The 57,231-nt window shown below is 69.5% G+C and carries 54 protein-coding genes, 1 tRNA gene and 1 CRISPR repeat array (2 of these 56 cut by a window edge); of the genes, 38 read left to right on the top strand and 17 right to left on the bottom strand.

The features are described from left to right. The 7 genes from B118_RS0113000 to B118_RS0113030 all read left to right on the top strand — a co-directional run. Positions 1–1,437: the 3' portion of a CRISPR-associated helicase/endonuclease Cas3 gene (locus B118_RS0113000; protein ID WP_026272801.1), read on the top strand. It extends 963 nt beyond the left edge of the window; 1,437 of the gene's 2,400 nt are visible here — the last part of the coding sequence; its start codon lies off the left edge, out of view; its stop codon occupies positions 1,435–1,437. Further along, positions 1,437–3,611 (top strand): type I-G CRISPR-associated protein Cas8g1/Csx17, encoded by a 2,175-nt coding sequence (gene cas8g1 / locus B118_RS0113005; protein WP_028192876.1) that lies wholly within the window; start codon positions 1,437–1,439, stop codon positions 3,609–3,611. Before B118_RS0113000 ends, cas8g1 begins: the two co-directional genes overlap by 1 nt. Next, a complete protein-coding gene (gene cas7g / locus B118_RS0113010) occupies positions 3,608–4,531 on the top strand; it encodes a type I-G CRISPR-associated RAMP protein Csb1/Cas7g (RefSeq protein WP_018820059.1) in 924 nt (307 codons plus the stop codon). The genes cas8g1 and cas7g overlap by 4 nt, the downstream gene beginning before the upstream one ends. Then, positions 4,528–5,949, top strand: coding sequence for a type I-G CRISPR-associated protein Csb2 (csb2, locus tag B118_RS0113015; protein WP_028192877.1), 1,422 nt, complete (start codon positions 4,528–4,530; stop codon positions 5,947–5,949). The genes cas7g and csb2 overlap by 4 nt, the downstream gene beginning before the upstream one ends. Positions 5,950–6,415: 466 nt before the next feature. Continuing rightward, the gene (locus B118_RS0113020) at positions 6,416–6,667 is read left to right on the top strand and encodes a hypothetical protein (protein WP_238323910.1); all 252 of its coding nucleotides are present in this window, start codon (positions 6,416–6,418) and stop codon (positions 6,665–6,667) included. A 422-nt stretch (positions 6,668–7,089) separates the two neighbouring features. Beyond that, positions 7,090–7,951: direct repeats of the CRISPR family, unit length 37 nt; unit sequence CCTTCACCGGCCCGTAGTGGTCGGTCTCCATTGCGGC. A 272-nt stretch (positions 7,952–8,223) separates the two neighbouring features. Continuing rightward, complete coding sequence (locus tag B118_RS0113025) at positions 8,224–9,792, top strand: ISL3 family transposase (protein ID WP_028192878.1); 1,569 nt, start codon at positions 8,224–8,226, stop codon at positions 9,790–9,792. Between the two features lie 263 nt (positions 9,793–10,055). Continuing rightward, positions 10,056–10,250: a hypothetical protein gene (locus B118_RS0113030; protein WP_018812257.1), complete on the top strand. Its 195-nt coding sequence runs from the start codon at positions 10,056–10,058 to the stop codon at positions 10,248–10,250. Positions 10,251–10,375: 125 nt separating this feature from the next. On the opposite strand, the gene B118_RS0113035 is transcribed toward B118_RS0113030, so the two are convergent. Next, a complete protein-coding gene (locus B118_RS0113035; RefSeq protein ID WP_018812256.1) occupies positions 10,376–10,672 on the bottom strand; it encodes a hypothetical protein in 297 nt (98 codons plus the stop codon). An 87-nt stretch (positions 10,673–10,759) separates the two neighbouring features. Between B118_RS0113035 and B118_RS0113040 the strand changes: the two genes are divergently transcribed. From B118_RS0113040 to B118_RS0113060, 6 genes are all read left to right on the top strand, one after another. Further along, positions 10,760–11,071 (top strand): hypothetical protein, encoded by a 312-nt coding sequence (locus B118_RS0113040; RefSeq protein ID WP_018812255.1) that lies wholly within the window; start codon positions 10,760–10,762, stop codon positions 11,069–11,071. A 382-nt stretch (positions 11,072–11,453) separates the two neighbouring features. Continuing rightward, positions 11,454–11,858: a toxin-antitoxin system YwqK family antitoxin gene (locus B118_RS0113045; protein ID WP_026270866.1), complete on the top strand. Its 405-nt coding sequence runs from the start codon at positions 11,454–11,456 to the stop codon at positions 11,856–11,858. A 798-nt stretch (positions 11,859–12,656) separates the two neighbouring features. Next, positions 12,657–13,067 (top strand): hypothetical protein, encoded by a 411-nt coding sequence (locus B118_RS31705; RefSeq protein ID WP_155254602.1) that lies wholly within the window; start codon positions 12,657–12,659, stop codon positions 13,065–13,067. A gap of 82 nt (positions 13,068–13,149) precedes the next feature. Next, positions 13,150–13,896 (top strand): ATP-binding cassette domain-containing protein, encoded by a 747-nt coding sequence (locus B118_RS0113050; RefSeq protein WP_018812253.1) that lies wholly within the window; start codon positions 13,150–13,152, stop codon positions 13,894–13,896. Beyond that, positions 13,893–15,188, top strand: a complete 1,296-nt coding sequence (locus B118_RS0113055) for a hypothetical protein (RefSeq protein WP_018812252.1) — start codon at positions 13,893–13,895, stop codon at positions 15,186–15,188. The genes B118_RS0113050 and B118_RS0113055 overlap by 4 nt, the downstream gene beginning before the upstream one ends. Continuing rightward, positions 15,160–15,816: a hypothetical protein gene (locus tag B118_RS0113060; protein WP_018812251.1), complete on the top strand. Its 657-nt coding sequence runs from the start codon at positions 15,160–15,162 to the stop codon at positions 15,814–15,816. The genes B118_RS0113055 and B118_RS0113060 overlap by 29 nt, the downstream gene beginning before the upstream one ends. Here B118_RS0113060 and B118_RS33870 read toward each other — a convergent pair. After that, entirely contained in the window at positions 15,731–16,003 is a 273-nt protein-coding gene (locus B118_RS33870) for a phage portal protein (protein ID WP_420329455.1), read from the bottom strand. The two genes, B118_RS0113060 and B118_RS33870, sit on opposite strands and share 86 nt — an antisense overlap. A 201-nt stretch (positions 16,004–16,204) precedes the next feature. Then, positions 16,205–17,095: a phage major capsid protein gene (locus B118_RS0113065; protein ID WP_080678052.1), complete on the bottom strand. Its 891-nt coding sequence runs from the start codon at positions 17,093–17,095 to the stop codon at positions 16,205–16,207. Positions 17,096–17,108: 13 nt separating this feature from the next. Here B118_RS0113065 and B118_RS32835 point away from each other — a divergent pair, with 13 nt between their 5' ends. From B118_RS32835 to B118_RS28265, 3 genes are all read left to right on the top strand, one after another. After that, positions 17,109–17,549, top strand: a complete 441-nt coding sequence (locus B118_RS32835; RefSeq protein WP_238323911.1) for a helix-turn-helix domain-containing protein — start codon at positions 17,109–17,111, stop codon at positions 17,547–17,549. 5 nt (positions 17,550–17,554) lie between these two features. Then, complete coding sequence (locus B118_RS32840; RefSeq protein WP_238323912.1) at positions 17,555–18,040, top strand: transposase family protein; 486 nt, start codon at positions 17,555–17,557, stop codon at positions 18,038–18,040. Positions 18,041–18,442: 402 nt separating this feature from the next. After that, the gene (locus B118_RS28265) at positions 18,443–19,147 is read left to right on the top strand and encodes a site-specific integrase (protein WP_018812249.1); all 705 of its coding nucleotides are present in this window, start codon (positions 18,443–18,445) and stop codon (positions 19,145–19,147) included. A gap of 143 nt (positions 19,148–19,290) precedes the next feature. Here B118_RS28265 and B118_RS0113080 read toward each other — a convergent pair. From B118_RS0113080 to B118_RS0113090, 3 genes are all read right to left on the bottom strand, one after another. After that, positions 19,291–19,366, bottom strand: a tRNA-Arg gene (locus B118_RS0113080). 85 nt (positions 19,367–19,451) lie between these two features. Continuing rightward, positions 19,452–20,492, bottom strand: coding sequence for an alpha/beta hydrolase (locus B118_RS0113085; protein WP_018222935.1), 1,041 nt, complete (start codon positions 20,490–20,492; stop codon positions 19,452–19,454). Positions 20,493–20,592: 100 nt separating this feature from the next. Beyond that, complete coding sequence (locus B118_RS0113090; RefSeq protein WP_018222936.1) at positions 20,593–20,982, bottom strand: HPF/RaiA family ribosome-associated protein; 390 nt, start codon at positions 20,980–20,982, stop codon at positions 20,593–20,595. Positions 20,983–21,282: 300 nt separating this feature from the next. On the opposite strand from B118_RS0113090, the gene B118_RS0113100 reads away from it, so the two are divergent. The 3 genes from B118_RS0113100 to B118_RS0113110 all read left to right on the top strand — a co-directional run bounded on the left by B118_RS0113100 (position 21,283) and on the right by B118_RS0113110 (position 24,819). Further along, positions 21,283–22,053, top strand: a complete 771-nt coding sequence (locus tag B118_RS0113100) for a single-stranded DNA-binding protein (protein WP_018812247.1) — start codon at positions 21,283–21,285, stop codon at positions 22,051–22,053. Positions 22,054–22,267: 214 nt separating this feature from the next. Continuing rightward, positions 22,268–23,269 carry a cobalamin biosynthesis protein gene (locus tag B118_RS0113105; RefSeq protein WP_018222939.1) on the top strand — a complete coding sequence of 334 codons (1,002 nt, stop codon included), beginning with the start codon at positions 22,268–22,270 and terminating at the stop codon, positions 23,267–23,269. Beyond that, complete coding sequence (locus B118_RS0113110; RefSeq protein WP_018222940.1) at positions 23,266–24,819, top strand: cobyric acid synthase; 1,554 nt, start codon at positions 23,266–23,268, stop codon at positions 24,817–24,819. Before B118_RS0113105 ends, B118_RS0113110 begins: the two co-directional genes overlap by 4 nt. A gap of 86 nt (positions 24,820–24,905) precedes the next feature. Here B118_RS0113110 and B118_RS0113115 read toward each other — a convergent pair whose 3' ends face one another. Further along, positions 24,906–25,382 (bottom strand): rhodanese-like domain-containing protein, encoded by a 477-nt coding sequence (locus B118_RS0113115; RefSeq protein WP_018222941.1) that lies wholly within the window; start codon positions 25,380–25,382, stop codon positions 24,906–24,908. A 61-nt stretch (positions 25,383–25,443) separates the two neighbouring features. Here B118_RS0113115 and B118_RS0113120 point away from each other — a divergent pair, with 61 nt between their 5' ends. From B118_RS0113120 to B118_RS0113130, 3 genes are all read left to right on the top strand, one after another. Next, a complete protein-coding gene (locus B118_RS0113120; RefSeq protein ID WP_018222942.1) occupies positions 25,444–26,124 on the top strand; it encodes a uridine kinase family protein in 681 nt (226 codons plus the stop codon). Continuing rightward, entirely contained in the window at positions 26,111–27,457 is a 1,347-nt protein-coding gene (locus B118_RS0113125) for a dipeptidase (protein WP_018222943.1), read from the top strand. Before B118_RS0113120 ends, B118_RS0113125 begins: the two co-directional genes overlap by 14 nt. Before the next feature lie 253 nt (positions 27,458–27,710). After that, positions 27,711–27,917, top strand: a complete 207-nt coding sequence (locus B118_RS0113130; RefSeq protein ID WP_018216694.1) for a hypothetical protein — start codon at positions 27,711–27,713, stop codon at positions 27,915–27,917. An 82-nt stretch (positions 27,918–27,999) separates the two neighbouring features. On the opposite strand, the gene B118_RS0113135 is transcribed toward B118_RS0113130, so the two are convergent. Continuing rightward, on the bottom strand, positions 28,000–28,818 hold the full coding sequence (locus B118_RS0113135) for an SURF1 family cytochrome oxidase biogenesis protein (protein ID WP_018222945.1): 819 nt from the start codon (positions 28,816–28,818) through the stop codon (positions 28,000–28,002). 79 nt (positions 28,819–28,897) lie between these two features. After that, a complete protein-coding gene (locus B118_RS0113140; protein WP_018222946.1) occupies positions 28,898–31,030 on the bottom strand; it encodes a transglycosylase domain-containing protein in 2,133 nt (710 codons plus the stop codon). A 121-nt stretch (positions 31,031–31,151) separates the two neighbouring features. On the opposite strand from B118_RS0113140, the gene cobC reads away from it, so the two are divergent. From cobC to cobA, 3 genes are read left to right on the top strand one after another with little or no spacing between them, the layout of a single operon-like run. Next, on the top strand, positions 31,152–32,285 hold the full coding sequence (gene cobC, locus B118_RS0113145; RefSeq protein ID WP_238323913.1) for an Rv2231c family histidinol phosphate aminotransferase CobC: 1,134 nt from the start codon (positions 31,152–31,154) through the stop codon (positions 32,283–32,285). Then, complete coding sequence (cobT, locus tag B118_RS0113150; RefSeq protein WP_026270863.1) at positions 32,285–33,376, top strand: nicotinate-nucleotide--dimethylbenzimidazole phosphoribosyltransferase; 1,092 nt, start codon at positions 32,285–32,287, stop codon at positions 33,374–33,376. Before cobC ends, cobT begins: the two co-directional genes overlap by 1 nt. Before the next feature lie 34 nt (positions 33,377–33,410). Continuing rightward, positions 33,411–34,691 carry a uroporphyrinogen-III C-methyltransferase gene (cobA, locus tag B118_RS0113155; RefSeq protein ID WP_018812240.1) on the top strand — a complete coding sequence of 427 codons (1,281 nt, stop codon included), beginning with the start codon at positions 33,411–33,413 and terminating at the stop codon, positions 34,689–34,691. Positions 34,692–34,825: 134 nt separating this feature from the next. On the opposite strand, the gene otsB is transcribed toward cobA, so the two are convergent. After that, positions 34,826–37,429, bottom strand: a complete 2,604-nt coding sequence (gene otsB / locus B118_RS0113160; protein ID WP_018222950.1) for a trehalose-phosphatase — start codon at positions 37,427–37,429, stop codon at positions 34,826–34,828. Beyond that, positions 37,426–38,826, bottom strand: coding sequence for an alpha,alpha-trehalose-phosphate synthase (UDP-forming) (locus tag B118_RS0113165; protein ID WP_026185744.1), 1,401 nt, complete (start codon positions 38,824–38,826; stop codon positions 37,426–37,428). Before B118_RS0113165 ends, otsB begins: the two co-directional genes overlap by 4 nt. Before the next feature lie 329 nt (positions 38,827–39,155). On the opposite strand from B118_RS0113165, the gene ettA reads away from it, so the two are divergent. The 4 genes from ettA to B118_RS0113185 all read left to right on the top strand — a co-directional run bounded on the left by ettA (position 39,156) and on the right by B118_RS0113185 (position 42,723). Next, positions 39,156–40,832, top strand: coding sequence for an energy-dependent translational throttle protein EttA (gene ettA / locus B118_RS0113170; RefSeq protein ID WP_018222952.1), 1,677 nt, complete (start codon positions 39,156–39,158; stop codon positions 40,830–40,832). Between the two features lie 3 nt (positions 40,833–40,835). Further along, positions 40,836–41,282: an acyl-CoA thioesterase gene (locus B118_RS0113175; protein ID WP_018222953.1), complete on the top strand. Its 447-nt coding sequence runs from the start codon at positions 40,836–40,838 to the stop codon at positions 41,280–41,282. Continuing rightward, positions 41,279–42,007, top strand: coding sequence for a DUF8185 domain-containing protein (locus B118_RS0113180; protein WP_028192880.1), 729 nt, complete (start codon positions 41,279–41,281; stop codon positions 42,005–42,007). Before B118_RS0113175 ends, B118_RS0113180 begins: the two co-directional genes overlap by 4 nt. A 131-nt stretch (positions 42,008–42,138) precedes the next feature. Continuing rightward, positions 42,139–42,723, top strand: a complete 585-nt coding sequence (locus B118_RS0113185; protein ID WP_026185746.1) for a type III secretion system chaperone family protein — start codon at positions 42,139–42,141, stop codon at positions 42,721–42,723. Between the two features lie 37 nt (positions 42,724–42,760). Here B118_RS0113185 and B118_RS0113190 read toward each other — a convergent pair whose 3' ends face one another. The 3 genes from B118_RS0113190 to B118_RS0113200 form a co-directional block, all read right to left on the bottom strand. Beyond that, positions 42,761–43,249: a globin gene (locus B118_RS0113190; RefSeq protein WP_018222956.1), complete on the bottom strand. Its 489-nt coding sequence runs from the start codon at positions 43,247–43,249 to the stop codon at positions 42,761–42,763. After that, positions 43,246–44,616 (bottom strand): MFS transporter, encoded by a 1,371-nt coding sequence (locus B118_RS0113195; protein ID WP_050592806.1) that lies wholly within the window; start codon positions 44,614–44,616, stop codon positions 43,246–43,248. Before B118_RS0113195 ends, B118_RS0113190 begins: the two co-directional genes overlap by 4 nt. A gap of 271 nt (positions 44,617–44,887) precedes the next feature. Continuing rightward, positions 44,888–45,931 carry a mechanosensitive ion channel family protein gene (locus B118_RS0113200; RefSeq protein WP_028192882.1) on the bottom strand — a complete coding sequence of 348 codons (1,044 nt, stop codon included), beginning with the start codon at positions 45,929–45,931 and terminating at the stop codon, positions 44,888–44,890. A gap of 264 nt (positions 45,932–46,195) precedes the next feature. Here B118_RS0113200 and B118_RS0113205 point away from each other — a divergent pair, with 264 nt between their 5' ends. After that, entirely contained in the window at positions 46,196–46,729 is a 534-nt protein-coding gene (locus B118_RS0113205; RefSeq protein ID WP_026270860.1) for an HNH endonuclease, read from the top strand. An 89-nt stretch (positions 46,730–46,818) separates the two neighbouring features. Here B118_RS0113205 and B118_RS0113210 read toward each other — a convergent pair whose 3' ends face one another. The 3 genes from B118_RS0113210 to B118_RS0113220 form a co-directional block, all read right to left on the bottom strand. Next, the gene (locus B118_RS0113210; protein WP_026270859.1) at positions 46,819–47,691 is read right to left on the bottom strand and encodes a class F sortase; all 873 of its coding nucleotides are present in this window, start codon (positions 47,689–47,691) and stop codon (positions 46,819–46,821) included. Between the two features lie 13 nt (positions 47,692–47,704). Continuing rightward, positions 47,705–48,175: a hypothetical protein gene (locus B118_RS0113215; RefSeq protein ID WP_026185750.1), complete on the bottom strand. Its 471-nt coding sequence runs from the start codon at positions 48,173–48,175 to the stop codon at positions 47,705–47,707. A gap of 146 nt (positions 48,176–48,321) precedes the next feature. Further along, on the bottom strand, positions 48,322–48,798 hold the full coding sequence (locus tag B118_RS0113220; protein WP_018222962.1) for an Lrp/AsnC family transcriptional regulator: 477 nt from the start codon (positions 48,796–48,798) through the stop codon (positions 48,322–48,324). A 161-nt stretch (positions 48,799–48,959) separates the two neighbouring features. Between B118_RS0113220 and B118_RS0113225 the strand changes: the two genes are divergently transcribed. The 8 genes in view from B118_RS0113225 to B118_RS0113260 are tightly spaced (at most 20 nt apart) and all read left to right on the top strand, a layout consistent with a single transcriptional unit that may run on beyond the window. Beyond that, entirely contained in the window at positions 48,960–49,856 is an 897-nt protein-coding gene (locus B118_RS0113225) for a tryptophan 2,3-dioxygenase (protein ID WP_018812233.1), read from the top strand. Between the two features lie 19 nt (positions 49,857–49,875). Next, positions 49,876–51,165, top strand: a complete 1,290-nt coding sequence (gene kynU, locus B118_RS0113230) for a kynureninase (protein WP_018222964.1) — start codon at positions 49,876–49,878, stop codon at positions 51,163–51,165. Next, entirely contained in the window at positions 51,165–52,502 is a 1,338-nt protein-coding gene (locus B118_RS0113235) for an FAD-dependent oxidoreductase (RefSeq protein ID WP_018812231.1), read from the top strand. The genes kynU and B118_RS0113235 overlap by 1 nt, the downstream gene beginning before the upstream one ends. A gap of 20 nt (positions 52,503–52,522) precedes the next feature. Beyond that, complete coding sequence (locus B118_RS0113240) at positions 52,523–54,004, top strand: 2-hydroxymuconic semialdehyde dehydrogenase (protein WP_026185751.1); 1,482 nt, start codon at positions 52,523–52,525, stop codon at positions 54,002–54,004. Then, a complete protein-coding gene (locus tag B118_RS0113245; RefSeq protein WP_018222967.1) occupies positions 54,001–54,798 on the top strand; it encodes a 2-keto-4-pentenoate hydratase in 798 nt (265 codons plus the stop codon). The genes B118_RS0113240 and B118_RS0113245 overlap by 4 nt, the downstream gene beginning before the upstream one ends. After that, positions 54,795–55,721 (top strand): acetaldehyde dehydrogenase (acetylating), encoded by a 927-nt coding sequence (locus tag B118_RS0113250; protein ID WP_018812229.1) that lies wholly within the window; start codon positions 54,795–54,797, stop codon positions 55,719–55,721. The genes B118_RS0113245 and B118_RS0113250 overlap by 4 nt, the downstream gene beginning before the upstream one ends. Then, positions 55,718–56,773 (top strand): 4-hydroxy-2-oxovalerate aldolase, encoded by a 1,056-nt coding sequence (dmpG, locus tag B118_RS0113255; RefSeq protein ID WP_018222969.1) that lies wholly within the window; start codon positions 55,718–55,720, stop codon positions 56,771–56,773. Before B118_RS0113250 ends, dmpG begins: the two co-directional genes overlap by 4 nt. Then, on the top strand, positions 56,770–57,231 hold the 5' portion of the coding sequence (locus B118_RS0113260; protein ID WP_028192883.1) for a 2-keto-4-pentenoate hydratase. Its footprint extends 312 nt past the window's final position; the window shows 462 of its 774 coding nt (coding positions 1–462); the start codon lies at positions 56,770–56,772; its stop codon lies off the right edge, out of view. Before dmpG ends, B118_RS0113260 begins: the two co-directional genes overlap by 4 nt.

Raw genomic sequence — 57,231 nt, forward strand, 5'->3', positions numbered from 1 at the left:
GTCTCCACGCAGGTTGTCGAAGCGGGTGTGGACATCAGCGCGGCGGTGCTGGTCACTGAGGCGGCGCCGTGGCCGTCTGTGGTGCAGCGCGCTGGGCGGTGTAACCGGACGGGGCGGGTGGCTGACGCCGAGCTGTGGTGGCTGCCGCCGGCGAAGCATAGCCCGTATGAACGGGCTGACATTGAGGCGGCGGTTGACGAGTTGGCCGGGCTGGAGGGGGTCGGTGTCACGGGGGAGGAGCTGCTGGCCCGACAGGTGGCGGTCACTGAACCGGAGATCTCGGTTATCCGCCGAGGGGACCTGCTCAGTTTATTCGACACGGCCCCCGACCTCGCCGGTGCCGATCTGGACGTCGCACCGTACGTGCGTGACGCCGACGACCTGGATGTGCAGCTCGCCTGGGGGGACTGGACGCCGACCGACACCAGCGGCCGGCCGCCGGCTGAGGCGAAAGCGCCACCGGCCGAGTGGCGTTGCCGGGTGCCGCTCGGCGAGCTGAAGGCGCTGCGCAACCGGGGCGCGGTCGTGTGGCGCTTCGACCAGGCTGCCGGCCAGTGGGCGCAGGTCACCGAAGGCCAGCCGGCCAGGCCAGGCGAGGTGCTGGTCGTGTCGGCCAAGTACGGCGGGTACGACCCGCAGGTCGGCCTCGACTCGTCGGTCAAGAAGCCGGTGGTCGACTGCCCGTCGCTGGACGCCAGGCCGGATCCCGCCGCCGGCACCGATCCTGCCTCGGGCGGCGAGGACGCCTACCAGCAGGACGACGCGAGTGTCGCCCAGCGGGAGTGGCTGCCGCTGGATCAGCACAGCGACGACGTGCGTGGGCAGTGCGAGGCGCTGCTCGCCGTGCTCCAGCCGTCACTGCCAGCCGCGGTGAAGCGGGCGGTGGTGACCGCCGGGTACGCGCACGATGCCGGCAAGTGCCACGACGCCTGGCAGGAGGCGTTGTGCGCGCTCGCGCCGAGGGAGGAGCGGGAACGGGTCGAGTTGGGTCGGCCGTGGGCGAAATCGGCCGTCAACGGGCGGCTGAACTTTCCCCGTGACGGCAGTTTCCGACATGAACTGGTCTCCCTGCTCCTGCTGGACGGGCCGCTGCGCGCTCTGCTGGAGAGCACCGACGCCCCGGACCTGGTTCGCTACCTCGTGCTTGCGCACCACGGCAAGCTGCGACTTCAGGTACGTGGACCGGATGACACCGACGCCGAGACGCTGCTCGGTCTCAAGAACGGCGAAACCGTACAGTTCCCCGACCTGCTCGGCCAGCCGGCCGGGGAGTTGACCGTCGACCTCGACCAGTTCAGCTTCGGCGGCGACAGTTCCTGGACCCGCACGGCCCTCGGGCTGCGCGACCGGTACGGCCCGTTCATCCTCGCGTATTTGGAGACTCTGGTCAGGGTCGCTGACTGGCGGGCCAGCGCCGGTATGGGGGAGGCAGCTTGATGGCCCGCCACGTCCTACCCGGGTTGCGTCCGGCTCCGCTGGCCTCCTACCTCGCCGGGCTGGGCCTGATCCGCATGCTTGGTGAGCAGGCCGACCCGAATCTCACCGCCCGGTGGACCGACGGCGGGCTGGTCCTGACCACGACGGTGGAGGACACCGCGGCGTGGTTGGTTGACCAGTACGTGCCCACGCCGGTGCTCAGCCCTTGGAACGAGGGCAGCGGATTCGGTGCCAAAGACAGAACCCCGAAGCAGACCCTCGCCGCGCTCGCCGCGCATCCCTCGCCGCGGCTGGACGCGTTTCGCCGCGCGTTGCCGGCGGCCACCTCTGTCGGCGAGAAGTACCGATCGTCGGCGGGCTGGACGAAAGCACGGGCCGTCCGCGAGTTCCGCAACCGCTGCCCCGATGAGTTGCTGCCGTGGATCGATGCCGCCGTGGTACTCGCCGCTGACCAGGTGCACTTCCCGCCGCTGCTTGGCACGGGGGGCAACGACGGCCGGTTGGACTTCTCCACCACCTTCCACCAACGCCTGCTGGACGTGCTCGATCCGGCGATCAGGGATCGTGCGCGTTCCCTCGGCCAGGCCCGTGACCTGGTCGCCGGGACACAGACGCAACGGTTGCACCGCGCACCGGTGGGACAGTTCGACCCAGCGGCGGCGGGCGGCCGCAGCTCCTCGCCGTTCGGCGGAGCCGATTCGGTCGTGAACCCGTGGCAGTTCATCCTGCTGGTCGAGGGTGCCTTGCTCTTCGCCTCCAGCGCCACTCGTCGCCACCAGCACGCGGCCGGGCGGGCGGCGATGCCGTTCACGGTGTTCGCGGCGCCGGACGGCTCGGCCAGCGGCGCCGCAGGGGAGACATCTCGCGGCGAGGTGTGGGCGCCGGTGTGGGAGGAACCATTCACCCTTGCGGAGGTCCGCCAGCTCTTCGCCGAGGCGCGGGCGTCCTGGCGCGGACGGCCAGCCCGGCAGGCCGTCGAGTTCTACGCGGCCACCCGAACCCTGGGCGTCGCCCGAGGGGTGACCGGCTTCGTCCGATACGGCCTGCACCAGCGCAACGGCCTGGCCTACGTGGCCGTACCGGTAGAGCATCTCACCGTGCGTAGCAGTCCCGAGGTGCGGCTCGCCGCGCGGCTGGAGGACTGGGCGTCCTGGCTACGCCGGGATGTGGCATCCACGGTGGTCGGCCGGGCCGTGCGCGGCTTCGACGCTGCGCACCTGTCCTTCGCCCGTGACGGCGGTCCGCTGTCGCTGGCTCGCCTGCTGGCGGCAGTGACCAACCTGGAACTGGCCGTTGGGCGCAGCGGACGGGCACGGGACAACGCCAGGGTACGCAAGCCGCCGTGGGCGCACGATTTCCTTCCCGTGCTCGGCGAGGCCGAATGCCCGGAACTGCGGGTCGCCGTCGGTATCGCCTCCTGCACCACCCGTCCCGGCCCGGACGCGGATCGCCAGCCGGCCCGGAGCATGCGACAGATCCTGTTGCCCATCGACCCGGATCTGCGGTGGCGGGACACCCCGGTCATCGCCGGCTACGGCCTGCGGCCGCTGCGCACGGTGTTGGCCGACGTGCTGATCTGGCGCAGCCGTACCGCCACCCAGGAAAGGCACCACAGTGACGCGTTTCGGGGCACGCCGACCTTCCGCACCGGGATCGCGGTCCCCGACGCGGATCTGCACGCCTTCGCCACGCCGGGTCAACTCAACGATGACCTGCTCGACCTGTGGCTGCGCGCCTGCCTCGCCCTGCGCTGGGACGGTGTCCGCCACGAATGGGCAGACCCCGGTCGGCCCCCGGTGCCCATGCCCACCCTCGGCCTGTTTCATCCGTTCGCCGCCGGTCTTGCCCCCAAGCTGGACCGAGAACGGGACACACCTCGATTGGGGCTTGGCCCCGACTGGGCGGCGCGGCTGGCCGCCGGTCAGCTCACCACCGTGCACGACGACGCGGTCCGCCGGCTACGGCAGGCCGGCTGGCGGGCCGTACCCCGACCGGAGCAGATCCACGCCGACGGCGTCGCCATCGCCGCCGCGCTCGTACCCCGGTGCCGGCAGCCGCAACGGGTCCTGGCATGCCACCTCGCCACACCGATCCGCGCCGAAGAAGCCGCCGACACCCATATGCCCGACAACCCGGACGACAGCGTCCCGCAACTGGTAGAGGAGAGTTCGTGACCACCAACGCCCGTACCGTGCTCAAGGTCGAACTGCGCCCGCTGGTCGGCTCCCGATTCCAGCCGACCGGCTTTCCCGACCTCGGGGCCGCCGAGTTCGACTCGGGCGACGGTCGCGCGTTACTCGTCGAGTCGGCCCAGTCGATGGCCAACCGCCTGGAAGCCGCCACCTGGGACGACGCCCGCGTGGACCAAGCCGAGGCGCTGGCCGGCCTGCCATACGTCAAGGTCGTCGACGGATCCGGCGCGTTTCTGTCGTCGAGTCGTCTGGAAGCCCACCGACTCGCCTCCGCGTACGTCATGTCCGGCGCGATAGACGGTGTCAAGGGCGAGGACTGGATGCGTGACCGCCTGGGCCTGCAGGCCGGACGGCCACTGGACCACCGCGCGGTGGCGCGTGCCTGCTTCGCGCTCGACCCGGTATCGCTAGTGCACGGTGTCTTCTTCGCCCGCAAGGCGTGGCCCTGGCAGCCGAAAATCGCCCGTGCGGTGACCAGTTTCATCGAGGCGTACGACGTGCGCCCAGCCGTCAGCGGCGGCGTCAAACGCGACGTCGTCATCAACGAGGCCAAGGACGGTGCGACCGCCGAGGGCTACGGAACCGTGCCGCACCACCGGGTCGAGTACACCGCGGGCCGGATCACCGCCTACTTCGCCATCGACCACTCCCAGGTGCGCTCGTACGGGTTGTCGAAGGCGGGCACCGCCCTGCTGACGGCGTTGATCGACTACGAGATCGGCAGCCTGCTGGACGGCGGGTTGCGGCTGCGCACCGCCTGCGACCTTGACATCGTCGCGGTGTTGGGCGAGCGCCCGGACACCGCTGACGCCGCCGGTCGGGTCGCCAAGTTCCTCGGGGAGTGCGGTGACGAACTTGCCCCGGTCACCACGGTCACCTGGACCGGACGGGCCAAGGGATGAGCATCACCCTCGCGGTCCGCTTCCCGCTGGGCCGATACCACGCCACACCATGGGACCGGAGCGTCAACGAAGGTGCAGTGGAGTGGCCGCCGTCCCCATGGCGGCTCATGCGTGCCCTGGTCGCGACCTGGTACACACGCTGGCCGGACCTACCGGCTCCGGTACTGGACGGGCTACTCGAAGCCCTCGGTGACCCTCCGTCGTACTGGACGCCACCCACGCGCGCTGCACACACCCGCCACTACCTGCCTGACCTTGACCACAAGAAGGGTGAGACAGGCGGTACGGACCTGACACTCGATCCGTACTTGTCAGTGTCGCCAGACGAGGATCTGCTGGTGCACTGGGATACGGACCTGACCGGCGAGCAGCGCCAAGTGCTGGCCAAGCTGTCCGAACTGCTGCCATACCTCGGCCGGGCCGACTCGGTTTGCGAGGCCCGGCTGCTCGAAAGCGCCCCGACGCCAGACGACACGTGGTGGCGCCCGACAGCCAACGGCCTGCAACAGATACGCCTGCTCGCCCCCGCTCGTCCGATCCGCCGGCCGATCCTCGAACTGACCACCGTAGGCATCCGCAAACAGCGGCGTACCATGCCACCGGAGACGACGTGGCTGAGCTACGCCCGTACCTCCACCCGCACGGCAACGGCCCCACCACGACAGCCGATCGGCGGCGTGCACGCGCTTCGGTTCGCCGTACTGCCACGGGCCCCGTTCAAGGCCACCCGCGCAGTGTTGCTCGCCGACGAAGTACACCGTCAGGTCACACGCAGACTGGACGGTGGCCGTGAGGCCGTGCTCGGCCACGGCGGAGCCGCCACCGATCACCAGCACGCCCACTGGCTGCCGATCCCTGATGGCCATCACCGGGGTGCCACCGTCGGCGCCCTGCTCGTCTGGGTACCCGCGGGGCTGACACCGACCGAGGTGGCGACGATCCTCGGGGTGCGCAGTGTCTCCGGGCGGCGCAGCCGCCGCACCGAGAACGAGTACGAGGTCAAGGGCTTCCCCACCACAGATCTGCTGCTGCAAGCCGCCGGACCGGTAGCACAGGTCGCGCCAGAGCTGTGCGGGCCGGCGCGACGGTGGCGCAGCCTCACCCCATACCTGCCAGTGCGGTACCGCAAACGGGAGGCACTCGACGCGTACCTCACCACCGATGTGCATCGGGAGCTGGGCTACCGAGGACTCGGCGCGGCCGAGGTCACCCAGACCAACCCGGACGAGGGACTGTCCAACCGATGGGCGCTGGAGTTCCGGCGCTACCGCATGACCGAGAATCTCGGCAAAGCACGCAGGGGGCTCGGCCTGCGGCTGGAGTTCCCCGACGAGGTCACCGGGCCGCTGCTGCTCGGACAACTCAGCCACTTCGGATACGGAATCTTCGTCCCCGACGATCGCAACGACCAACCATGACAGTCCGCCCTGCCGCGTTCCGTGCCGGCGCACATACTCAATGGCTACGGCTACGGCGACTGCCCGCAGCTACTCGTCCGGACACCTGCCATTGGCTGTCCTACGAATTCCTGGGGAGCTGGCGGGGCCCAACCACATTCTGCGGTCAACCATCGGGACGAAGATCGGATGGGACAGGCCGCAGTGACAGTTGGCCTGGTCCGCCTTCGGACAGGGGGAGCCGGGCCGTGGAGCCAGCCGTGAACACTTCGAATGAGTCGCCTATGACTGTGGCCCCCAGCACTCGCCGGAGGTCCCAACTGGGCGTTGGGTCGAGAGGGCGGCCGGAAGCGGGTGCCAGCGCACGGTAGCGGGCCCGCTTGATCAATTAACGACGCTAGTCGGTCGTGATGTCGAGGACCGACTTCCGCCGTTGCTGGTCACCATCGGTAAGCGGATGGTGCGAAGACTGTGCCTTGCCGACCTCGTGAGCATCTTAAAGCAGGTCAAGGAGATGTGCGCATACCTGTCTCGCGTCGGACGTGACGACGCGCCGGATGAATGGGAGGCGAGTGTACGGGCGATGTACGAGGACCTGATCGCTCGGCTCCACAGCGGTGACATTCCGGATGATGTGCTCCGGCCTGTCATCGACTATTTCGTCATGAAGGCCCTCGCCGAGTGGGACGCCGAGCGCACCGACCAGCTACGTCAGGTCCACGAGCCAGGCGGGGCATAGCCTGTCGCCCACCCGGCCCACCATAGAATTTTTCGGACGGCAACCGGGAGAAGGGGCGAGGGTGGCGTCCAAGGGCGGGGCGAAGAAGGCGGTTGCGGCGGCCAGCCCAGAAGCTCTGTGTCGCGACCTCCCGTGCAGGCCTGACGCGGTGTCGGGGCTATGGACTCAGCGTCCGTTTCTTGCTGGGATCAGTTCAATGGCAGCTCGTGAATCACAATCGGCCTGGCCCGGGGCTCGAACCTTGACAACTTCACAAACGCGCGCTCGCTTTCTGTGAGCACCTTGCAGTTGATCTAGGAACCTGAAGTTGGTGCCCCATACGCCGTAGGTTCCGAGCTTCGGAATGGGGGCCAAAGTAGCAATTCAGGCAGGCGGTCAGTGTTTAGCCAATGATGGGTGGCTATCCTCGCTGCTCGCGAGCCCCTTCACCGGCCCGTAGTGGTCGGTCTCCATTGCGGCCGGGCGGATGAGCCCTGGTGCCGGGGGCACTGGTCGCCTTCACCGGCCCGTAGTGGTCGGTCTCCATTGCGGCTACGCACACACCAACAGCTCTAGCTTGTGCCCGCAGGCCTTCACCGGCCCGTAGTGGTCGGTCTCCATTGCGGCCCTGTAGGCCACCTCGCGCTGTGGGCGTCTGGGCCGCCTTCACCGGCCCGTAGTGGTCGGTCTCCATTGCGGCGTGACGCCCTGGTGGAGGAGATGCCCGACGGCACGGAGGCCTTCACCGGCCCGTAGTGGTCGGTCTCCATTGCGGCGCGCTTGCTGCGCAGTCACCTGATGCTGCGCTTGCTCCCTTCACCGGCCCGTAGTGGTCGGTCTCCATTGCGGCGTGACGCCCTGGTGGAGGAGATGCCCGACGGCACGGAGGCCTTCACCGGCCCGTAGTGGTCGGTCTCCATTGCGGCACGGCCCGCGCGGACAGGGCCACGGTCTGGGTGAGTCCGGCCTTCACCGGCCCGTAGTGGTCGGTCTCCATTGCGGCGCTTGGTCGGCTAGATCCCGTAGCACGTCGGCGTCGGCCCTTCACCGGCCCGTAGCGGTCGGTCTCCATAGCGGCCACCGGTAAGACAGCCCGCCTGCGGGTGATCCTGGTCCCTTTACCGGCCCGTAGCGGTCGGTCTCCATTGCGGCAACTGCGCACCCCGCCCGGCAGCGGGCTGCGCCAGCACCCCTTCACCGGCCCGCAGCGGTCGGTCTCCATTGCGGCCTCAGGCAGTCTTGTGGAGCGCTGGGCCGCGGTGGGGGTGCCTTCACCGGCCCGTAGCGGTCGGTCTCCATTGCGGCACGGGGCGAATGCCGGGCAGCTACCATCCATAGCTGACTACCACGTCATCGTTCATGCACTGTGACGGTGGGGCGGCGGTATCGATCGCCCCTCGGACACTCAAATATGATCTCCTGCACTGCAGGTCAGGCCCCCTCCAGCGAGGGGGCCTGATTCGTTGTAGGGGACCGGTAGGGGAACTCAGTTTTGGCCGTCGGTCCTGCGGCGCATGATGGCTCTGGCACACATTTTGTGAGTCGCGCTCGTCGGTAGTTCGGGTTGGGTTGCCGGGATGGAGATCATTCCGGCGTTGCTGCCGCACCTGATGGGCTTGCGGTTGGAGGCGGTGGTGGTCCGGGCCGTCGGGGTCAGGATCACTGCGGCGACGCAGACGGTGCGGGCACGGTGTGGCGCCTGTAGCGTGTGGTCGACCACTGTGCATGGCCGCTATGTGCGGAGGCTGGCCGATGTCAGGTTGGGTGGTCATGAGGTGCTGGTCGCGTTGACGGTCCGCCGATTCACCTGCGCCAACNCCGAATGCTGGCGGNGAACGTTCGTCGAGCAGGTGCCCGGGCTGACGCGGCGGCATGCCCGTCACACCGTCGTGGNCGCGGGNGACCTGGAAGCCGTCGCGGTGGCGCTGGGCGGTCGACCGGGCAGCCGGCTGGCGCATCGGTTAGCGGCATCGGTGTCGCGCTCGACATTGATCCGGATGATCCGCCGGATGCCCAACCCGCCGCCGGTGACACCGACNGTGCTCGGCGTGGACGACTTCGCCCGCCGTCGAGGCCACCGCTACGCGACCGTGCTGCTCGACATGCACACCCGCCGGCCGATCGACATTCTGCCCGACCGCACCGCAGACACCCTCGCCGCCTGGCTGCGCGACCATCCCGGTGTTCAGATCATCTGCCGCGATCGAGGCGGCAGCTATGCCGACGGCGCCCGCAAAGGGGCACCTGACGCGATCCAGGTCGCCGACCGGTGGCACCTACTGAAGAACCTCAGCGACACCGTCGAGAAAGTCATCCGCGGGCACCGCCGATGCCTACGCACCCACACCGAACCACCATCTGCCCTGGCCGCACCGCCCGACGAGCCCGTCGCAGCGGGACGACGGGCGGCGAACACCCGCCAACGCCACGCCGCCGTGCACGCCCTACGAGCCGAAGGACTGTCGATCAAAGCAACCGCCCGCCGCCTCGACATGAACGTCAGAACCGCCCGCAAGTACGCCCACGCCGCCACCGCTGAGGCGTTGATCGGCCCGAACGCCAGCAGCCGACCCAGCGTCCTCGCCCCATTCCACTCCTACCTACGGCAACGCCTCACCGACGGCATTCACCAGACCGCTGACCTGCACGCCGAGATCCTGGCCCGCGGCTACCACGGCAGCTTGCGGGTGCTGCGGGACTGGCTCACCATCAACCGCACCCGACCCGCCCCTGCCGCCGCAATCCAGGTGCCGTCGGCCCGGCGGATCACCGCCTGGATCATGCGACCCGGCCACAAACTCACCGACGACGACCGCGCTGATCTCGCCGACGCCCGCAGACTCTGCCCGGATCTCGACACCGTCGCCGACCTCGCCCGCGGGTTCGCCGCCCTGGTCCGCCACCAGGGCACCGGCCAGCACCTCGACGCCTGGATCAACCGAGCCCGCCACGCCGGCTACCCCGAAATCCGCGGCTTCGCCGCCGGCCTGGCCAGCGACCGCGACGCCGTCGTCGCCGGCCTCACCCAGCCATGGAGCTCAGGCCCGGTCGAAGGCCAGGTCAACCGCATCAAGACGATCAAGCGCCAGATGTATGGCCGAGCGAACCTCGACCTCCTCCGCAAATGCGTCCTGGCCTCCCCATGAGCCGTCGCTGAGAAGATCAATCACAGAATGTGTGCCAGAGCCAGTTTTCAGGCGGAGCCGACACCAAGATTGGTCGCAGCGAAAGGCTGGGCCGCATCCGCCGGCTCGATCAGCCTGAACCCGACTGAACCGGCCGTGTCTGAAGTCGATTCCGCGCGTTTGCTGAGCGTGGGGGCTGGTGGGCGGGCGGTGGGGAGAGCGCGCGTCTCTCACGTCCGCGAGGACGTGCTTCGAGCTGTGCTTGCTGGGCTGCGGAGGCTGTGATGACCGACGACCGAAGACCGTCCGAGCTGCACCCCAACCGCGACCCGTCCGGGACGCCCCCACTGCCCGATGGCCACTGGGTGCGAGCGAGTCGCCCCCCGGACCCGAACCCGCTCACCACCCGGCAGAAACTGACGGCAGTGCTGGTGGTGATGATCGTTGTCGTCGCTGTCATAATCGGCGTGCTCCGGTGACGAGGTGGGAAGAACTCCCGGCTAGCTCCGGAGGAGGGCTCAACTTCGCGCCCCCTTTGCCGCACTGTTGGCCGCATGTGGCCACCCGGCCGGCAAACGTCAGAATGGCCAAGCTGAATGCGCTCTCATCGGGCTCCCCGTCGAAGGAGTGCCCGCGCTACGCCTCGGCGCGTCCGTTTCGACGCGCCCGGTAGGCCAGGTAGGCGGCGGACCTCATGAATTTCCAACTCTTGTCGACCGGCCAGGGCGATCGCCGCGGCGTACGGTCGCACGTCGGGCTGACGGAGCAGGACCTCGGTCTCCTGTAGGGCCCTGAGCAGAACCCCTCGGTCCGCATGTGGGTGTTGCGCGACGAGCCGGAGGAAGTTGTTGCGTTCCCACTGGTCGAACTCGCCGGCCAGCAGCCTGTCGATGTCCGCCATCGGGGAAGTAGAGCAGGTCGCGGATGGGCTGGTCAGGTATCTGCCCCGGCCCGGTCGCTCGTTGCGGCAGTCGCCTACCGTCGACCTGTGACGATGAGCGACGAGGACTTGGCCGTCATCCGCCGGCGACCGGCGTACCAATCGGCCTTGTGGCTGGGGCGGCTGGCCGTCGTGCCACAGTTGGTGCCGTTCGCCGTCGTTGCGCTTGCTGATGACATCAGCTTGGCGGATGCGGTCTTCTCCTACGCTTGGCTTTCGTTGGTCATGCTGGCCGGCGCGTTCCTACTTCTCTGGCGTGCCGGAGTTCCCTTCGAACGACAGGGTTGGTCGGTGGGAACGGCCACGGACCCCAAGCTCAACGAGGCCCTGAGGGCAGATCTCCTCTTCCGGCGAGGGTGACGCTTCGCCCGACCGTGCTACCTGGCTTCGCCGATTGCCGGCCGGCCTCGACCAGCTGCGGCGGCACGACCCGCGGCACGCTTGCTGGGGTGGTGGGTTTGGGAGAGTTGCTGGCCTTGTGCGCCGAAGTCTCGGCGTGGCTTGCTGGACCCGTTCGACGGAGCGCGCCCGTGATGGCGCAGGACGTGAGCCGGAAGGCCTTGATAGGCAAGCGTCGGGTTGCCTATGGTTGACGGGTGTAGGTGCTGACCGTACTGGCAGGGGCGGGGCTGGGCCTGTTCCGAAGGGGTCGGCGGGCCGTGCCGAGGTCCATCATCTCGGTGCCGCACCACTGCGCGCTCGATCATTGAGCGGTGGCCACTGAGCGAACAGGAGAACGCACGTGAGTACCCCACCGACTTTGGACGAGAAGGACGCGCAGGGCCGCAAGACCGGCCGCTGGACCGACCCGGACCCGCACGGCGGTGTGATGGTGGGCGAGTATGTCGAGGGTGAGCGGCAGGGCACCTGGCGGCACTTCTTCGCCGATGGCAGGTTGCGTGCGGAGGGCGGCTTCGACAACGGGACCGTGCACGGTGAGTGGGTGTGGTACCGCTCGTCTGGCGGAATCATGCAGCGGGGCGGATTTGACCACGGATGCAAGCATGGCACGTGGACGAGGTGGAACGCCGCCGGCGAGATGATCGACCGGGGTGACTATGGCAGCGACAAGAAGGTCGGTGAGTGGACGACCTTCAACCCGGACGGCACGGTGAAGCGCACGGTGACCCACCGCGCCCGCCGCTGACTGTCGGCATCGCGCGCGGCCGTGAGCTGATCATTCCCAGAGCTGACGGCGCGTGGACGGTGCGGCCTTGGCCCGAAGTGCGGCACCAGGACCAGCGGTACGCCACGAACAGCCTGACCACGCCACTCAGACTGAAGAGGCGCCTGTGCGCCCGGCAGGATTCGAACCTGCGGCCTTGGGATTAGAAGTTAGAGCGGTTTCGTGTTAGCCGGTCCCGCTGGATAGTGAAGGGTGCCTATCAATCCAGGTGGGCACCCTTCTTCATGCCGGCCGGTCCCACCGGCTGACGGCCGGTCCAGAGACATCCGGGCTCACACCGGGCTCACCATCCAGGGGTGAGGCGGGGAGCAAGAAGCCACATAGAAGACCCCCGCATCACACCGTCACTGCGGGGCCGGCAGTACGGGCCCTGTAGACGCGAAACCCCCGACTACCCCTTAGAGGAAGGGCCGGGGGTTTCGTTGTGTGTGTGGTGCCTCAGCGTTCTACGTGCCCGCTGCTGGTGAACGCGACGAACGAGCGCCACGCCTCCGACCCGAACACGAGGAACGCCTTCCCTTTTCCGTCTGGTAGTGGTTTCCGGTCCTCCAGGGCCCGCACTTCGTCCACGGACAGGAAACCGGCCTCAACGGCGGTGCGGTCTCCAGAAACCCCAGGTCAGGGGCCATTTCTGATGGTACGCCTGGCAGGATTCGAACCTGCGGTCTTGGGGTTAGAAGGTAACTGAACGCTGACTATGGGTTGTCACGGCGATCACCGATCTCTAGTATGAGTGCACACAGGACGGGGGACTGTGCCGTGAAGCTGTTCACAGCATACCCCTCAGTGTTGATTCAAGGAGGGCTTGTGTACACATCTCAAGGTTCGTTGCGGTCACGACTGGCAGGAAAGCGCGTCGTTCAAGCAGCAGTTCTGGGCTTGCTTGCCAGCGGCGCAATCGGGCTCACTGCCGCCGCTCCTGCGACTGCTTCCGGTACGTCCAATGTCGTCTTCAACTGCTACACCCAGTGGTGGAACACGGCTTGGGCGCAAAAGTGCTTTTCACCGGGCGCGAAGTGGGCTGGTCACTACTACTCAACCGTCGATTGCTCAGCTCAAGGTTCGCGCCTCCTGAAAAAGTTCCGTGTCCAGAACAGCACCACCACCTACAGTGGCGGCGACTGCACCTTCAGCGTCGGTAACGGTAAGATGACCTACGACTACAACTGATCAACGCCAGTGGTGAGGTAAAGGAGTGTGGGCCGTTGGCCCGCACTCCTTTACCTCATGTTCGTGAAATGAGAGTCTCTCCATGAGTGTCGTGCTCGACGCACTGGCCCAAGGCTACGGAAGGTCCACCGTCATCGACAACTTTAGTTCGACGTTGCGGCCGGGGATAACCGCGTTGCTGGGTCCCAACGGGGCGGGTAAGACGACCCTGCTGCGTACGTTGGCAACCGTGATGCCACCGCGGAACGGCGTAATCCGCATCGACGAGGTCGAGATAGACAGCGAGCGGACCGCTCGCCGGGTTCGTGACCGGATCGGCTATCTGCCGCAGGACTTCGGCGTCGACCCGCAGATGAATGTTGCCGACTTCGTGACATATGCGGCCTGGATGCGCGGTGTGCCGGCCAAGCAGTGGCGACGAGCGGTCGATGAGGCGTTAGAGATGGTTGATCTGACCGATCGGCGGAAGTCACGGATGCGCAGCCTGTCCGGCGGCATGCGCAGGCGCGCCGGCATCGCCTGGGCGATTGTGGGGCGACCGCGACTGGTGCTGCTGGATGAGCCAACGGTCGGTCTGGACCCGCGCCAGCGGCTACAATTTCGGAAGATCATCTCAGGGCTCGGTGAAACGGTCGTGGTGCTCAGCACCCACCTTATCGACGACGTCGGGGCGGTCTGCGATCGGGTGATCGTGATGCACGGTGGAGCGGCCAGGTTCGACGGCAGGGTCGATGAGTTGGAGGCCCTGGACCACGATGGCCTCCCCGGTCACTCTCCACTGGAACGGGCGTACATGCACCTGCTGCCCGAGGGAGAGCAGGAACTGTGAGTACGGTATGGCTACACCTGCGAAACTCCCCGATCCGCTGGGCACTGCCGGTGCTCGTCGTCGTCGACTTGGCGGTGTTGTTCCTGCGGAACCGATACTGGATCGGCGTCTGGCCAGAGACTGGTGCCGCAGCACAGGTGCCCGCGTATCTGCTGGGAATTGTCGGAGCGGGTGCGGCGGCCTGGTCGGCGGGCACGCCACAGCGGCACGGGCTAGAGGAACAACTCAGGGCCGCGCGGGTCCAGCCGATGGTTTCGGAGGCTCACCGACTCCACGCGACCGTTATCATCCTGCTGATCCCCTATCTGATCGGTCAGACGGTGGCCTTCGCCGTCACCGCCCGGACGTTCCCGCCGGGCGTGCACCTCTGGCTGGGCTACCTCCTGCTTGGTCTATTCGCGATCCTGCTCTCAGTTGCACTGGGATGGGCATGCGGCCACCTGTTCGGGCCCGTGTTCGCAGCTCTCGTGGCGGCGTTAGGGTTCCTGTTCCTAACTGCCTTGCTTGACCGGGTGGGGTTCGTCGTAGTCTCTGGTCGGCCTGAGGTGGCGGTTGATCCGATGCCTTTGGCGTTGCGGCTGGGGTCGGTCGTGGCCCTGTTGTTGGTCCTGCTGTGGCTGTCCGCCGCAGGTGTCTCAGGACAGGCTAGGCGGAGGGCGTGGGTGCTGGTCCCTGCGATTCTGCCGCTCGTCGTGGTCATGTTCAGCACCAACGCGGTGGCCGACCGGAAGCAGCCGGGGAACAAAGTGACCTGTGTCCGGGGGTCGACGGTCTTATGCATCTGGCCCGAACAAGAGAAGTACCTACCCCAGCTACGCGCCCTCAGTGCGCGTATCGACCTGCTGCCCGACGCCTTCGTCCGGCCGCCACGGATCAATGAGGTCGGCCTCCTGAAGACCCGATACATCGGGCCGGACGGGAAGGAGTACCTCGGCTATGAGGGAGGGCCGCCGATCTTCCAGATCCTTGAGGGCAGTCCGTGGTCCTATGCCGGTGACATAGGGACCGCGGTAACCGCATCGACCTTCGGATTCCAGGACTTTCAGGCCTGCGACTGGCAGAAGATCACCTCATCGGACGAGCCTCGACTCTGGGCCGTCGGCGCGTGGCTGGAGGCATTCCTGGCCGGTGAGGATAGCCCCGACTATCACACCAACGCTCCCACACAGATGCAGCAGGCATGGGCCAAGGGGCGGGCGATCGCCGGCAACCGGTCTCGCGTCGATCAGCTTCGATGGGCTGAAGGCGAGGTGAACGATCTTCGTGGGCGTTACTGCCAGTCGGGACGCTGAGGTGTCCGGACAGACGCTTCCAGTCCGGTTGTTTCTCACGGTCAGGCCGGTCCGGACCGTGCTGGCGGTCACGGTTCTCCTGGGCGCACTCACCGCCTGGTTCGGTCTGATCGAAACGCCAATACCTACAGCAGTTGACGAGGGCAAGGCGAAGATCCCCCTGTGGCGCATGCTCACCATGGGCGTTGCCGTAATGCCGGTGCTCTCGTTGCATAGTCCGCTTGCCAGTCTGGAAATGGTAGCCACCCGACGGCTTCGTTCCATGCAGCGGCTCTACCTCGCCGGCCTAGGTATCGGCTCTGCAGGGATCTTCTTGGGCATCTGCACGTTCGTGATGCAGCCGGAGATAATCGGAGTTATCGCGCGGTCGTGGATCGCCTGGGTCGGGCTGGCCCTGACCGCAGGAGTAACCATGGGATGGCGGCTCGCCTGGACACTGCCATCGCTAGTGGCCATCGTGCTGTTCTACTGGGGATACACTGGGAACCAGCAATACCAGTGGTGGGAGTTCAGCGCTCGACCACACGACGATCTACCCAGCCTCATCCTAAGCGCCACACTGCTTGCGATAGGCCTAATCGCGTACGCGGCGACACCATGGCGTCTCCGCCGCTGGAGACACGGATAATAGCGTTCCCGTCGGTGAGTAGACTCGTCATCACCTTGTGCCAAAAGTCAAACGCCGTGTCGAACGGGTTCGGCTGACTCAGCCACGCCGGGCCCGGGACCGGCTCCCTCACCTTCCCGACAGTCCGCACCACATCAACAGGTAGGGCCGCTACGGCATCAGCGATCAACGACACGCACGTGTACATCGCCGACAGGTTGAGGGCTGTGTCCTGGCTGACGGTCACTCCGGCCCACGTCGGGCCCTAGCCGCCGAGAGCGGCAAGAACACCACTAGAAGGTGCCGGTGCCGCCCGACGTTCCCTGATCCGGTCCCACAAACCCAACAGGCCACCTCCAAAGACGAAACTGCCCGCCCCGGTTGGGGGCGGGCTAGGACGGTTCGTGGGCTATTTGACGCCGGTCACCCGGACGACAGCCGCCGGGTTCGGCACCAGCAGATCAGCGCGCATCTTCGCCGTCACCAGCGTTTCGTCAGTCGCACCATAGACGTACGGGTTGACATCGAAAACGGTGTCCTCCCGAACCACCGCGTACACCTCGGAGGGCACATACACGTAGATGCTGTTGCACACGTTCCCTGACGTGCCCTCAGCCTCGGTAAGAGACAGGTTCCCGGACAGGTACACGGCACGACCGAACAGGCGACGAGACACACCACCCGACGCGCTGCCGGCGCTGTCCTGAATAAGCGACTTGTTGGAACCGTTCGCTTCCTTCAGCTTCAGAATCTGCCGCCATGTCCGAGGCGGCAAAACGATGACAGCGGATTCCTCATCGGCGTTCGCCTCCGCGAGCAAGCCCAGGGCGTCAGCGACAACATCCAGGTTCGCCAACGCGGCACCGTTAGTACCCGCCGAAAGCGTCTGGATACCAGCAACATGCTTCAGTCCCCGCACGTTCGGGGCGGTACCGTCGCCCTCGAAACAGCTCAGGTCGTAGGCTAAACCCACAGAACGGATCAGGGGCTTCGAGAGCTGCTCAAGAACGGACGGCTTAGCGTCGCTGGCAACCTCATTGGGTACCCGGGTGCCCTGCATGAACTTCCGGGGCACCGCCGTCAACGACTCCGCGTTCGGGTCGCTCAGCGGCACATTAGCCGCCTCCCCCACAGCACCAGCAACCCCGTCACTGGTCATGTGAGGAATCACCACGCTGTCACCGCTGGTGCGGATGACCTGAACACCACTACGGACAATGACACTAACGACCTCGTGCGTGGTTGCGAGTCCTTGAGTATCGATGGTCGTTATTTCGATCATGGTTGGTGCTTCGATCATGATGAACCGTCGGATGACAGGCCTGTCCCGGGAAGCGATTGCGGGCCTGGTCGCTGAACTGGCACCGCGGTGGCAGGCTCGTCACCGGGATCGGCTCGCCGCGCGCGCACGTAGTCGCCGCATCGGTGCTGGCGCGAAGCATCGGTTCGGGTTCGCCGACCGCTTGTTGGCCACGCTGGTGCACTTGCGACATGGGTTGACCCATGACGTGGTGGCCGCGTGGTTCGGGGTACACCGCTCGACGATCACGCGCAGCGTCGCCGAGGTGCGGCCGCTGCTGTCCGAGCGTGGCTGCCAGGTGAACGACGGCGTCCGGTTGCGCACCATCGCCGACGTGGTGGCATACCTGGGCCATCACCCCAGGGCGTTGATGGACGCGACCGAGGTGCGGGTCCGCCGACCGGTCGAGGGCCGGGCGGGTAGGGACCGGTTCGTGTCCGAAAATCCCGACTGAACACGATGAAAGCTCTGGTGCTCTGCGATCCAGCTGGTCGGCTGTTGTTCTGTGGCGAGACCCGTCCGGGCTCGATGCACGACCTCACCCAGGCCCGAACCGCCGGGCTCGTCGACCTTCTGCTCCAGGCGCCGCTCGGGGTTCAGGTCCTCGCCGACGCCGGCTACCAAGGACTGGGCGCCGACACCGCCGGCGCGGTGATCACCCCCAGACCCACACCGCGAAAAGGGCAGAAGTCGCTACCGCCGAGCGTCATCGCCGCCCATCACGCGGCCCGCAAGCGACACTCCTCCCAGCGGATCCGCGTCGAGCACGCCATCGGACACCTCAAGAACTGGCGGATCCTGGCCCGCTACCACGGCCGACGCGAACACTTCGACGCCACCATCCGCGCCGTCGCGAGCCTGCTGTCCGACCACCAGCACACCGATCACACTGAGATCACCACCAGGCCACTCAAGGCCCTCCCAACCACACCTCACCACCGATGAGATGACGAGGCCGTCCCCTGCCAATCGCGCACGAGGTCGTTAGACCGGCTTAGGGTGTCTCACCTAAAAGAGATGTTCGCTGGTGTCGCTGAGCAAAACATCGAGATTGAAGAGTCGAACGCGCTACGGCACGCCGCTGTCGATGAGCTTAAGACACTCAAGGGGCGGCAGCGTCGCCGTATAGCGCGTGCCGCTATTGCGGAGATGCCCCCGTTCCGTCGCCCAGCGGGGCCAACAACGCAGCGACACATCAGGGCGACGCTCCGCGCAGCCCTCAACGATGCGATCAGTCAGGAGCTGATCACGTTTAACCCTGCCGCACACGTCGAACTTGATTCGGTAAAGCGCCCGAAGGCGCTTGTGTGGACTGATGACCGGGTGGCGCAATGGCAGGCTACCGGCGTGAAACTGTCACCGGTCATGGTGTGGACACCCTCGCAAACCGGCGCGTTCCTCGATTCGGTCAGTGGTGACGACCTGTACGCGCTCTTCCACCTGATCGCGTTCCGGGGGCTACGCCGGGGCGAAGCGTGTGGGCTACGGCCAGAAGACCTAGACCTCAAGGCACAAACCCTCACCATCGCTACTCAACTTGTGGCGGTTGGTGGTGTGGGGATTGAGGAGAACGCGCCGAAAAGCGACGCCGGGGATCGCGTCGTGGCATTGGACCGGGACAGCGTGCGTGCGCTCAAACGCCACCTCAAGCGGCAACGCAAGGCACGCGAGAAGGCCGGAGCGGCATGGGTGGACAGCGGCCGGCTATTCACCCGGGCGACCGGGGCGTGGTTCGAGCCAGACTGGCTCACAGATCGGTTTGAGCGGCTAGCCCGAAGGGCTGGGCTTCCGCCGATCCGGTTGCATGACCTTCGTCACGGTGCGGCAACGATCGCGCTCGCGGCGGGAGTCGACCGGAAGGTGGTACAGGAGATGCTGGGCCACGCGTCCATCGGGCTCACCTCGGACACCTACACCTCGGTCCTGCCGGAGGTGGCGCACGATGCGGCGGAGGCTGCCGCGCGTCTGGTGCCCAGGCAGAAGCGCTCCCGGGCTCACCCGGGCTCACACGAGCCCAACAGTTCGACCGGTACCGATGGATGCGCCGCCTGAGGCGGTGGAAGCTTCCACCGCTCGATGGCATGACAATACACTCCCGGGCTCACATCGGGCTCACAATGGCCCACTGATCGATGGCCATGGAATAAGAAGATCGGCCAATGTTCCAGAAACCCCAGGTCAGGGGCTATTTCTGATGGTGCGCCCGGCAGGATTCGAACCTGCGGCCTTGGGATTAGAAGTCCCCTGCTCTATCCGCTGAGCTACGGGCGCGTGCCGCGGAATGTCGCCCGAGAAGGGTACCGCCGGGGGCCCGGTCGACGGGGGAGCGGGTGGTGGTGACCGCGTCCGGCGGCAATCAGGCCGGCGGTGCCGTCGACTTCGCCTCGGCGGCCTGGCGGGTCGTCGGTGGTGCCGCCTGCGCTGGCGGGCGTCGTCCGCTGTCGATGCTCCCGGTGCCGAGGAATCCGTCGACCCATCGTCCGACCTCCGTCAGGACTCTGTCGCGGACGGTGGGCGCGGAGAGCGTGAGGTCGTGCAGCCCACCGTCGACCCGGAGCAGGGTGACGTGCTGGCCGAGCAGGGGCGCCCAGCGCACCATGTGCTCCACATCCAGCACCGAGTCAGCGCTGGCGGCCGCCTCCCGCCACTTTAGCCCCTTGAAGCTGCGCGTCGAGGCGGCCACGAGCATCGGTGCCGGGATGTCCAGCCCGGCACGGAGCTGTTGCTGGCCCCGCCGGATCGCGGCCAGCCAGCCCGCCCGGATCGGGAAGCCGCCGAGCGGTTTCCAGGCGAGGTCGTAGTTCCACTCGCCGCGGTGGTTGGCGTGCAGGCTTTCGCCGTAGACGGTGCTGAGGCCGTTGGCGAGGGTGCGCTTGGGCGACCGGTGCGCCAGGCGGGCGACGGCCGCCGCTGCGGGGCGCCGCAGCACCCAGGGGAGGTTCAGGTCGAAGAAGGGACTGTTGAGGAAGAGCCCGTCAACCACACCGGCGTCCCGCCGGGCGTGCGCCCAGAGCGAGACGATCAGGCCGCCGGTGGAGTGGCCCATGCCGAGCAGGGTGTCGTGCCCGTCTTCCGATTTGATGATCTCTACGGCGGCGTCCAACTCCGTGAAGTAGTCACCGAGGTCCAGGCAGAAGTTCGCCGTCTGGTGCGGGAGCAGGCTGCGACCGTACTTGCGCAGGTCCAGGGCGTAGAAGTCCCAGCCCTGGGCGGCGAAGTGGTCGGCGACGTGGGTCTGGAAGAAGTAGTCGACAAATCCGTGCACGTAGAGCACCGCACGGTTGGTGGGTCGGTCGGCACGACGGCGTACCAGGGTCGCCACCACCGGCCCCTCGTCATCGGTGCCCAGGTCGATTGTGTGCCGCTCGTAGGGCGGCCCCAGCACGTCTGGTTCCACGACTCTGACGGTACGCCGGCGAGCTACCGGACGGTAGCCCTCCTCCCGGCGTGGTGCTGGAGGAGGGCCGGGTACGTCCGAGCTGGTGGTGGTGCGGCCGTCAGTCGTCGGGGTCCTGTGCTCCCCCGGGTGGCGGGCTGGTGTCGCGTAGGTGCTTGTTGTGCCGGGGCTCCTGGCGGGTCTTCGCGTCGTTGAGGCGGCGGCGCAGGTCGTCCCGGACGTCGTTGAGCGCCGCCTGCAGGTCCTCCTCCGCCGAGGTGGTGACGATCTTCTGCCGGCCGGCGATCCAGCACTCCAGGGTGACCTTCTGCCCCTTCGTCTCCCGGTTCTTGACCGATACCTCCAGCTCGGTGGCGTCGGCGTGGAAGCTGGCGAGCCGGGCGTCGAGCATGCCGAAATGGTCGGCGATCCAGGCCCGATCGCCCTGCGCGAAGCCGGCCCCCACCCGGAGGCACTCGTTGACGGTGGCCGGGTTGGTGACCCCGCTCATGACCGCGCCTGGCCGGTGCCGGTGGTGATCGTCATCATGATCACTGACCCCTTCGTCCGGTTACTTTCTTTCTGATCCAGGTGTACCCAGTTTTTTCCGTTCCGGAACATGGTCAATTCTGCTGCTTGCTCCACTGCTGTCCCAGGGCCAGAGGCCCCTAGCAGACGGGCCTTTGAACAGGTTGTTGTCCACACCCTGCTCCGTTGTCCACAGCTCACCCCAGCGCGATGGCAGTGCCCGACGGGGCCGGACAGGCTCAGGCCGAGCAACTCGCGATGACAACCTGATCCGGGAGGGACGATGTTCGACACCCACGTCACGGTGATTGGCACCGCGGTGACCGCGCCCGAGTGGCGGCGCACCAACCAGAGCCAGACCCTGGTGGCCAACTTCAAGGTGGCCTCCACCGCGCGCCGTCTCGACCGCGAGAGCGGTCGCTGGGTTGACGGCAACAGCCTCCGCCTTCGGGTCAACTGCTGGCGTCGGCTCGCCGAGGGGGTCGTGACCTCGGTGATGGTCGGCGACCCGGTGATCGTCTCGGGGCGGCTCCACACCCGGGACTGGACCGACGATGCCGGCAGCCATCGGACCCACTACGAACTGGAAGCCGTCGCGGTCGGGCACGACCTCTCCCGCGGTCGGGGTCGGTTTCTGCGTAACCGACCGGTGGCCACGACCGGCGCAACGGCAGATACCACAGCTGATCCCACGGTGGACCCCACGGCCGAGCTCCCGGTGGATGCCACAGCGCAACTGCGGGTGCCCGGTGCGCCGACCGAGTCGGCATCGGTTGCTCCCGCCAACCAGCAAGTTGACCAGCCAGTCGACGAGGAGGTCGAGCGGCCCGCCTTGCCCGATCCCCCGCCCGTCGCCAGTGCTGACATGGATCTCCTGGACGCCCCGACTGCTGAGGCGGACCGGGAAGACGCTGGTTCTGGTCAGACCGACGGGTCCGCCGCCGCCGGGATCCCGCACCCGCCAGTGGAGGTGACCGACGGTGCCAGCCAGAGCGCAGAGCCGGCACCCAGCGGTAGCCGAGCCCGAAGGGGCCGGGGCCGGGTGTCCGTCTGACGGCGACCAGTCTCGGGCGTTGGTTGGTGCCGGCCCGCGGGGGTCTGGTGGGAAGGGCGCGACGGGGGCGGGGTGGGGTGCCGGCCGCCGTGGGCCGTCACCCCGCGCGTCCATGTCGCCGCCCGGCTCCGTCCGCCGCCGAGGGAGCAAGCGAGACGGTCGGGCAGGCCGGACGTGGGGCTCGGCTACGCTGACCGGCCGGAGGTGATGGCCGGTGCGGCAGGCGACAGTGGCGGGGCTCGTCGCGGGGTACGCGGTGGATGCGCTGGTCGGCGACCCTCGCCGCTGGCATCCGGTGGCCGGGTTCGGCCGCGCGGCGAGTGCCCTGGAGCGGCGGATCTACCGGCCGGACCGGGCGGCCGGCGCGGCCTACACCGCGCTGGCGGTGGGGGTGCCGGTGGTGCTCGGTGCCGCGGCGACGGTCGCCACCCGAGGGCGCCCCTTTGCGCGAGGCGCGGTCGTGGCTGCTGGCACCTGGGCTGTGCTCGGCGGGCGCACGTTGCACCGGGAAGCGGCGGTGCTCGGTGCGGCGCTGGGCGATGGTGACCTGCCGTCGGCCCGGCAACGCCTGGGACACCTCTGCGGGCGGGACCCGTCAACGCTGGACGAGCCGGAGCTGGCCCGCGCCGCCGTCGAGTCGGTGGCCGAGAACACCTCCGACGCCGTCGTCGCCCCGTTGCTCTGGGGCGCGGTCGCTGGCCTGCCCGGGCTGCTGGGCTACCGGGCGGCGAACACCCTCGACGCGATGGTTGGCCACCGCTCCTCCCGGTACGCGCGTTTCGGCGCCCCCGCGGCCCGCCTCGATGACCTGCTCAACCTCGCTCCATCCCGGCTGACCGGACTGTTGACGGTCGCCGTGGCGCCGCTGGCCCAAGGGGACCGGGAGCGGGCCTGGCGGGTCTGGCGCCGGGACCGGAACGACCACCCCAGCCCCAACGCCGGGCAGTGCGAAGCGGCGGTCGCCGGGGCGCTCGGCGTCCGGCTCGGCGGGCGCAACGTCTACGCCGGCCGGGTCGAGGTGCGTCCATTCCTCGGCGACGGCCCCCGTCCAGACGCGAGCCACCTTCCTCGCGTGGCCCGGATCTCCGCCGCCGTTGGGCTCGCCACGCTCGGGCTCGCGACGGCGTACCCGTTGACCGTGGGGCGGCTGCTCTCCGCCGTGGGCCGCCGGGCGATCAGCGGCGGGAAACAGGTCGTAGGCGGGCGGCGGCGGTGAGCGGCGGACTGCTGGTCACCGGGACCACCTCGGACGCCGGCAAGAGCGTCCTCACCGCCGGGATCTGCCGCTGGCTGCACCGGCAGGGCGTGCGGGTGGCGCCGTTCAAGGCGCAGAACATGTCCAACAACTCGGCGGTGGTGGTCGGCCCGGACGGGCGCGGCGGTGAGATCGGACGGGCGCAGGCGATGCAGGCAGCGGCCTGCGGCCTCGCCCCGGAGCTGCGGTTCAACCCGGTGCTGCTCAAGCCGGGCAGCGACCGGAGCAGCCAGGTGGTGCTGCTCGGTGCGGCGGTCGACACCCTCACCGCCGGGTCGTTCCGGCAGCTTCGCCCCCGCCTCGCCGAAACCGCGTACGCGGCCCTGGCCGACCTGAGGGCCGCCTACGACGTGGTGATCTGTGAGGGCGCGGGTAGCCCGGCGGAGATCAACCTACGGGCCGGGGACTACGTCAACATGGGGCTGGCGCGGCACGCCGGCCTGCCCGCGATCGTGGTCGGGGACATCGACCGGGGCGGGGTGTTCGCCTCCATGTTCGGCACGGTGGCCCTGCTGGAGCCCGCCGACCAGGCGTTGGTAGCCGGATTCGTCATCAACAAGTTTCGCGGCGACCCGGGCCTGTTGGCCCCGGGCCTGGACATGCTGCGCCAGGTCACCGGAAGGCCCACCTACGGGGTGCTGCCCTGGTCACTTGACCTCTGGCTCGACGCCGAGGACTCGCTGGCGTACGGGCGGGTACTCGGCCGTCCGGCCGCGCCCCACGGCCAGGACTGGCTGGACGTGGCCGTGGTCCGGCTGCCCCGGATCAGCAACGCCACCGACGTCGAGGCGCTCGCCACCGAACCGGGTGTGCGGGTGCGCCTCACCGTCGAGCCCGCCGAACTCGCCGCCGCCGACCTGGTCGTGCTGCCCGGCTCCAAGGCGACGGTGGCGGACCTGGCCTGGCTGCGCCAGACCGGCCTCGCGGATGCCGTGCTCGCCCACGCCGCCACCGGGCGGCCCCTGCTCGGCATCTGCGGAGGCTTCCAGATGCTCGGCCGCCACATCCACGATCCGGTGGAGAGCGGGCAGGGCAGCGTACCCGGCTTGGGGTTGCTGCCGGTCGAGGTCACCTTCGACCGAAGTAAGACGGTCCGGCAGTCGACCGGCACCGGGTGGGATGGCGTCCCGGTCCACGGCTACGAGATCCACCACGGGTACGTCTCGGCCGCCGCCCCCGACCTCGACGCGCTCTTCGCGTACGCCGACGGCACCGGTGAGGGCGCGATCGCCGGGGCGGTGTACGGCACCCACTGGCACGGCGCGTTCGAGTCGGACGGGTTCCGTCGCCGCTTCCTGACCGAGGTGGCCCGGCAGGCGGGCCGACACGGGTTCCGGGCGGCCCCGGACACCTCCTTCGCCGGCGCCCGCGAGCGTTCCCTGGACCTGCTCGGGGATCTGGTCGAGGAGCACCTGGACACCGCCGCCCTGTGGCGGCTGATCGAAACCGGACCGCCACCGGGCCTGCCGTTCATCCCGCCGGGCGCACCCGACGGGGGCCCGGCCGTCTGACCCGGCAGCCAGCCGATGGGGGTCAGCCTGACGGGAGGCGGCCGTCTGACGGGGAGCCGGCCGTCTGACGGGAGTTGGGCCCAGTGTCAGTCGCGGACGTCGGCGGGGTGGTCGGAGAGTGGGAGTCCCGCCTCCCGCCAGGCCTGCACCCCGCCGATGACGTCGGTGGCGCGACGTAGGCCCAGCGCGCGTAGGCCCGCCACGGCCAGGCTGGAGCTGTAACCCTCCCGGCACACCACCACGACCTCCCGGTCGTACCGGGTGGCCTCCGGGATCCGCCAGGTACTGGCCGGGTCGAGCCGCCACTCCAGCACCGCCCGCTCGATGACGATCGCACCGGGCAGCTCACCCTGCTCCGCCCGCTGCCGTTCGGTGCGGGTGTCGATCAGCAACGCCCCGGCGCGGATCGTCTCGACGGCCTGGTGTGGGGTCAGCCGGCGCACTCCGGCGCGGGCCTGCTCCAACAGGGCATCAACGCCTGGGCTCATCACGCTGTGGGACACCAGCCGATCATGCCGCCCGCGCCCGGCGACGCGCGGTCGAACGGCGTCGGCCAGCGGCACGACCGCCCGAACGGGCGACGGACCGAGGTGGCGCGGCTCCGCCGCCGGATACGGTCAGGCCGTGGCGGTAGCGGTGATGGAGTCGTACGCCCGGCTGGCAGAGCGGGTGTGTGCGGCGCCGGCGCGGTTGGGAAAGACCCGGCTGGTGGCGGTGGACGGACCGAGCGGCGCGGGCAAGAGCTGGTTCACGGCGCAGCTCGCCGATGCGCTCGCCGCCGGGCCGGGCCGGGCCCGCCCGGTGGTGATTCACACCGACGACCTGCTCGACGGCTGGGCTGACCAGCTCACCTTCTGGTCCCGGCTGGAGGAGTGGGTGCTGGCGCCGGTGCGGGCGGGACGGGTGGGGGAGTACCGGCGGTTCAGTTGGGTCCGGCATTCGTTCCTGCCCCGCCCGGTGCCGGTGCCGGTGTCACCGGTCCTGCTGCTGGAAGGGGTGAGCGCGGCGCGTGCCGCGGTGGCGCCGGAGTTGAGCCTCGCCGTGTTCGTGACCGCCCCGGAGCAGCTGCGGCTCACCCGGGCGGTGACCCGGGACGGCCCCGGGATTCTGCCGGAGCTGCGTCGCTGGCACGCGGGTGAGCGGGCCCACTTCGCGGCCGACGGCACCTGCGGCCGGGCGGACCTGGTGGTGGACGGTGCGCCGGTGTTGCCCCACGACCGCGCCCGGTACTACCTGCGGCGAGGCTGGTCGGTAAGGCCGGCATACGATGCCGGTCATGACAACACCGATCATGTCCGAGTCTGACCTGCGGGCCGCGCTTGAGCGGGAGCTGCCCGGCGTCCGGGCGGACCTCGAGCGCCTCGTCCGGATCCCGAGTATCGCGTTCGACGGCTTCGACCACACCCACGTGGAGCGTTCCGCGGCAGCGGTCGCGGAGCTGCTGCGGGACTGCGGCCTTGAGGTGCGGCTGGCCCGCGCTGGTGGGCAGCCGGCCGTGATTGGGACGAAGGCGGCGCCGCCCGGTGCCCCGACCGTGCTGCTCTACGCCCACCACGACGTGCAGCCGGTCGGTGACCGGTCGCTGTGGGAGTCGGACCCGTTCGAGCCGGTGGAGCGGGACGGCCGCCTCTACGGCCGCGGCGCCGCCGACGACAAGGCGGGCATCATGGCGCACATCGCGGCGCTGCGGGCATTCGGTGACTCGCTGCCGGTGGGCGTCGTGCTGTTCATCGAGGGCGAGGAGGAGTACGGCTCCGACTCGTTGGCCGGGCTGCTCACCGAGTACCGGGACGAGATCGCCTCGGACGTCATCGTGATCGCCGATTCCACCAACTGGGACATTGGCGTGCCAGCGCTGACCACGTCGCTGCGCGGAATCGTGAACTGCTTCGTCGAGGTCCGCACGCTGGAGCACGCCGTACACAGCGGTATGTACGGCGGCCCGGTGCCGGACGGGCTGACCGCGCTGGCCCGGCTGCTCGCCACCCTGCACGACGACGCCGGGAACGTGGCCGTGGACGGGCTGGTCAGCCGGGGCGGTGCGGCGGTGGACTATCCGGAGGACCGCTTCCGCGCCGAGGCGGGGCTGGCGGAGGGCGTGCAGTTCATCGGCACCGATCAGATCACTGACCGGCTCTGGACCAAGCCGGCCCTCGCGGTACTCGGCATCGACGCGCCGGCCACTGGGGAGGCGCCGAACGCCCTGGTCCCGGCCGCGAAGGCCAAGCTCAGCCTGCGGTTGGCGCCGGGTGATGACCCCAAGCGGGCGTACGCGGCGCTTCGCGCGCACCTGAGTAGGCACGCTCCGTGGGGCGCGCAGGTGTCGGTCACCCTGGAACACGACGGCGACCCGAGCCGCATCGACGCCTCCGGCCCGATGTTCGATGCGGCTCGCTCGGCGTTCCGTACCGCCTGGGACGGCACCGACCCGGTGGACATCGGGGTCGGCGGTTCGATCCCGTTCATCGCCACGTTCCAGGAGATGTTCCCGCAGGCCGCGATCCTGGTGACCGGTGTGGAGGATCCATACGCCCAGGCGCACGGCCCGAACGAGAGCCTGCACCTGGGGGAGTTCGCCCGGGTGTGCCTGGCCGAGGCGCTGTTGCTGCGGAACGTCGCCGCCGCTGGGCGGGACTGAGCCGCAGCGGGGGTCTCCAACGGCAGGTTTGACCCCTGGGCAGGGCTGACCTCTGGGCAGGGGCTGACCCGGCACGGCTGAGCCGGGCGGGTTGGCCTCAGCGTTGCGGAGCGGGTCTGCGGGCGGACGCGTCGGCGGTGGGTGGATCCCCCCGCCGGCGCGTCCCAGCCGTCCCGGGTGTCGGAACCATAACGTCCTGTTCTGGCGGGGCGTTTCCGGCGTGTCGGTCACCCGGTTGGTATAGCCTTCGTACATGAGTACGAACGAGGTGATGGCCCGCCTGGAGGCCGCCGTCAGTGCTTTGGGAGACGTTGACGTCTCCGCGTGGTCCGATGAGTCACTCAAGGAGCGGCTCGGTCAGCTCTCTGTCGCGCTGGTCGCACTCGATTCGACGCTCGCCCGGGTCGCTGACGGGGTGCGCGCCCGGGGCCTGCGCATCGAGGAGCCCGTTTCGTTCTGATGCCCGCCTGCCCGCCTGCCCGCCACACCGGTGCCGCTCGCCGGCGATGCCGGTGTGGCGGCGTGGACGTCGCACCCGATGGTCAGGCCAAGGTTGCTTCGGCCGTCCGGTCGGTGGGACGTTCGCGCACCACGCCGGCCCGTCGCTGGGCCTCCCGCCGGGCGAAGTAGCCGAAGCCGAGCAGCGTCATCCCGGCGAAGATCCACCACTGTACGACGTACCCGTAGTTCTGCCAGCTGTTCGTGTAGCCGACCGGGACCGTCTGGAAGGTCGGGTCGGCGGCTGGGGTCTGCTGATCGAGTAGCACATATCCGCCGTAGATCGGGTACGGCAACTCCCCGGCCAGCTTGGGCAGGCTGACGCGGCGGGTCTCCAGTTTGCCGTCACGGCTTGTGACCGGGAGCGAACCGCCCTCACCGGCGCGGATTCGGCCGGTCACGGTGACCGTGCCGGCGGGGGCCGTGGGCACGGTCGGCTGGACGGTGGCGTCCCCGCCCGGTGTGGGCGGGATCCAGCCCCGGTTGACCAGCACGGCCGTGCCGTCGGTCAGCAGCAGCGGGGTCAGTACCTCGAAGCCGACCGTGCGGTCCAGTGAGCGCCCCCGGACCAGGATCACGTTCGCGGCGTCGTACCGTCCGGTGACGTTGACCTTCGTCCAGGTTCGCTCGGTGGTGGGGGCAGGCCCGACGGTGCCCGCTTCCCCGGTCGGGGCGGCTACCGCCTCGGCCAGCGGCACCGGGTCCATTCGCTGGCCGGCATCGATCTGTTCGTTGATCGCGGTGCGATCGCGGTAACGGGCCAGTTGCCAGTCGGCGAGCAACACCATGATCACCGCCGCTACCAGGGTCAGCGCGAGCGCGCCCAGCCAGCGTGGCGTCAGCAGGAACCGGTACACGGCCATGAGGTTACCCGTAGGTGTGGCGGGTCGATCGGTGCGACCGTCGGTGGCCGTTGCCCGCTGCCCAGGCAGGGCACCCAGGTCAGCCGACGATCGCGTCCGAGGGGGGTGTGAAGTCGCGGGTCGGTTTGTCCTCCAGCGCGTCGCGCAGGGTGTTCGCGACCGCGTGGATGGGAATCTGCGACTGACCATCACCGACGGCGTTGAAGGGGTTGTCCGGGTCGGAGATGAAGCTGGCCGCGGCCAGTTCGGGAGTGAACCCGACGAACCAGGCCGACCGGGTGCTGTCGGTGGTACCGGTCTTGCCGGCCACCGGGCGGCCCACGGTGCCGCGGACGCTGTCCGCCGTTGACCAACCGCCGCAGCCACCCCGGGCCGGTGAGTCGCCGGTGGGGCACCGGGCGGCGTCGGTGGCGGCCCGGGCGGCGTCGGCGCTGACCACCTGGCGACAGCGGGGCTTGGCGACCTCCCGTTCGATCCCGCCGGCGGTCCGGAAGATTGTCGGGGTGCCGTCCCGGTTATAGATCGCCTGCACCGGGATCGCTTCGCAGTACCGGCCCTCGGCGGCGACGGCACCGTAGGCGTTCGCCATCTCCAGCGGGGTGGCGTCGGAGACCCCCAGGGTGAAGGCACCCCAGGTCTTCGCGTTCGCCGGCGCGGCGTGGTGTCGGTCCACATCGGTGCGCCAGCGCAGCCCCAGCTGCTCGGCGAGGCGTACCGCCCGGTCTGCCCCGACCTGCTCCTCAAGCCATACGAAGTACGTGTTGACCGATTTTCCGAAGCCGGACCACATGGTCTGCATACCGGACATGGCGCCGCTCGCGTTCGACGGGGCCCAGCCGTTGTAGACCTCCGACCGGTACCGGTACGGCGCGTTGAAGCTGGTGTTCAGGGTCATGCCCGAATCGAGGGCGGCGAGCAGCGGGAACATCTTGAAGGTTGATCCTGCCTGGTAGCCGGGGAGGTCACCGCCGCCGAGCAGGGGTGCGACCGTGTTCGGGTAGCTGGCCTTGACCTTCGGGCCGACCTCCGGGTTGGAGCTGAGCGGATTCCCGTCCAGGTTCAGGGAGTAGGTCCGGTTCACCGCCATGGCCTTGAGCCGCCCGGTCCCGGGCTCCGTGACCACGATGCCGTTGGCGTACGGGCTGCCGGTTCTCCCCTTCGTGCCGACGTTCTTCTCCGCCGCCTCCTGAGTCTTCGGGTCCACGCTGAGCACGATCCGGTACCCGCCCCGACGCAGCTTGTCCATCCGTTCCAGGCGGTTCTCGCCGAACGCGGGTTGCGCACTCCACCAGTTCTTCACGTAGTCGCAGATGAATCCCCAGCTGTTCCACTCCTGCGGCACCGATGCGCAGTCGTTGGACGGGTAGCTCAGGGTCAGCTCGATCGGTTCGGACCTGGCGCTGGCGGTGGCGTCCGGTGAGAGGTATCCGAGGTCGGTCATCCGGTCGAGGATGTAGTTGCGGCGGGCGGTCGCCTCCTTCTGGTCGGAGCTGGCCGGGTCGAACCGGGATGGGGACTTGACCAGTCCGGCGAGGGTGGCGGCCTCGATCACGGAGAGGTCCTTTGGGGTCTTGGAGAAGTAGATCTCGCTGGCGGCGTAGATGCCGTAGGCGCGATGCCCGAAGTACGCCGAGTTGAGGTATCGCTCCAGGATCTGCTCCTTGGTCAGCTCCTTCTCCAGGTCCATGGCCAGCCGCATCTCCCGGATCTTGCGCAGGCTGGTCTGCTGGGTCGCCTCCTGTACCTCCTTCGGGGTCGTGGCGCTGTCCCGCAGGGCCATCCGGACGTACTGCATGGTGATGGTGGAGGCGCCCTGGGAGATGCCGTTGGAGCGGGCGTTGGCCACGAAGGCGCGGGCGATGCCCTTCGGGTCGACGCCGGTGTGCTGGTAGAAGCGGGCGTCCTCAGCGGCGATGATGGCCTGCTGGATGTTCGGCGACACGTCGGCGAGCTTTGTGTACTGCCGGTACTCCTCGTAGAACATCGTCAGGACGGTCTTGCCGTCCGGCGCGTAGAGGTACGAGGTCTCGGCTGGCAGGGCGGTTTTGAGGATCTTGGTTTTGTGTTCCATCGCGTGCGCCGTGACCTTGGCGCCGATGCCGGCTGCGGCGGCGATCGGGTAGGCCAGGGCGGCGATGACGATGCCGGCGATGAGTCCGGCGCGGAGAAGTGGGACGAGACGACCGGCGGCAGCAAGGGGACGGTTGCTCACAGGGCTAAGTTATGACATTTCCGATTCGTACTAGAGAAATATTCATTAATCCGTCGTTCGTGATGCGGCCCACGTCACGATGCGCTGTGCCACGCGCCCCCTTCCCGGCAGGATCGCGGTCATGCTTACGCAGTCGAGCGGGGGAGTGGCCGCGCTGCCGGACCACCTGCCTGCCCCGGTGGACAACCCACCGGACGTCCCGGCGGCACCGGAGCTCGACCTTGGCCACCACGGAGATGTCGAAGCCGTACCCGGTCTGGTCGACCTCGCGGTGAACGTGCGCCAGGCCTCGATGCCGGACTGGCTGGCCGACCCGATCACCGCTGCCCTCGGTGACCTGGCCCGGTATCCGGACTCGGCTGCGGCGCGGGCCGCCGTCGCCGCCCGGCACGGTCGAGAACCGGCGCAGGTGCTGCTCACCGCCGGGGCGGCCGAAGGATTCGTGCTGATCGCCCAGGCGCTGCGTGGGATCCGTCGCCCGGTGGTGGTGCACCCGCAGTTCACCGAGCCGGAGGCGGCCCTGCGCGCGGCCGGACACCGGGTCGAGCGGGTACTGCTCGACCCCGGCGACGGATTCCGGCTCGACCCCGCAAAGGTCCCGGTCGATGCCGACCTGGTCCTGATCGGCAACCCCACGAACCCGACCTCGGTGCTGCACCCGGCCGCCGACCTGGCCGCGCTCGCCCGGCCGGGCCGGGTGCTCGTGGTGGACGAGGCGTTCGCCGACACCACCCTCGCGCCCGGAGTAGCCGGCGAGCCGGAGTCGCTTGCTGTCCGGTCCGATCTGCCCGGCCTGCTGGTGGTGCGGAGCCTCACCAAGACGTGGGGGTTGGCCGGGCTGCGCGTCGGCTACCTGCTCGGTGCAGCGGAACTGCTGGACCGCCTGGCCGCCGTGCAGCCGCTGTGGCCGGTCTCCACCCCGGCCCTCGCCGCCGCGACAGCCTGCGCCGGCCCCGAAGCGGTGCGAGCTGAACGCCAGATCGCCGCCGACCTCGCCGCCGACCGCGACCACCTCCTTGCCCGGCTGGCGCCCCTACCGGGGGTACGCGTCGTCGGCCGGCCGGCGAGCGCCTTCGTCCTCATCCACCACCCGGGCGCCGACGCCGTACGCCGTGCCCTGCGGGAGCGAGGCTGGGCAGTGCGCCGCGGCGACACCTTCCCCGGGCTGGGCCCGGACTGGCTGCGGATCGCGGTCCGCGATCCGGCGACGACCGACGCGTTTACCACCGTGCTGGCCGAGATTCTGGAGGGATGATGCTGGAGACGACGAGGGCGGCGATCGGACCGCTCGACGAAGAGGCGATGGCTGCCGCCACGGACCTGCAGCGTCGGCTGACCAAACCCGCGGGCTCCCTCGGGGCGCTGGAAGATCTCTCCATTCGGCTCGCCGGCCTGGCCGGCACCTGCCCGCCGCCGCTGCCCGAGCCGGCCGCGGTGGCGATCTTCGCCGGAGACCACGGTGTGCACGCCCAGGGTGTGACGCCCTGGCCGCAGGAGGTCACCGGGCAGATGATCGGCAACTTCCTCGCCGGCGGGGCGGTGGTCAACGCGTTCGCCCGGCAGGCCGGCGCCGCGGTCACCGTCGTGGACATCGGGGTCGCCACGCCGCCAACGCCGGTTGCGGCCGTACCGTCCGGATCGGGCCCGGCCGGCGGCGCCGGACCCCGGCTGGTCGAGGCGAACGTCCGGCGCGGAACCCGGGATCTGGCCGTCACCGCCGCCCTCACCCGGGAGGAGGCCCGGGCCGCGGTGGAGACGGGCATCCGGGTCGCCGGCGAACTCATCGATGCCGGCGCCGCCATCCTGCTCACCGGGGATATGGGTATCGGCAACACCACGCCGGCCGCCGCGCTGATCGCGGTCTTCGCCGAGGCTGACCCCGCCGCGGTGACCGGCCGGGGCACCGGAGTGGATGATCCGACGCACCAGCGCAAGATCGAGGTGGTCCGGGCGGCGCTGCGCCGGCATCAGCCGGACCCGACGGACCCGTTGGGCGTGCTGGCCGCGGTCGGCGGCCTGGAACACGCCGCCCTGGCCGGGCTGATCCTGGGCGCTGCCGCCCGCCGGGTGCCGGTGCTGCTCGACGGCGTCATCGCCGACTCGGCCGCGCTGGTCGCCGCGGCCTTCGCCCCGGCTGCCACCGGCGCGATGGTGGCCGGCCACCGCTCGGTCGAGCCGGGAGCCACGGTGGCGCTGCGCCGGCTGGGGCTGACCCCCCTGGTCGACCTCGGGCTGCGCCTCGGCGAGGGCACCGGGGCGCTGCTGGCCCTGCCGGTGGTCACGGGTGCCGTCCGCGTGCTGCACGAGGTCGCCACCTTCGACTCGGCGGGGGTGGCGCAGAAATGAGCGCACCGACCGTCCGAACGGGCGGAACGGCGGCGTGAGCGGCAATCCGTACCCGCTCGGTCTGCGGCTGGCCGGCCGGCGGGTGGTCGTGGTCGGTGGCGGAGTCGTGGCCACCCGCCGGGTGCCGGCGTTGCTCGACGCGGGCGCGGACGTCCTCCTGGTCGCGCCGGAGCTGACCCCGGCGCTGCGCGCCCACGCCGACGCCGGGCGGCTGTGCTGGCAGCGGCGGCGGTTCACCGCGGACGACCTCGACGGCGCCTGGCTGGTGCAGGTCGCGGTGGATGACCCGAGCGCCGCCGCCGCGATCAGCGCGGTGGCCGACGAGCGGCGGATCTTCTGTGTTCGGGCCGATGATCGCGCCGCCGCCACCGCGTGGACGCCGGCGGTGACCCGGCAGGGGCCGGTGACGGTGGCGGTTCTCGGCGGCGGTGACCCCCGCCGGTCGATGGCCGTCCGGGACGCCATCCGGGATCTGCTCGCCGCCGGGCCGGGTCGGCTGGCCCCGCCGCCGGCCGGTGCCGGAGCCGGCGGTGCTCCGGGGTCGGTCCGCGTCGATCGCTGGCAGGCCTCGCCGCGCCCAACCCACCGCGGTGGACAGGTCGCCCTGGTCGGCGCGGGCCCGGGTGACCCGGAGCTGATCACTGTCAAGGGGCGGCGGCTACTCGCCGAGGCGGAGGTGGTGGTCGCCGACCGGCTCGTGCCCGGGCTGCTCCTGGACGAGCTGGGTCCCGAGGTCGAGCTGGTGGACGCCGCCAAGATTCCCTACGGCCCGGCCCGTGCCCAGGAGGAGATCAACCGGATCTTGGTGGACCGGGCCCGGGCCGGTAGGACCGTGGTCCGGCTCAAGGGGGGCGACCCGTACGTCTTCGGTCGCGGCGGCGAGGAGCTGCTGGCCTGCGCCGGTGCGGGCGTACCGGTGACGGTGGTACCCGGAGTGACCAGCGCCATCGCCGCCGCGGCCGGCGCCGGTGTCCCGGTGACCCACCGGGCGGTCGCGCACGAGTTCACCGTGGTCTCCGGGCACCTTCCGCCGGATTCGCCCGCCTCCATGGTGCGGTGGGAGCACCTTGCCGGGTTGCGTGGCACGTTGGTGATTCTGATGGGACTGAAGAATCTGGCGGCGATCTCCGCGACGTTGGTCGCCTACGGTCGCCCGGCCCAGACCCCGGCCGTGGTCGTACAGGAGGGCACGACCGACGCCCAACGGACGATCCGCTCAACGCTGGGCGTGGTGGCGGCCGACGTGGCTGCGGCGGGCCTCCGTCCCCCGGCGGTCGTGGTCGTCGGCGACGTGGTCGGCACCCTGGGCTTCTGAGAGCGGCCGGACGCTCGTGGTGGCGGCCCTGCGCCTTTGGTGGCCGCCCGGTGCTCGTGGTGGCTGCCCGACGCGGGCCGCCACCACGAGCCGGGTCGGCCGACGCGGCTCGTGGTGGCTGTCGGGGCCGCAGCTCACTGCTTGAGCATGTTGTCCAACAGCAGGGCGCAGCGGATCACGCCGAGGTGGCTGTAGGCCTGTGGATGGTTGCCCAGCCCGCGCTCGGTCAGCGGGTCGTACTGCTCGGGTAGCAGCCCGGTCGGTCCGGCGGTGTCGATCATCTGGGTGAACAACTCCTCCGCGTCGCCCCGGCGGCCCGTACGCAGGTACGCCTCGATCAGCCACGAGGTGCAGATGTGGAATCCACCCTCCCGGCCGGGTAGGCCGTCCTCCCAGTGGTAGCGGTAGACCACCGGGCCGCTGCGCAGATCTGCCTCGATCTTGAGGACGGTGGAGACGAAGCGGGGGTCGTCCCCGGGGAGCAGGCCGGAGAGGCCGATCCAGAGCGAGGAGGCGTCACTGTCCTCGTGCCCGTACGCGACGCTGTACGCCTCGGCCTGCTCGTGCCAGCCGAACTCGAGCACGTTGGCGCCGATCCGGTCGCGTAGCTCCACCCACTCGGGCTGCTCCGCACCGCCGTGCTTGCGCACCACGTGCAGTGCCCGGTCGACGGTCAGCCAACACATCACCTTCGAGAAGATGTGGTGTCGGGGCGCCAGCCGCGCCTCCCAGATGCCGTGATCCGGCTCGTGCCAGCGGCGGCGGACCGCCTCCACCATGTTCTCTAGCACCCGCCACTCGTCGTCCCGGACGGAGCCGCGAGCGTCGGCCACCGCCGCGATCAGGTCGGCGATCGGACCGAAGACGTCGAGTTGGAGCTGGTGGTTGGCGAGGTTGCCGACCCGGACGGGCCGGGAGCCGGCGTAGCCGGGCAAGGTGTCGATGACCGCCTCGGCGCCCAACTCGTAACCGTCAACCGTGTAGAGCGGGTGTAGCCGTTCGGGGTGCCCACCGGTCCGGTCAACGACTCCGTCGATCCAGCGCAGCAGCGCCTCGGCCTCCTCGGTGGAGCCGAGGTCAACCAGAGCGCGGGCGGTCAGCGCCGCGTCGCGGAGCCAGCAGTAGCGGTAGTCCCAGTTGCGGACGCCGCCCAACTCCTCGGGAAGGGAGGTGGTCGCGGCGGCCAGGATCGAGCCGCTCGGCTGGTGGCACAGCCCGCGGAGGGTGAGCGCGCTGCGGGCGACCAGGTCCCGACCGGTGGTCGGCAACCGCAGCGTGGCCACCCAGTCCTTCCAGGGCTGCTCCGCCGCGGCCTGCCGTTCGTGAATCGGCTGCCGATGGTGTTCCAGGCTGTGGGTGCCGAAGCGCATCTCCAACACGACCGGCCCGCCCGCGGCGGAGAGGTCAACGGTGGCCGTCGCTGTCTCGTACACGCCGTCGCCGACCACCTCCCAGGTGACGCCGGGGGAGTAGAGCGCGACCGGGTGGTTGGAGCCGAGCACCAGCAGCCCGTCGTCGAGCGGTTGGAGCTGGACGGCGACCTGGCCGAACTCGGGCCGGGGGGCGAACTCCAGCTGCGCCCGGCCCCGCCCGGTGAGCACCCGGACCAGGGCCGAGTCGGCGCTGACGATCGCCGGCCCGTCCGGTGTGGTCTCGGTGTCCGGCGTGTCCAGCCAGTCGGTCACGGTCAGGCCGGACCACCGGGTCTCCACGGTCATCGTGTTGGAGCGATAGCGCTGGCCGAGCGGGATGCCACCGCGCTCCGGTACGACGCTGAAGTAGCCGGCGGGGCTGCCGCCGACCAGGTCGGCGAAGATCGCGGCGGAGTCGGGCTTGGGGTTGCACAGCCAGGTGACCTTGGCTTCCGGGGTGAGGAGCGCGACCGTACGGCCGTTGGCCAGCATCGAGTGCCGCTCGATCGGCACCGCCCGCTCGCCGAAGAGCCAGTTCCGTCGGGTCTCCAGCAGCAGGCCGAGGGCGCGGGCGGCCTCGATCGGCTCGGCTACCCGATGCTGCGCCCTGGTCTCGCCGGGCCCGATCTTGATGCCGACATCTGGCCCGTGCAGGTTGCCGAAGGCGTTCTCGTCGGTGACATCATCGCCGATGAACAGCACCGCGCTGGCGGAGAGCTGGGTACGAAGTTGGTCGACGGCGGTGCCTTTGTGGGTGGCGACCACCGACAGCTCGATGACCTCCTTTCCTTGGGTGACGGTGACGTCGTCCCAGGTCGCGGGGCCGTTGCGGACCGCCTCGACGGCTGCGGCGGCGATCTGTGGATCAACCCCGCGGGTGTGTACGGCGACGCTGGCCGGCTTGCGCTCCAGCCGAACTCCGGGGTGGGTGGCGACAATCTCGCGCAGCGCGTCCCGAAGCCGGGTGCGGACGGCGACCAGCTCGGGGGAGAGCCGTTCGACGAAGCCGATGTCGAATTCGGAACCGTGGCTGCCGACGAGGTGGACTTCGCTGGGCAGCCGGGACAGGGCGGCCAGATCCCGTAGCGCCCGCCCGGAGACGACCGCCACATTGGTCTGCGGTAGCGAGGCGAGCGCCCGGACCGCAGCCGCCGCCTCCGGCAGCGGCACGGCCTGGCTCGGGTCCTCGACGATCGGGGCGAGGGTGCCGTCGTAGTCACAGGCGATCAGCAACTGGGGGACGCGGGCGATGCGACCGATCGCGGTGCGCAGCTCCTGCTCCAGGCCGCCACCGACCGGGTTGCCGAGTGTGGTGCCGGTGCTCACGAGGCATCCGGTCCCGGTACGCCGAGTTCGGTGAGGAAGGACTTCGCCCAGTGCCCCACGTCGTGGGTACGCAGATGACGTTGCATTGTCCGCATGCGGCGACGCGCCTCCGGCTTCTCCACGTGCACGGCCCGCAGCAGGGCCTCCTTGACCGCGTCCGGGTCGTGCGGGTTACACAGGAACGATTGGCGCAGCTCGGTGGCGGCGCCAGCGAATTCACTCAGCACCAGCGCGCCGCCTCGGTCGGCGCGCGCTGCTACGTACTCCTTGGCCACCAGATTCATTCCGTCTCGCAGCGGGGTCACCATCATCACGTCGGCGGCGACGTACATCGCGGCCAGTTCGGTGCGACTGTACGACTGGTGCAGATAATGCACTGCCGGTACCCCAACTCGACCAAATTCACCATTTATCCGGCCAACCTCGCGCTCTACCTTGACGCGAAGTGCCTGGTAGTGCTCCACCCGTTCTCGACTCGGCGTCGCCACCTGCACCATAACCGCGTCCGGAACTGTCAACTTTCCGTCAGAGAGCAACTCGCGGAAGGCCTTGAGTCGTAACTCGATGCCCTTCGTGTAGTCGAGCCGGTCAACGCCCAGGATGATCGTGCGTGGGTTCCCCAGTTCCGCGCGGATCTCCTCCGCCCGCGCCCGGATCGTCGGATCCACCGCGAGGCGCTCCATCTCCTGCGTGTCGATGGAGATGGGGAACGCGCCCGCCTTCACCCGGCGGCCGTCGACCTGGATCATCTGCCCCTCGTAGCGCAGCCCGAGCAGGTGCCGGGCCAGCCGGACGAAGTTCTGCGCCGCGAGCCGCTGCTGGAAGCCCACCAGATCGGAGCCGAGTAGCCCGCGGAGGATCTCGGTGCGGAACGGCATCTGCATGAACAGCTCGATCGGCGGGAACGGGATGTGCAGGAAGAAGCCGATCCGTAGGTCGGGGCGGAGCTCGCGGAGCATCGCCGGTACCAGCTGGAGTTGGTAGTCCTGCACCCAGACCGTGGCACCCTCCGCCGCGACCTCCGATGCCGCCTCGGCGAAGCGGGCGTTCACCAGCCGGTAGGTCTCCCGCCAGCGGCGCTTGTAAACCGGGGTCTCGACCGCGTCGTGGTACAGCGGCCAGATCATGGCGTTGGACTGCCCCTCGTAGTAGCGCTCCAACTCCTCCGCGCTCAACGGCACCGGATGTAGCCGGATGCCCTCCAGGTCGAACGGCTCCGGTGCGGCCCCCTTGCCGCCGGCCCAGCCCACCCAGGTCCCGTGGTGCTCGGCGAGGACAGGATGCAGTGCGGTCACGAGCCCACCCGGGCTGCGTCGCCACTGCCGTCCCTCGGGTGTGCTCACCTCGTCAACGGGCAATCGATTGGCCACTACGACAAAGGAGCTGCGGACGGTCACGTTGGGCCACCTCCGGGTGCTGACGAATCCCCCGCGTCGAGCGTACTGAGCGTAGCCGCGGCGTCTGGTGTACCGTGCCGGACTTAACCCACCCGCTCGTCGGCGCACAACCCCAAACGTGATCTTGTCGACACTTTCTGGTGTTCTGCCGGGCGGTCAGGTCGGGTCGCCGGCCCGGCGGGGTGATGTGGGCGCAGCCGGGGTGACCTGTCAGGATTGACGGCGGGCCGGCGTGACCGGCCCGCCGACGGGCGACCTCGGCTCCGCATCCGCGGCGGCCCCGCCCGCGTGTAGACCACACCGTTGATCGATGGAGGGTAGCCCGCACCGTGGCCCAGTACATCTACGTCCTGGAAAAGGCGCGCAAGGCGCATGGCGACAAGGTCGTGCTCGACAACGTGACGCTGAGCTTCCTGCCGGGTGCCAAGATCGGTGTGGTCGGCCCGAACGGCGCCGGCAAGTCCAGCCTGCTGAAGATCATGGCGGGGCAGGACCGGCCGAGTAACGGCGAGGCCCGGCTGATGCCCGGCTACACCGTCGGCATGCTGGCGCAGGAGCCCCCGCTCAACGACGCGAAGACGGTCCTCGGCAACGTCGAGGAAGCGGTTGCGGAGACCAAGGCCAAGCTGGAGCGGTTCAACAAGATCGCCGAGCAGATGGCCACCGACTACTCCGACGAGTTGATGGCGGAGATGGGCCGTCTCCAGGAGGAGCTGGACCACGCCGACGCCTGGGACATCGACTCCAAGCTCGAACTGGCCATGGACGCGTTGCGCTGCCCGCCGCCGGACGCCGACGTGACCCAGCTTTCCGGCGGTGAGCGGCGCCGGGTCGCGCTCTGCAAGCTGCTGCTGGAGACGCCCGATCTGCTCCTGCTCGACGAGCCCACCAACCACCTCGACGCGGAGAGCGTGCAGTGGCTGGAGCAGCATCTGGCCAAGTACGCCGGCACCGTCATCGCGATCACGCACGACCGTTACTTCCTGGACAACGTGGCCGGCTGGATCCTGGAGTTGGACCGGGGACGGGCCGTCGGCTACGAGGGCAACTACTCCACCTACCTGGAGAAGAAGGCGGCCCGGCTGGCGGTCGAGGGCCGGCGGGACGCCAAGATGAAGAAGCGGCTCGCCGACGAGTTGGACTGGGTCCGCTCGAACGCCAAGGCGCGCCAGACCAAGTCCAAGGCCCGTCTCGACCGGTACGACGAGATGGCCGCCGAGGCGGACAAGACCCGCAAGCTGGACTTCGAGGAGATCCAGATCCCGCCAGGCCCGCGTCTGGGCAGCTCCGTGATCGAGGCGCAGAACCTCACCAAGGCCTTCGGCGACCGGGTGTTGATCGACGACCTGAGTTTCTCGCTGCCGCGCAACGGTATCGTCGGCATCATCGGCCCGAACGGCGTCGGGAAGACGACCCTCTTCAAGACCATCGTCGGGCTGGAGCAGCCGACCGCGGGCAGCGTGAAGGTCGGTGACACCGTATCCCTGTCGTATGTCGACCAGACCCGGGCGGGTCTGGCCGGAGACAAGACGGTCTGGGAGGTCGTCTCCGACGGCCTGGACCACCTGATGGTGGGCAAGGTCGAGATGCCGTCGCGGGCGTACATCGCTGCTTTCGGTTTCAAGGGGCCGGACCAGCAGAAGCCGACCAAGGTCCTCTCCGGGGGCGAGCGCAACCGGCTCAACCTGGCGTTGACGCTCAAGATCGGCGGAAACGTGATCCTGCTGGACGAGCCGACCAACGACCTGGACGTGGAGACCCTCTCCAGCCTGGAGAACGCGTTGCTGGACTTCCCCGGCTGCGCCGTGGTCATCTCCCACGACCGGATGTTCCTGGACCGGGTCGCGACGCACATCCTGGCCTGGGAGGGGGATGACCAGAACCCGGCGAAGTGGTTCTGGTTCGAGGGCAACTTCGAAGCGTACGAGAAGAACAAGGTCGAGCGTCTCGGTGCCGAGGCGGCCCGGCCGCACCGGGTTACCTACCGCAAGCTCACCCGCGACTGACTCATGGCGGACCGGTTCCTTTACCACTGCACGCTCCGCTGGTCCGACCTGGACGCGTACGGGCACATCAACAACTCACGCTTTCTTACCCTCTACGAGGAGGCGCGGGTGGCCCTGATGTTCGCCGGGGGGCGGGCCTGGGGCGTCGGCTCGTTCGCCGACGGTGTGGTGATTCGGCGGCACGAGGTGGACTACCTGCGGCCGGTCGACTACGCGCTTGGCCGAGCCACCGCGGAGTCGGCGCCGACGGTCCGGATTGAGCTCTGGGTGTCGGAGATTCGGGTTGCCTCCGTTACCGTCGACTACGAGATGTACGACGGTGAATTGCTGGTCAGTCGGGCCCGGTCGGTGCTGGTGCCGTTTGATCTGAGCCGGCAGCTGCCGCGTCGCCTCTCCGCCGAGGAGCGGGCCTTCCTACGTACCTACCTCATCCAGGAGGGGTCGGCGTGACCGGCCCGGGGACCGTGGGACGGGGCGGTCATCCGCCCACGGTGCCTGGCGGGATGGGGCATGGGTTGACCGGCGTCGCTGACGCGGGCACCTTTCTGACCCGGCTGGTCCGGCTGGATCGGGGGGCGTTGGTACGGTTGCGGCCCGCCGGCGGGCCGGAGGAGCGGACCGCCCTCTGGGCCCGGTTGCCATGGGGGGTGCTGGTGGTCCACACGGTGGCCGGCGGCGGCCCCGGTGACGCCACCGTTTCCGCCGGCGAGCTGTTGGCGGAGCTGGCTGCGGGCGGCTCGGCACTGCCCGTCCGGCGGGACGCGCAGTGGCGCTGGCCGTTGCCGCCGCCCACCAGCCGGCGGGTGGAGACGCTTCCCGCGGCCGAGCTGTGGCGGGTGGCCGAAGCCGCGGCGACGGCCCTTCGGGATGCCGCCGGTCACGGAGTGGCGGGTAGGGCGCTCGGGGAGCGGGTGCTGCGCGATGCGCTCCTGGATCATGTGCCGGTGGTCGTCACTCCGGACGACGCTCCCCGCACGCCGGTCGAGGTGCCCCAGCGGTTGGTCCAGGGCTTGGTGCGGATGGGCTTTCTCGGTGCGCCGGGGGTGGCCGGTGGGGTGGTGCAGGTGCGGGCGGTTGGTCAATGGGTCGGCCTGGTTGGCCCGTACGGGGCAGTTTGGTTGCAGAGGGTGACAGATCTAACTGTTCAGCCTATCCTTGGTCAGCAGTCTGGATGATCCCCCATCGTCCTTCTGTCCCAGGGAGTTCATTAGGGGGGTGCTTCTTCCCGGCTGTCCGGGTACCGTCCATCCTCGGATCCAACGCAGCGTTAAGGGCTGGATCCGCTGGGGAGTGAGGTGGGTGAGCGATGCCGTGGTGGTCGTGGCGCCCCGGTCCCGCTGACGGCGGTGAGCCGGATAGCCGGGGCAGGGCCACAGTGGAGGACACGGTCCGGGTCAGTCCGCCGGCTCCCCGACAACCGGGCGACAGCTACCCCGGAGTCGATCTTTCTCCGGTCGTGGACGCATCCCCCACCGTCGCACCGGTCACGCTCAGCCGGATCAGTGCCGTGCTCGACCAGCTCGACGTCCGCTACCTGTCCGACGGCGACGGAAACCTGCTGGCGATGTGGGAGCGGCACGCGGTCCTGGTCGCGCTCGAGGGCCCGGACGACGAGATTCTGGTACTGCGCGTTCGGCCGCATGCGACCGTCCCGCCGGATTGGGAGGATCGGGCCTACCGGGTGGTCAACGAGTGGAACCACACCCGTCGCTTCTGTAAGGCGTACATCGGAGATCCGTCCGAACGCGGCCAGCTTCCGATCTATGCCGAGCTGCAGGTGCCGTTCGCCGCCGGCGTGCACGACGCGCTCCTGGTCGAAATGATCGACTGCGGGGCGGCGGTAGCCACCAACTTCGTCGACTGGCTGCACGACGAAGGTGCCCTGCTCTGACCTGCCCCGCCCCGCTCGGACCGCCTGGGTCTTCTGGTCACGCCGAGGTGGCCGGGTCCTCCAGCGCGTTCACCATGAAGTACGCGGCCCGCTCCAGGTAGTCCCAGAGCGCGGTGGTGAGCTCCGGTGGTAGGTCCAGTCGATCCACGGCCTGCCGCATGTGCCGTAGCCAGGCGTCCCGTTCCGCCGCCCCGATCCGGAACGGTGCGTGCCGCATCCGCAGTCGCGGGTGTCCCCGCTGGGCGGAGTAGGTGTTCGGCCCGCCCCAGTACTGCATCAGGAACAGGGTGAGCCGCTCCGCGGCGGGCCCCAGATCCTCCTCTGGATACATCGGCCGCAGCAGCGGGTCGTCGGCGACGCCCGCATAGAACTCGTCCACCAACTTGCGGAAGGTGGGCTCGCCGCCAACCGCAGTAAAGAAACTCGTTGCGGAGGCGGGGTTGCCGGAATCACCTGCGGGATGCACGGGTCCATCCTGCCAGGTTTCGGTGGCCGTCCGCCGCTGGCCGGACGTGGGACGGGTCACGTACCGGCCCGCCTCCGGCCCGGTGCGGACACCGTGTTGCGATGCCGTTCCTGGGCGCCCTGCTGGCCCTCGCCCGGGATGTCGATCGGCTGGTCCCCAGGGCGGTCCGATCCCGACCGGGGGGCGGGCGGCGCCGGCGCCGGATCACGTGCGTCAGCTCCCGAAGCCGCCTCGATCGCGGCGTCAACGCTCGCCCGACTCGGCCACGACAGCACCGCGACGGTCATCAGTAGCACCCCGGCGCTGCTCCAGAGCCCGACCACGAGCGGGATGGAGAACCGATCGGCGAGCACCCCGGTCACCAGAACCGCCAGCCCCTGGATCACCTGCATGCCGGAGGCCATGACACCGAAGGCGCGAGCCCGGAAGCCGTCCGGCAGCACCCGGACGAACAAGCCGTTGGCCGTTGGCAGCAGCCCGGCGACGGCGAATCCGCACCCGGCGGCCAGCAGCGCCACCACCAGTGGTGACGGGTCGAGCAGGGTGGGAACCAGAAGCAGCGGAGCGAGCACTGCCAGCGGACGCATCAGGGCGATCCGGCGGGCCGGCGCGACCAGGCGGCCGACGATCAGGCCGCCAAGAATGTACCCGACCGGGACGGCGGCCATGATGATTGCCTGGGCGAGGCCTTTGTCCATGTCGTCGGCGTGCTGGCCGGCCCACGCCGCCGCGAGCCCTTCCGGGACGATGGAGAAGAGCATGGCGCTGAACACGAGGATCGCGATGGCGCGTAGCACGGGTTGGCCGAAGACCATCCGGAAGCCCTCGCCGGTCTCCCGCAGCAGGTGGCTGCGGTGCACAGCCTGCATCTCCGTTGGTCGGGCAGCCACCCCGAGACGGACCAGCGTGGCGGACACGGCGTAGGTCGCCGACGTGACCAGCAGGGCGAGGACGGGGCTGGCCGCAGCGATCGCCGCGCCGGCCAGGTAGCCAACCACCTGCGCGGCCTGGCCGACGCTGGCGATGATCGACATTCCGACCACGAGGCGGTCACCGGCCAGGATCCGTGGCAGCAGCGCCGACCGGGCGGCCTGACTCGGCGGGTTGGCGAGGGTGGCGGCGAAGAGGAGCGCCAGGACCAGCGGAGTCGGCATCCCGGGCACCGCGATGACGAGCAGCAGCACCATCCGGATCAGGTCGCAGGTGACCATCACGGCTCGGTGGGGATGCCGTTCGGCGACGGCCGCGAGCAGTGGACCGCCGACCAGCCAGGGCAGGTAGCTGATGGCGAATGCCGCCGCGGAGAGGGCTACCGACTCGGTCTCCCGATAGACCAGGAGGGTCACCGCAGCCTTCGCGAGGTAGTCACCAACCCAGGAGAGGACTCCGGCCGTCAGAACAAATCGGTACTCGCGCTGGGCGAACACCTCCCTGAAGGTGGCCGGACGGGTTGGAGAAGGTCGGCCGTTGGGCACATCGCCTCCATAGTTCCCGGACCAGGCACTGCTGATTGGCCGAGTCGGGAAGCATCGTCCGAATTGCCGACCAGCGAGGAGAATTCCTCCGCTGCCGGGGAGCTGTATCGGATTCTGCCGGATTCACTGGCAACCAGCCAGGGCGAAATGGTTGATCGTCGGATCGCCGACTGAACGAAAGGGGGATAGCCGGAGGGGTGCGTGACCGAAAGTGCTGCTTCGGTCACGGCGTGCTGCTGGCGCCGCCCACCCGGGACGCCTGCCCCGGCAGACCCGGGAACCGCGCCGCGGCGATCTTATCGGTAAAGCCGGAGTTCTCCAGTGCGCCGGCCAGCCGGCGACGCAGTTCCCGGCCGACGGCGAACTGACCGTCCGCCGTCGTCTTCACCACGGTCCGGATTACCGCGCCCTCCATCGTCATCTGCTCGACACCCAGCACCTCAGGCGGTTCGATGACCTCCGGGGCCAGGTCCGGGTCCACCGCGACCGATGCGGCCGCCTCCCGTAACACAGTTGTCGCCTCCTCGGTGCTGGCGAAGCCGATCGGCAGGTCCACCACGACCAGCGCCCAGCCCTGACTCTTGTTGCCGACCCGGATGATTTCTCCGTTGCGGATATACCAGAGGACTCCGCGTGCGTCGCGTACCGTCGTCACCCGCAGGCCGACCGACTCCACAAAGCCGGTCGCCTCACCGAAATCGACCGTGTCCCCGACGCCGTACTGGTCCTCGATCAGCATGAACAATCCGGCGATCAGGTCCTTCACCAGACTCTGCGCACCGAAACCCAGGGCCACCCCGACGATGCCGGCGCTGGCGAGCAGTGGCGCCAGGTCGAAGCTGAATTCCTTGAGCACCATCAACAATGCGATGCCGAAGATAAATGCCGTGGAGAGGCTGCGCAGTACCGAGCCGATGGCCTCGGTGCGCTGCCGACGCCGTTCCGGTACGAACTCACCCGGCTGGGTGTCCGAGGTCGGGATCCGCTCTCGCAACGGTCGCAGCATCGTGGGCATGCCCGCACTGCTGGTGCTGCGGACGAGTCGCCTGATGGCTCGGCTGATCAGCCATCGGGCTACCAGGGCCAGTACCAGAATCAGTGCGATCCGGAATGGCTTGATCAAAATCCAGTAGCTGCCCTCGGCGAACCACACCGCGCCGGTCAGGTCGTGTAGGGCGGCGCAGAGCGGCTCCTGGAGACACTCTGCGCTGGGCTCGTCGGTGGCAAGGAAGCCGGCGGTCGCGGCCGAAACAAGGGAGGCATCCACTCTGCCTTCGTACCGCAGTCGGCTTCGGTCGCCGCGCGCGGCCCGCCGGCGACCGGGAACCGCTATCGGGTGGGCCCGGGCCAGGTCCTCCCCAGAAAGCCTCCGGCGGGGTACCCCGGATTAACGCGTGCAATCCCGAGCCTTATCAGGGACGATTGGCGCACGGACGGCGATGATCTGGTGCGACGTCTGACCGGTGGGTCGCTGCGCCCGCTTCCGTCCGGTGGTGCTGGCGAGGGGCGCTGAACCGGAGGGGTGAGCGCGATGCCTGACATACGACCCACAGTGGGCTCCGGCGCGCTGGTCCTCAACGCCACCTACGAGCCCCTGTGCGTCGTGTCGGTCCGACGTGCGGCCATCCTGGTGCTCACCGCCAAGGCTGTCTGCGTCGCCGATGGTGATGGTGTCCTGCACAGTGCCCGCAACTCGTTGCCGGTCCCCTCGGTCGTGCGGCTCACCCGCTTCGTCCGGGTGCCTTTTCGGGCTCACGTCGGGCTCTCCCGGCGGGCAATCTTCGCGCGGGACGGGTGGCGGTGCGCCTACTGCCGGGGCCCGGCGGAGACCATTGATCACGTCCTCCCGCGGAGCCGCGGTGGTCGGCACTCCTGGGAGAACGTGGTGGCGGCGTGCGGCCGGTGCAACCACACCAAGGGTGACAAGACGCCGGCCGAACTGGGCTGGCGGCTCCCCGCCGCGCCAATGGCGCCGAAAGGCATCGCCTGGCGGGTACTCGGGCACCGACCTCCCGACCCGCGTTGGGTCGACTGGCTCGACCTGCGCGAGCCCGAAGCCGCCTGAGTCACGTGCGAGCCCGGAGCCGCCTGAGTCACATGCGAAACCGGAGCCACCGGCGAGCTCGGATCCGCCGGAGTGGCCTCGCCGGTGGCTCAGCCGCCCCGCGCCTCGACCAGGGAGGCGAAGACCACCACGTTGTCGGCGTAACCGGTCTGGCCCCCAACCCATCGACCGCCGCAGGTCACCAGCCGTAGGTTGGGTCGGTCGAAGTCCCCGAACACCTGGTCGGTCGGGAATCGTTCCTTGGCGAACCGCTCCACCGAGTTGACCTCGAAGACCGCGACCTGCCCATCGGTCCGGTCCACCTCGACCCGGTCGCCGGCGCGGAGGTTACGCAGCCCCTGGAAGACCGCCGGCCCGGTGTCGGTGTCCACGTGCCCGACGAGGACCGCCGGACCGTACTGCCCGGGCGTGGGACCCTGGTCGTACCAGCCCGCCTCCTGGGCGCGACCCGCGTCCGGCGCCGCGATGGTGCCGTCCGGTGCCAGCCCGACGCTGTGCACCGGGGCGGTGACGTCGATGGCATCGATCTCGACGGCGACCGGATCGCTCGCTGGTAGCACCGGGAACTTCTTCGGCGGTGGCCGCAGGCCGGCGGTGAACCGCTCCGGGAGGACGCTGATGCCGGTCACCTGTTCCACCCCGAGCATGGCGATGATCAGCATCATCAGGGCCCCGATGGCCAGTACGGGTATCCCGGGGCTGCGGGAGAACCCCAGCTGCCGCCGGGCCCGTACCCACCGCCGGCGCGGACGTGGGGGCAGTGGTTCGGTGGCCGGGTCGGTGGTGACGACGCTCGCCGCGGACGCCTGCCCGGCGGCTTGGCGTAGCCGGCGGGCGGTCCCGGCGGCCAGCCGAGCAGCGGCCGACACCGCCCGCCGGCTACCCGCGCGGACCCTTCCACGGTCCACCGCGCCGGCAGTATCCGCCGCCTGCTGCCGCCTGCGTCTGTCTGCTCGGGCCATGGTGGCGGTCGGGTCAGGCGCCGTTCCCGGTGCGACGGTTGCCGAAGAAGCCGAAGCCGATGGCCAGCGCCACCGCCACCACGCCCCCGGCCAGCAGGTAGGAGCCGGTGCGACCGACGGCGGTGCCGCCGCCACCGGTCGCCGGGCCCTTCGTCGGCTGGGACATGTTCAGCACCGTCAGTGTCGTGCTGGCGGTCTTGTTGTTCTCGCAGCGCAGGTCAACCCGGTAGTCGCCGGCCTCCTTGCTGCTCGGGATGGTGGCGTGGCCGGTGAGGAAGCCGTTGTCGGGTCGGAGGAAGACCTGGCCATCGAAGGCACCTGAGTGCACCGTCGCCTGACGGTTGTTGTCCCGGTCGCAGCTGGCCCGGAGGTCGACACGGGTGCCCGCCTGCGCCGGATTCGGCGTGACCTCGATGAAGGTGTGCTCGCCGGCACTGGCAGGTGCGCCCCCGAACAGGACGAACGCTGCTACCAGAGCCAGCATGGCGAGTACGCGATGACCCCGCATGATTCCCCCTCCCGGTGCCGACCACCGGACCCTCCCCGGGTACCGCGGCCTGCTTTCCCGCTGGTTTCCGGGCAAACCCTCGTGGGCGCTCGGCGGCCTTCCGGGCCAACCCGCGCGGGCACTCAGCGGCGGCGGCGGGAAGGGGCCGGTTCGCCGTCCGCGGAGCCAGCTGGTGTGACCGGACGCCAACCGAGTGGGGTGGAGAGCACCATCGTGCTGGACGGTTGGCCGTACGGAGCCAGGCGATCAATCACCGCCTCGAACTCCTCGATCGAGCCGGCGGTGACGGTCAGCATGCTGCACGCGTCGCCGGTGATCCGATGGATCTGCATGATCTCCGGCCAGCCCGTGATCTCCGGGCTGTTGAGGATGCAGCGGGCCCCATAGCAGGACATCCGGATCAGCGCGACCACCGTTCGCCCGGCTCGGGCTGGATCCACGTGTGCGTGGTAGCCGGTGATGACGCCGGATTCCTCCAGCCGACGTACTCGCTCGGCTACCGCCGGTGGGGAGAGGTGCACCCGTCGGGACAGCTCGCTGTACGACAGCCGGGCGTCGGCCTGCAGTTCACGCAGCAGGGCCCAGTCCATCTCGTCCACACTGGGAATCTTACGTTCTCTAACCAGATCTGGAGTATTGCCTTCGGTTTGGTAGGTGAACCGCTGCGACAGCCGTTGTCTCGGCATTCCACTGGTGCCGTCCGCCGCGACATCATGTCCGCTACCGCAGTACGGCCAGCTCGAGCGGAGGGAGCGGACTGGTGGAACGAACAGAGGTACGGGCGGCCACCCCGCCGGAGGTACGGCCGGTAACTCCGCGGCAACGCGCCACGCGAGCGGCCCGCAACGGCGGTGAGCCGACCCTGGAGTTCACCGGGCAGATTCCGTACGACGCCTACGTGCAGGCCAGTACCCTGCACCGGCTGCAGACTCCGCTGAGTAGTGACCCGGGCGAGATGTCCTTCCTCGTGACCAGCCAGATCATGGAGCTGTACTTCAATCTGACCTGTCACGAACTGCGCGAGGCCCAACGGCTGCTGCGGGCGGACCAGATTCCGGACACCCAGGCGCCGTTGCGTCGGGCCGCCCTGCACCTGGAAGGGCTGAACGCCGCCTGGCGGAGCCTGCGCTGGATGACTCCCGCCGACTTCAACCGGTTCCGTAACCTCCTCGGCGAGGGCTCCGGTTTCCAGTCGGCGATGTATCGCCACGTCGAGCTCCTGCTCGGCCTGCGCGATCCGGCCCTGATCCGCCCGTTCCGTCGGCAGGTCGAGGTGCATGCCGACCTGACCGCCGCCCTGAACGCCCCCAGCCTCTGGGACGACGTGCTCGCGCTGCTCGCCCGGCACGGTCACGACCTTCCTCCGGAGCTCCTCGGTCGGGACGTCGCCGAGGAGCACCAGCCGCATCCGGCGGTGGAGGCGGCCTGGGTGCGAATCTACGCCGCCCGCCCCGACGACCAGTTCCGGCTGCTCGGCGAGGCACTGACCGAGGTGGCCGAGGGGTTCGGCGACTGGCGCTGGCACCACGTCAAGGCGGTGCAGCGGACGATGGGCGCCAAGGTCGGCAGCGGTGGCTCCGCCGGCCTGGCCTGGCTGCAGCGGAGCATGGCCCGGGTGGTCTTCCCGGAGCTGTGGTCAGCCCGGACCGAGATGTGAGCGGGAGCGGAGCGAACGTATGCACCAGGAAGAGCTGAGCCAGGAGGAGAAGGCGGCGAACCGTCTGGACACCGCTGACCCCGGCCATCGGCACCTGTTCCACCTACCCCCGGCCGACGGCGGCCGTTTCCAGCAGGCGGCCTATCTGGCCGGGAACTCGCTGGGCCTGCAACCCCGGGCAACCAGGGACGAGTTGCTCGCCGATCTGGAGGCGTGGCGCCGGCTCGGGGTGGAGGGACACCTGACGGCCGGTCGACCGTGGCTGCCCTACCACGAGTTGCTGACCGGGCCGACCGCCCGGCTGGTCGGCGCCCGGCCGGCGGAGGTGGTGGTGATGAACTCCCTCACCGTCAATCTGCACCTGCTGATGGTGAGCTTCTACCGGCCGACCGGCACCCGTACCAGGATCGTCATCGAGGACAGCGCCTTCCCTTCGGACAGCTACGCCGTCCGGAGTCAGGCCCGGTTCCACGGCCTGGACCCGGATACCACGGTGCTACGCCTGGCTCCCCGTCCCGGTGAGGACACCCTGCGTACGGCCGACGTGCTTGACCTGCTCGCGGCGGAGGGGGACACGATCGCGTTGCTGCTGCTCGGGGGCGTCAACTACCTGACCGGCGAGCTGATGGAGATCCCGGAGATCACCGCCGCCGGTCGGGCTGCCGGCGCGGTGGTCGGCTGGGATCTGGCGCACGCCGCGGGAAACGTGCCACTGGCCCTGCACGACTGGGATGTCGACTTCGCGGCGTGGTGCTCCTACAAGTACCTGAACTCCGGGCCGGGCGGGCTCTCCGGGGTGTTCGTCCACGAGCGCCACCTCGCCGATCCGACGCTGCCCCGGTTCGAGGGCTGGTGGAGTACCGAGGCGGCTACCCGGTTCGAGATGTCGCCGGTTGCCCGACCACCGGCGACGGCGGAGGCCTGGCAGGTCTCCAACCCGCCGATCTTCGCGATGGGACCGGTACGCACGTCGCTGGAGCTCTTCGACTCGGTCGGCATGACGGCGTTGCGGGAGCGCAGTGTCCGGCTCACCGGCTACCTGGAGTGGCTGCTGGACCAGGTCACCCCGGGCCGGCCCCTGGCAGTGGTCACTCCGCGTGACCCGGCCCGCCGGGGCGCGCAACTGTCGGTACGGATCGGCACCGGGAGCGCCGCGGATCTGGCGAAGCGGTTGCGGTTGGAGCACGGGGTTGTCGCAGATGCGCGGGAGCCAGATGTTGTCCGCTTCGCACCGGTGCCGCTTTACTCGACGTACCACGATTGTTGGCGGGTGGCCGACGCGTTGGCCGCCACGGTGGAGGTTCATTGATGAGCACAGAGCGCGCTGAGGTCGCCGTCGTCGGTGCCGGACTCTCCGGCTGCCTGCTCGCTGCCTTCCTAGCCCGGCGGGGCTACCCGGTCGCCCTCTACGAACGCCGCCCCGACCCCCGGGCCGGTCGGGTTGAGCGTGGTCGCTCCATCAACCTGGCGCTCTCCGAACGAGGGCTGGACGCGCTGCGCCGGATCGGCCTGGACGCCCGGGTGCTGGCCGACGCGTTGCCGATGCGGGGCCGGATGATTCACCCGGTGGTCGGTGAGCAGCAGTTTCAGGGCTACAGCGCGGCCGGGGACCGGGCGATCAACTCGATCAGTCGGGGGGCGCTGAACAACGCCCTGCTGTCCGCGGCCGCCGCGTTGCCGGGCGTGCGGGTCGCCTTCGACCACCGGTTGGTCGACCTTGACCCAGCCACCGGAGAGATGACCTTTGAAACTCCACAGGGGAAGGTCACGGATGCGGCGTCGGTGGTCCTGGGCGCCGATGGCGCCGGTTCGGCGGTCCGTGGCCAGCTACTCGGCCACGGCCTGCTGCGGGAGAGCCTGGACTTTCTCGACTACGGCTACAAGGAGCTGACCATTCCGCCGGTGGGCGGGGCCTTCGCGCTCGACCCGGAGGCACTGCACATCTGGCCGCGGGGCACCTCGATGATGATCGCGTTGCCGAACCCGGACCGCTCCTTCACCTGTACGCTCTTCTGGCCCACCCACGGCACCGCGAGCTTCGCCTCACTGGGCAGCCCGGCGGCGATCGAGCGACACTTCGCGCAGCACTACCCGGACCTGCTCCCCCTCGCGCCGAACCTGGTTGACGACTATCTGCACAATCCGGTCGGAGTCCTCGGCACCGTCCGCTGTGACCCCTGGCAGGCGAACGGGAGAGTCGGGTTGCTCGGCGACGCGGCGCACGCCATCGTGCCGTTCTACGGTCAGGGCGCCAACTGTGCCTTCGAGGACGTGGTGGAGTTGGACCGCTGCCTCGACGAGTGTGCCGACGACTGGTCCGCCGCGCTACCGCTGTTCCAACACCGCCGGCAGGCCAACGCCGAGGCGATCGCCCAGATGGCGCTCGCCAACTTCGTCGAGATGCGCGACCGGGTCGCCTCGCCGCTGTTCCAGCTCAGCCGACGGGTGGAGCAGACGCTGGAGCGGGCGCTACCCGGCCGGTATGTGTCCCGGTACGAGTTGGTCTCCTTCTCGACCACCCCGTACGCGCAGGTACGCCGTCGAGTCCGTCGCCAGCACCAGCTGCTGGGGGCGGCGGCCGGTGGCGCGGCGGCCCTGCTGGCCGGTGTGGTCGGGGCCGCGCTCCGCCGAGGGCGGCGCAGATGACCCGGTGGGATGCGCGCCAGATGACGGGTCGGGCACCGGACGGGCCGGCCCTGCTGCCCAACTTCATCGCTGGTGAGTTCGTTGCCGCTGGTCGCCGCTTCACCAAGCACAGCCCGGTCACCGGGGAAGCGATCTTCGAGGTCGTGGCGGCGGATCAGGCCGGAGTGGACGACGCGGTGGCCGCCGCCCGTACGGCGCTGCGCGGACCCTGGGGCCGGCTCGGCGAACGAGAGCGCGCCGAGGTACTCCTCCGGGTCGCCGACGAGTTGGAGCGCCGCTTCGATGACCTGGTCACCGCCGAGGTGGCCGACACCGGCAAGCCGATCTCACAGGCTCGGACGCTGGACATCCCGCGCGGCGCGGCCAACTTCCGTGCCTTCGCCGAGATCGCCGCGACCACCCCGACCGAGTCGTTCAGCACCCGCACCCCATCCGGTGGCCGGGCGCTGAACTACGCGCTGCGCAAGCCGGTCGGCGTGGTCGCCGTGATCGTCCCGTGGAACCTGCCGCTGCTCCTGCTCACCTGGAAGGTCGCGCCCGCGTTGGCGTGTGGCAACGCGGTGGTGGTCAAGCCCAGTGAGGAGACACCCGCCTCGGCGACCCTGCTCGCCGAGGTGATGGCCGCGGCCGGCGTGCCCGAGGGCGTCTTCAACGTGGTGCACGGCTTCGGACCCGGCTCGGCGGGGGAGTTCCTCACCCGGCACCCCGACGTCGACGCGATCACCTTCACCGGTGAGTCGACCACCGGTGGAGCGATCATGCGGGCCGCCGCCGACGGGGTGAAGGCTGTCTCCTTCGAGCTGGGTGGCAAGAACGCCGGGCTGGTCTTCGCCGACGCCGACCTGTCGGCGGCGGTGGATGGCTCGGTGCGGTCCAGCTTCACCAACGGTGGCCAGGTCTGCCTCTGCACCGAACGCATCTACGTGCAGCGTCCGGTCTTCGCGGAGTTCACCGCCCGGCTGGCCGAGCGGGCCGCCGCGCTGCCGTTCGGGTGGCCCGTCGACGAGGCCACGATGAACATGCCGCTGATCTCGCCCACCCACCGGAAGAAGGTGCTCGGACACTACGAGCTGGCCCGTGCCGACGGGGCGGAGGTCCTCGCCGGCGGGAGTACGCCCCGCTTCGGCGACGCCCGCGACGGTGGCGCGTACATCCAGCCGACGGTGCTCACCGGGCTCGGCCCGGATGCGCGGACCAACCGGGAGGAGATCTTTGGCCCGGTCGTGCATGTGGCGCCCTTCGACGACGAGGAGGAGGCGTACGCGTTGGCCAACGGCACCGAGTACGGCCTGGCGGCGGCGGTGTGGACCCGGGACGTGGGTCGGGCCCACCGCGCCGGTGCCCGGTTGGACGCGGGGATCGTCTGGGTCAACACCTGGTATCTGCGTGACCTGCGTACCCCGTTCGGCGGGGTGAAGGCCTCCGGCGTCGGCCGCGAGGGCGGCATCCATTCGCTGGGTTTCTATTCCGAGCTCACCAACGTCTGTGTGGATCTGACATGACCGTCGACTACGAGACCGCCGCCCGGGAGCTCAGCGAGGCTCGGGAGAGCGGCAAACCCTGTCCTCCGCTGCGCGGGCGGCTCATCCCCGACGGCGACACTGACTCGGCGTACCTCGTGCAACAGGCGCAGGTGCGCCAGTGGCTGCGGCAGGGGCACCGGCGGGTCGGCGCCAAGATTGGTCTGACCTCTGCGGCCGTGCAGGAGAGCCTCGGCGTCTACCAGCCGGACTTCGGGGTGCTGACCGAGGCCACGGCGGTGCCCGACGGGGTGGAGGTGCCGCCTGGTCGGCTGCTCCAGCCCCGGGTGGAGGCCGAGATCGCGTTCGTGCTCGGCGCGGACCTGCCGGACGAGCGGATCACCACCGCCGACCTGACCCGGGCGGTAGATCACCTGCTACCGGCGATCGAGATCGTCGACTCCCGGATCGCCGGTTGGGATATCGCCATCGTGGACACCATCGCGGATAACGCCTCCAGCGGGCTGTTCGTGCTGGGCACCACGCCCCGCCGGCTCGCCGATGTGGATCTGCGTCTCGCCGGCATGGTGCTGGAGCAGGCCGGGGAACCGGTCTCGGTCGGTGCGGCGGCGGCCTGCCTCGGCAACCCGCTGCACGCGCTGGCCTGGCTGGCCCGGACCCTCGCCCGCTCCGGTGATCCGCTGCGGGCGGGCGACGTGGTGCTCTCCGGGGCCCTTGGCCCGTTGGTGCCGGTGACGCCCGGTGCCGCATATGAGGCGCGGATCTCCGGCCTCGGATCGGTACGTACCTGCTTCGCGAAGGAGGTCGAGGAGTGAGCGTCGGGGTGGCAGTGCTCGGTTCCGGGAATATCGGGACCGACTTGATGATCAAAGTTTTGCGGCTCAGCGACAGTCTGCGGATGGTCGCCTTGGCGGGCATCGATCCGGACTCCGACGGGCTGGCTCGGGCCCGGCGACTCGGCGTCACCACCACCGCCGAGGGGGTGGCGGGGCTCGTGGCGCTGCCCGAGTTCGCCGACGTGGCGCTGGTCTTCGACGCCACCTCGGCCGGGGCGCACCGACACCACGACGCCGTGTTGCGCGCCCACGGTCGGGCTGTGGTCGACCTGACCCCCGCCGCGGTCGGGCCGTACGTGGTGCCGCCGGTCAACCTGGACGAACACCTGCAGGAAGCCAACGTCAACATGGTCACCTGCGGCGGACAGGCGACCGTGCCGATCGTCGCCGCCGTCGCCCGGGTCACCCCGGTCGCGTACGGGGAGATCGTCGCCTCGATCTCCGCCAAGTCAGCCGGGCCGGGCACCCGGGCCAACATCGACGAGTTCACCGAGACCACCGCCCGGGCGATTGAGGTGGTTGGCGGCGCCGAACTGGGCAAGGCCATCATCGTGCTCAACCCGGCTGATCCGCCGTTGCTGATGCGGGACACCGTGTACTGCCTCTGCCCGGACCCGGACGCGGACCGCGCCGCGATCGCCACCGCCATCGCCGACATGGTCCGGGCCGTACAGGAGTACGTGCCCGGCTATCGCCTGAAACAGGATGTGCAGTTCGACCGGGTGGACAGCTACCTACCGGCGCTCGGTCGGCGCCTCACCGGCCTGCAGGTCTCGACGTTCCTGGAGGTCTCCGGGGCCGGGCACTACCTGCCCACGTACGCGGGCAACCTGGACATCATGACCTCGGCCGCGCTGCGCACCGCGGAGCGGCTGATCGCCCGGCGGGCGGTGCCGGCATGACCCAGCTCTACCTCCAGGATGTGACGCTGCGGGACGGGATGCACGCCATCGCCCACCGCTACACCGTTGACCAGGTTCGGACGATCGCCGCCGCGCTAGACGTCGCCGGAGTCGCGGCGATCGAGGTGGCGCACGGCGACGGGCTGGCCGGGTCGAGTGTCAACTACGGGCATGGTGCGGCGAGCGACGCGGAATGGATCGCGGCGGCGGCCGAGGTGCTGACCACGGCGCGGCTGACCACGCTGCTGGTGCCCGGGATCGGCACCATCGCCGACCTGAGGGCGGCGCGGGCGCTCGGCGTCACCAGCGTTCGGATCGCCACCCACTGCACCGAGGCCGACATCTCCGCCCAGCACATCGGTTGGGCGCGGGAGAACGGGATGGACGTCTCCGGGTTCCTGATGATGGCCCACATGAACGACCCGGCGGCGTTGGCGGCGCAGGCCAAGCTGATGGAGTCGTACGGGGCGCACTGCGTCTACGTCACCGACTCCGGCGGCCGGCTGCTGATGTCCGACGTGGCCGAGCGAATCGACGCCTACCGTCAGGTGCTCGAACCGGAGACGCAGATCGGCATCCACGCCCACCACAACCTCTCGCTCGGGGTGGCGAACAGCGTGGTGGCGGTCGAGCACGGCCGGGTCCTTGGGGATGGGCCGCTGGATGCGCCGGCCGGCCGAACCGTCCGGGTCGACGCCTCCCTCGCCGGGCAGGGTGCGGGCGCGGGCAATGCGCCGCTGGAGGTCTTCGTCGCGGTCGCCGAGTTGCACGGTTGGGAGCACGGCTGCGATGTCTTCGCGTTGATGGACGCGGCCGAGGACGTGGTCCGGCCGTTGCAGGACCGACCGGTACGGGTGGACCGGGAGACGCTCTCGCTGGGCTACGCCGGCGTCTACTCCAGTTTCCTGCGGCACGCCGAGCGGGCTTCCGAACGCTACGGCGTGGACGTCCGCTCGATCCTGGTCGAGTTGGGCCGGCGCCAGATGGTCGGCGGCCAGGAGGACATGATCGTGGATGTGGCGCTGGACCTGGCCGGCAAGGAGGAGACGTGATCGGAGCAGATATCGCCGAGATCGCCGGTCAACTGGTCGCGGCGGCCGACCGGGGTACGGCGATTGGCCAGCTCGCCGCCGAGACCGGGCTCGACGTCGATGCCGCGTACGCGGTGCAGGCCGAGTTGGTGCGGCGCCGGCTGGACCGGGGTGAGCGGCTGGTGGGCCTCAAGATGGGGCTGACCAGTAAGGCGAAGATGGCCCAGGTCGGGGTGGACGAGGTGATCTGGGGCCGGCTCACTGACCGGATGCGGGTCACCGACGGCGGGACCGTCTCGGTTGGAGACTTCATCCATCCCCGGGTGGAGCCGGAGGTGGCCTTCCTGCTGGACCGGCAGCCGGAGCCGGGCGAGCCGGTCGCGGAGTTCGCCACCGCGGTCCGCGCGGTCGCCCCGGCCATCGAATTGATCGACTCCCGGTACGCGGACTTCACCTTCTCCCTGCCGGACGTCATCGCC

Source organism: Salinispora pacifica CNR114, from assembly GCF_000514775.1.
GTDB classification, from domain to species: domain Bacteria; phylum Actinomycetota; class Actinomycetes; order Mycobacteriales; family Micromonosporaceae; genus Micromonospora; species Micromonospora pacifica.

What these genes read in the sequence shown, in the direction of transcription:
- cas8g1 (WP_028192876.1), top strand. Translation starts at nt 1,437, where the DNA reads ATGGCCCGCCACGTCCTACCCGGGTTGCGTCCGGCTCCGCTGGCCTCC.
- csb2 (WP_028192877.1), top strand. Translation starts at nt 4,528, where the DNA reads ATGAGCATCACCCTCGCGGTCCGCTTCCCGCTGGGCCGATACCACGCC.
- B118_RS0113030 (WP_018812257.1), top strand. Translation starts at nt 10,056, where the DNA reads ATGACCGACGACCGAAGACCGTCCGAGCTGCACCCCAACCGCGACCCG.
- B118_RS0113035 (WP_018812256.1), bottom strand. Translation starts at nt 10,672, where the DNA reads ATGGCGGACATCGACAGGCTGCTGGCCGGCGAGTTCGACCAGTGGGAA.
- B118_RS0113050 (WP_018812253.1), top strand. Translation starts at nt 13,150, where the DNA reads ATGAGTGTCGTGCTCGACGCACTGGCCCAAGGCTACGGAAGGTCCACC.
- B118_RS33870 (WP_420329455.1), bottom strand. Translation starts at nt 16,003, where the DNA reads ATGTACACGTGCGTGTCGTTGATCGCTGATGCCGTAGCGGCCCTACCT.
- B118_RS0113065 (WP_080678052.1), bottom strand. Translation starts at nt 17,095, where the DNA reads ATGATCGAAGCACCAACCATGATCGAAATAACGACCATCGATACTCAA.
- B118_RS32835 (WP_238323911.1), top strand. Translation starts at nt 17,109, where the DNA reads ATGACAGGCCTGTCCCGGGAAGCGATTGCGGGCCTGGTCGCTGAACTG.
- B118_RS32840 (WP_238323912.1), top strand. Translation starts at nt 17,555, where the DNA reads ATGAAAGCTCTGGTGCTCTGCGATCCAGCTGGTCGGCTGTTGTTCTGT.
- B118_RS0113090 (WP_018222936.1), bottom strand. Translation starts at nt 20,982, where the DNA reads ATGAGCGGGGTCACCAACCCGGCCACCGTCAACGAGTGCCTCCGGGTG.
- B118_RS0113100 (WP_018812247.1), top strand. Translation starts at nt 21,283, where the DNA reads ATGTTCGACACCCACGTCACGGTGATTGGCACCGCGGTGACCGCGCCC.
- B118_RS0113125 (WP_018222943.1), top strand. Translation starts at nt 26,111, where the DNA reads ATGTCCGAGTCTGACCTGCGGGCCGCGCTTGAGCGGGAGCTGCCCGGC.
- B118_RS0113130 (WP_018216694.1), top strand. Translation starts at nt 27,711, where the DNA reads ATGAGTACGAACGAGGTGATGGCCCGCCTGGAGGCCGCCGTCAGTGCT.
- B118_RS0113135 (WP_018222945.1), bottom strand. Translation starts at nt 28,818, where the DNA reads ATGGCCGTGTACCGGTTCCTGCTGACGCCACGCTGGCTGGGCGCGCTC.
- cobC (WP_238323913.1), top strand. Translation starts at nt 31,152, where the DNA reads ATGCTTACGCAGTCGAGCGGGGGAGTGGCCGCGCTGCCGGACCACCTG.
- cobT (WP_026270863.1), top strand. Translation starts at nt 32,285, where the DNA reads ATGCTGGAGACGACGAGGGCGGCGATCGGACCGCTCGACGAAGAGGCG.
- B118_RS0113175 (WP_018222953.1), top strand. Translation starts at nt 40,836, where the DNA reads ATGGCGGACCGGTTCCTTTACCACTGCACGCTCCGCTGGTCCGACCTG.
- B118_RS0113185 (WP_026185746.1), top strand. Translation starts at nt 42,139, where the DNA reads ATGCCGTGGTGGTCGTGGCGCCCCGGTCCCGCTGACGGCGGTGAGCCG.
- B118_RS0113205 (WP_026270860.1), top strand. Translation starts at nt 46,196, where the DNA reads ATGCCTGACATACGACCCACAGTGGGCTCCGGCGCGCTGGTCCTCAAC.
- B118_RS0113210 (WP_026270859.1), bottom strand. Translation starts at nt 47,691, where the DNA reads ATGGCCCGAGCAGACAGACGCAGGCGGCAGCAGGCGGCGGATACTGCC.
- B118_RS0113215 (WP_026185750.1), bottom strand. Translation starts at nt 48,175, where the DNA reads ATGCTGGCTCTGGTAGCAGCGTTCGTCCTGTTCGGGGGCGCACCTGCC.
- kynU (WP_018222964.1), top strand. Translation starts at nt 49,876, where the DNA reads ATGCACCAGGAAGAGCTGAGCCAGGAGGAGAAGGCGGCGAACCGTCTG.
- B118_RS0113235 (WP_018812231.1), top strand. Translation starts at nt 51,165, where the DNA reads ATGAGCACAGAGCGCGCTGAGGTCGCCGTCGTCGGTGCCGGACTCTCC.
- B118_RS0113240 (WP_026185751.1), top strand. Translation starts at nt 52,523, where the DNA reads ATGACGGGTCGGGCACCGGACGGGCCGGCCCTGCTGCCCAACTTCATC.
- B118_RS0113245 (WP_018222967.1), top strand. Translation starts at nt 54,001, where the DNA reads ATGACCGTCGACTACGAGACCGCCGCCCGGGAGCTCAGCGAGGCTCGG.
- dmpG (WP_018222969.1), top strand. Translation starts at nt 55,718, where the DNA reads ATGACCCAGCTCTACCTCCAGGATGTGACGCTGCGGGACGGGATGCAC.